Below are 56,669 nucleotides of genomic sequence, written 5' to 3'. Positions count from 1 at the left end.
ATCGGCACCGTGGACGCGTGGATCGTGTGGACGCTCACGGGCGGCTCGGTCCACGCCACCGACGGAACCAACGCGCCGATCACCGGGACGCGCACCGCGGCGAACGACGCGTGGGACACCACCGTCCTCGAAGCACTGCGCATCCCCGAGCGCACGCTCCCCACGGTCGTCGACTCGTCTGGCGCACTCGCAACCGCGTCGGCGTTGCCCGGCGCACCGCCGATCACCGGCCTGCTCGGTGACCAACAGGCATCGCTGCTCGGTCAGGGCTGCGTGCGACCGGGCGACGCCAAGATCACCTTCGGCACCGGCGGAATGCTCGATCTCGTGCTCGGGCCACAACGCCCACCGATCGACCTGCGTGGCCACGCGGGGACGTACCCGATCGTGACGCGGCGGGTCGGCAACGCCGACACTTGGGGACTCGAAGCGGTGATGCTCTCGGCCGGCACCAACGTGGAGTGGTTGCGCGACGACCTCGGACTCGTGGCATCGGCCGAGGAGACCGACGCCGTCGCGGCAACCTGCGCCGACACCGGCGACGTGTGGTTCGTGCCCGCGCTGCTCGGACTCGGCACGCCCCAGTGGGACTTTGGCGCGCGCGGGACGCTCGTGGGGCTGACGCGCGGCACCGAGCGGGCACACATTGTGCGCGCCGTGCTCGAAGGCGTCGCCCACCGGGGCGCCGACCTCGTCGAGGCCGCCGAAGCCGACAGCGCCTGCACCATCGAGATCGTGCGGATCGATGGGGGCATGGCCGCCAACCTCACGTTCGTCCAGGCGCTGGCCGACGCGACGCAACGGCCGGTCGAGGTTGCGCCGGTGCGCGAAGCCACGGCGATCGGCGCGGCGTTCGCCGCCGGAGCCGCGATCGGGTGGTGGACGCACGACGACGACATCGCGAGCACGTGGAAGCCCGGCGCTCGCGTCGAGCCAGAGCGAGTGCTCGATCGCGACCGTTGGCGCGAAGCGGTCACGCGTGCCGAAGCGTGGCAACCCGACCTGTCCGCGATCGAGTTTTGAGTCGAGGACGCACGCCGGCGTCACCCGTCACTCGGCGCCGTGTCACGGACATCGTGTCCGGCCCGGTCACGCGGCGACTCTGATCCCCTCGAGCTCTCGTCGCGCGGCTGGGACGGCTGGGCTGCGGCGGCGCCTCCCGTGCCGCGCCGCCGCGGCCCTCTCTCTCTCCCGAAGCCGATCGGATGGACCCCGGTACGCTCCCCGCCCGTGAGCGCGCGCCCCGCTTCGATCCACATCGACGACCTCGCCGCCCCGCAGTTCGCGCCGCACGTCGCCGAGATGATGCAGGCCGTCGAGCCCATCGCCGCCGAGCTCGAGCTCACACCCGACGCACTCGTCGCGCAGGCGCAGGCCGAGACCGGCCTGCACGACTTCGGTGACGAGAGCTTCTGGGAGCCGCTGAGTGTGCTGGTCGGCGCGCTCGACTCCCAGCGCGAGCGCTCGGCGATGGGGCGCGTCAGCGCGCACGCGCAGGTGCTCCAGCTCCTGAAGAACCGTCTCCTCGTCGAAGACCTCGTGCTGGCCCACCCTGAGATCCTCGACGTTGCGATCGAGCGGTCGATCTTCATCGTGGGCCAGCCCCGCACGGGCACGACCCACCTGCACAACCTGATCGCCGCCGACCCGGCCGTCCGCTCGCTTCCGTACTGGGAGAGCCTCGAACCGGTGCTTCCAGCCGACGAGCGCGCCGCGGTCGCCGCGGGTAGCGAAGACCCCCGCCGCGAGCGAACCGGCGCCGGGCTCCGGATCCTCGACGAGGCGATGCCGCACTTCAAGCGCATGCACGAGATGACGGTCGACCACGTGCACGAGGAGATCCAGCTGCTCGCCATCGACTTCTCGACGATGCTCTTCGAGACGATGGGGGTGCTGCCTGCGTGGAAGCAGTGGTACGTCACGCACGACCAGACACCTCACTACGAGTACCTGCGCAAAGTGCTCCAGGTGCTCCAGTGGCAGCGGCCTTCAGGCGCGCGCTGGGTGCTCAAGTCGCCGCAACATCTCGAGCAATTCCAACCGTTGCTGCGCGTGTTTCCCGACGCCACGCTCGTCGTCACGCACCGCGACCCCGTCGCCGTCATCGCATCGAACGCCACGATGCTGGCGTACACCGCGCGCCTCAGCCACGACGTCGTTGACCCGAAGCACATCGGGCAGTACTGGTCCGACCGCATCGAGGAAATGCTCAACGCCGGGATGCGCGACCACCAGCTGCTGCCGCCGGACCACACCATCGACGTCGCCTTCGACGAGTTCATGGCCGACGACGTGGCCATGGTCGAGCGCATCTACCGAGTAGCCGACCAGCCGTTCACACCGGACGTGCGGGCCGCGATGGAATCGTTCATGGCCGACCACCCCCGCGGCCGCCACGGCGGACTGACCTACGACCTCCAAGGCGACTTCGGCATCGACCCGACCGAGCGCCGCGAAGCCATGCGCACTTACACCGACCGCTTCAACGTCACGCTGGAGGATTAAGGCTCAGAACCCCCGCACCGCGGGGACGTCGGCGAGCTTGACGACCTTGGTCTCCGGTCGATCGGGCGTGTCGGACGGGTAGAACCAGCGGAACCACATGCGGCCGCGTGGGTGGCCAGCGGTCGAGAGCCAGTTCGGGTGGCCAGGGTCCTCGTGCGCGACGACCAGCGTCCAGGAGCCGTCGTCTTCGTAGTGGGTCTGTGTGCCGTTGATCGTCACGCGCTCGTACTCATAGTTGTAGGTGTGCATGAACTGGTTCCAGAGGCAGCAGTTCCAGAACGCACACTCGGGTGAGCGCCCCGTGATGACGAGCGCTTCGTCCGGCGCGAGGTCGAAGCTGCCCATCGCGTACGCGGCGTCGCCGGCTGCCCAGCCGAACGTGACCTTCTGCACCGGGTACGGCTCGTCGATCTGGTTGGCCGCGCCGAGGCCGAGCGGCACCATCTGCGCCTGGTCGCGCACCCAGGTGAGCGCGGCGCGGAATCGCCGAGCCAGGTCGGCGTCATCCTCGCGGTACGTGGTCGGTGGATCGACCGACTCGATATGCCATTGGCACCGCTTCCCGCGCACCGGATCCTCGAGGTAGTCGCGCGTGATCGCAGCGACGGCGTCGTCCTCGAGCTGGAGGAACGGGCCCTTCCAACCTTTCGGCCGCTCCCTCGCCATCATCAGCTCGAACTTGCCGTTCTTACGGATCTTCAGGTGGTCGCGGTCGTTGACGGTGCCGACGATGCGCTCGGAATAGTGACCGTCGCGCGGCCCGCCGTACACGGTGAGCGAGAGGTACGCCGCGTCGCCCCTCACGCCGGTGACGCGGTACACGACGTCGGGATCGACGGGGGCGAACTGGTAGAAGGCATCGGCGTTGTCGCCACCCCACTTCTTGTACGGACCGACGATCTCGACGAAGCGGGGGTTTGCCGGGTCGCCCCACACCTGAGTGTCGAGCGCCACCTGGAGGATCGAGAAGATCCACTTGTAGCCCTCGAGGACCTGCTGGTCGTCGCCCAGCGCGTTCGGGCCTTCGAAGAACCTGTTGTCGAGCTCCTTGAGCGTGTCGATCAGCTCGTGGACGACGGCAGTCGTCTCGTAGTTGTCAGGATCCATCTTCCCCACTCTCGGCGCTACGCGCCTCCATTGGTCGCCGTCGCGAGCAGGCTAGTGGGAGCCTCCTCTTTGGGTGATGGTGTCGCCGACGCGGATGGGGCCGTCGTCGAGGATCTCAGCGCGCAGGCCACCACGGTCGACGAGTGCCTTGCGCACACCCGGGCGCGTCTGCTCCTCGAGGTACGTACATGGATGGGAGAGGTCGAAGCCGCGGAGATGCACGCCTCCAACGAGGAACTCCTGACCAACCAGATCATTGAGCCGCACACCCTCGGTGACGATGTTGCGGCGCGTCTCACCTTCGGCGAGCTCGATCCCGTGCTCGGCGTCGGCTCCTTGCACAGCCTCGCGCTCGATGAGCGTGACGGCTCGTTGCGCATCCTCGATGCGCTTCCCCGAGTACGTACCGGCTTCGATCGCGTACCGGTCACCTTCGAGCCCCTTGCCGGCGAGCGCGCGCACCTCGTCGCGCGCCTCCATGGGAGCGCCTTCACTCGGCGCCACGTAGATCCCGACGACCCGCCCTTCGAATCGCCCGTCAGCCATTGGATCAGTCTGTCAAACGCGACGGCCACGTCGGCAGCTCAATTCGACCCCACGCGTGATCCCGAACGCACGACCCCTCGTACTCGATGCGATCGTCGCCGATGAGCACCTCGCCGTGCATCGTGCCGTTCTGCACGTATCGAGTGCCGCCGGCCACGTCGACTGATTCGGCCTCGGCTTGGAACTCCCACTCGACGTCCAGTCCGACAGGGAGGCGCTCACCCACGTCGTCTTCTGGTTCGTCGACGCGCAAGCCGAACGCCTCGAGCGAGATACCCCAGTGCTCGAAAGGCGCCTCGCACACAAGCTCGGCCCACAAGCCGTCGCCGCGCACCTCCATCGACTCGGCGCGCCGCGGGAGCGACACCTCTTCGTCACGCACGATCACGATGCCGAGCTCATGGCTCACGAAGTACGTCCACCACCAGCACGAGCGGTTGGCGGGAATGAGAGTCAGCCGAGCCAACCCTCGTAACCCGTCCGCGCGAGCCAGCTCGAAGCCCCACGTCTCCACCCATCCCTCGTCGACAACGCCCGAATGCGGTCGATCGTCGTTCGACGTGAAGGTCATCCCACTACATTGACAGGCGTGGGCGGGCAGGAAGAATCGGAGCATGCGTCGTCAAGTCGCGCGCCGCTCGGGCGCGCGCACCACCTCGAGGCCGACGGTGTGCGAGTGCACGCCGTGGAGTGGACACCGATCGAGCCTCGTGAGGACCAGCACCGCGTTCTTCTCGTCCACGGGCTCGGCGCGAACACGTTGTCGTGGGAGCCGATCGGTCAACCGCTGGCCGACGCCCTTGGTGCGCCGGTCACCGCCGTCGATCTCATCGGCTTCGGACGAACGCGCGCGCCGGAACGCTCGGCGTCGATCGCGTCCAACCGCCAGCTTGTAACCGCGCTCCTCGAGGTCCAGGGTCCATCGGTCGCGGTCGGCAACTCGATGGGGGCATCGATCGCGATCGGGGTCGCCGCCCGGCGTCCCGATCTCGTCACCAGCCTCGTGCTGGTCGATCCCGCGCTCCCACACCCACGGCCCAGCGTGGTCGACTTCCTCCGGCTCGCGCGCTTCGCGCCGGTGATGGTGTCTTCGCTCGGCGGTCGAGTCGTGCGCACCCGCGCCCGCATGCTCGGTCCGGAACGCCTGGTCGACGCGACCTTGTCGTGGAGCTTGCACGACACGGGTCGCCTCGACCCCGACCTGCGACGCCGCCTCATCGCGCTCGCGGCCGAGCGGTACGGCTACCCGGAGGCCGCGGGTGCGTACGCCGAAGCGGCGCGAACCTTGCTGCTGTACCTGGCCCGCGGCATCAACGAGGACCTCGCCGCGGCGGTGGAGTGCCCGATGCTCCTCGTGCACGGCGAGCACGACCGCCTCGTGAGCCTGGTCGCCGCACGCGAGGCCGCGACCCGCAACGACCATGTCGAGCTCCGCGTGCTCGACGGCGTCGGCCACGCCCCACAGCTCGAGGACCCCGACCGCCTCGTGGCGGTCCTCTCCGGCTGGCTGAATGCGAGGATGTCGGGGTGCCAGAGCCCAGCCCCAGTACCGGCCTCCTCGACGAGCCGGTCAGAGCCTTCGTCACCGAGCTGACCGACGTGCTCGCCGCCCTCCGGGGCGGGGGGACCACCGTCGACCGGGGCGCGCTCGAGCGAGACGCCGCGCTCGAGGTACAGGCCATCGCGGCCAGCGTCATCACCTCCGACGGCCACCCGAGCGACGCCGAGCTGCGGTCGTTCACGGTCGCCCTGTCATCGTGGTTCGAGTCGCTGCGCGGCGCCACACCCGAGTCGTTGCGTGACAGCCCCGCGATTCGCCAGCACCGGGGCTTCCCGATCACCCCGTCGCCGCTGTTCGAGACGATCGTGACAGCAGACGCCAAGGCGAAGACGGCTTACGCGTGGCGCTATTACGACAACGCCATGCGCGTCGCGCACGCGGTCTGCGCGATCGACACCACGCCAACGCGCGAGGAGCTGCTGGCCGTGGACACGTTGCGCTCGATGATGTTGCGGCGCATCAAGGCAGCCGACATCGAGCGCCCTGCAGACTCCGGTCCCGAACCGGGTGATGCCGGCAAAGAGCAACCAGTCGAGACGCTCGAAGACCTTCTCGCAGAGCTCGACAAGCTCGTCGGACTGAAAGCGGTCAAGACCGAAGTGCGACTGCTCATCAACCTCGTGCGCGTCGAGAACATGCGGCGCGAGCGCAAGCTCCCCGTCGTGGACCGCAGCCTGCACCTCGTGTTCCTCGGCAACCCCGGCACCGGCAAGACGACGGTGGCGCGCTTGCTGGCGCGCTTCTACAAGGTGCTCAAGGTGGTGTCGAAGGGCCACCTGCTCGAGACGGATCGCTCGGGTCTCGTCGCCGGCTACGTGGGCCAGACCGCGCCCAAGGTCAACAAGGCGTGTGACGAGGCCAAGGGTGGCGTGCTCTTCATCGACGAGGCGTACGCGCTCGTCACCGAGAGCGAGCAGGACTTCGGAGCCGAAGCCGTCGCGACTCTGCTAAAACGGATGGAAGACGACCGCGCCGATCTCATCGTCATCGTGGCCGGGTACACGGAGCCGATGAAGAAGTTCGTCGAGTCGAACCCCGGCATCCGATCGCGCTTCAACAAGCAGATCGACTTCCCCGACTACAGCGACGACGAGCTCATGGCGATCTTCGAGTCGATCGGCGAGCAGAGCCACTACAAGCTCGACAAGAGTGCCCGCGCCGCTGTGAAAACCTGGTTCGCGGCGCAGCCGCGCGACGCCACGTTCGGGAACGGTCGCACGGCGCGCAACCTGTTCGAAGACTGCGTCACGCATCAAGCGAGCCGTGTGGTCGACGTGAAGAACCCGACCGACAAGCAGCTCACCACCCTGACTGCGGCCGACGTCCCCAGCCCGGCCAGCACGGAGTGAGGCGAGGACCAGCGCCGCACGTATCGTGCGGCGCCCGAGGCGGGGCCCAAGCGACCCGGCGCCGCAGGTGCCAAGAGCGGGAAAGGTGAGACGACTGCTGGCCCTGCTCGGGGCGCTGGCGATGGTCGGATTCGCGCTCGGCGCGCGGTCCTGGTGGATCGACGACGACAGCGGCGGCTCGAACGGCAGCGGCACGCCGGTGGTGCTGTGTGCGACGGAGCTCGCGGCGGCGTGCGACGAGCTGGCGCGCAACGCGGACGTCGAGATCGTGCTCGAACCGGCCGGAGTCTCGACGGGCACGCTCTCTACGAGTGCCGATACCACCTCCTCTCTTCCGTATGACGGGTGGCTGACCTTTGAGCCGAACGCCGAGATCGTGCGCGAAGCGCGAGTCCGTTCGTCGCTTGCGCCGCTCCTGGAAGATTCGTCGCCGGCGATTGCGCGGTCGCCATTGCTGCTGGCGATCTGGGACGATCGAGCCGAGGTGCTCGAGAGTCATTGCGGGGAGATCACGTGGCGGTGCCTCGGTGATGTCGCCGGGACTCGCTGGCAGTCCATCGGCGGTGAAGCCGCGTGGGGTGACGTCAAGCCTGGGCACGCCGACCCCGAGGCGACCGGCGAAGGTCTCGCGATCATCGGGCAAGCCGCCGCGCAGTTCTTCGATCGCTCGGATCTCTCTCGCGACGACTTCGAGGAGGACGCGTTCCTCGACTGGTTCGCCCGCGTCGAGCGGGCCGCCGAGCTGGACGCCGATGCGTACGAGCACATGCTGTCGTTCGGGCCCGCGAGATATGACATGGTTGCCACCACCGAGGCGGTCGTCGAGCGGACGCCGGCGTCGCGCGACCGACAGGAATCACTGCGGCTGCTCTACCCTGCCCCCGTGGCTACGGTCGATGTCGTGTTCGCACCGTTCGTCGGCGGGAGCTCCGACCTCGCCGACATCGTCACCGGTGACGACGGCCACGACGCACTCACCAACGTCGGTTTCCGTTCCGACAGCGAGGGCGACAAGCCGACACTCCAGGGGCGGTCCAACCTTCCCGATTCGGGTGCGCTCGTCGCACTCCTCCAGACCTGGCGCGAGGTGACCGGATGATCTCGAAGCGGCGAACCAGCGGCGCGCTCGTCGCGACTCTGACCGCGGGCACGCTCGCGCTCGGTGCGTCACCCGCCGCCGCGGGCGGGTGCGTCACCGTCGACATCGCGTCGTCGCCGGAGAAGCTCACGCTGCTCACCGAGCTCGGCGAGCGCTTCGCCGGATCCGACGCGGCCAAGATCGATGGGCAGTGCATCGAAGTGCGCGTACAGCGCCAGTCGTCGGGCGCCGCCGCCACCCTGCTCGCGGCCGACTGGCCGAAGCCGGCGAAGAACGGGCCGCGCCCGGTGATCTGGTCGCCCGCAGCGAGCACCTGGGCCGGCGTCCTCGACCAGCGCCGCGTCGACGCCGGGAAGGAGCCGTACGTACCCACGCCGGGCAAGTCGTTCATGCTCACGCCGCTCGTCATCGCGATGCCCGAGCCGATGGCCGAGGCGCTCGGGTATCCCGACACCCCGCTCGGCTTCGAAGACGTGCTGGCATTGGCGCAAGATCCAGCCGGTTGGGCCGGGAAGGGACACCCCGAATGGGGTCCGTTCCGGTTCGGCAAGACGAACCCCAACTTCTCCACCAGCGGCCTCGCCGAGACTGTCGCGCAGTATTACGCCGCGACCGGCAAGACGCGCGACCTCACTCTCGAAGACCTCCAGCGCCCCGAAGTCGAGGCCTACTCACGAGCCGTGGAGTCAGCCGTCGTGCACTACGGCGACACCACGCTCACGTTCCTCAACAACCTCTACCGATCCGATCGCCGGGGCGACCCGTTCGGCTACGCGTCGGCGGTCGCGGTCGAGGAGAAGTCGGTGGTCGACTACAACCGCGGCGACCCCGACGGGATCCTCGATCCCGGCGAAAAGCCCCGCAAGCCGCGCGTCCCGCTCGTGGCGATCTACCCCAAGGAAGGGACGCTCTTCTCCGACAACCCACTGATGGTGCTCGACGCCCCGTGGGTCTCGAGTCGTGAAGCCGCGGCGGCACGCAAGTTCGCGTCGTTCGTCACCGAGGCGCGCAACCAGGAGCGTGTGCTGAAGTTCGGGTTCCGGCCCGGCAACCCGTCGGTGGCCATCGGCAAGCCGATCACCGCCGCGAACGGCCTCGACCCCGAGCAGCCCCAGACGACGCTCGAAGTGCCGAGCCCTTCGGTCCTCACGGGTGTGATCGACGAATGGAACAACGTGCGCAAGAAGGCGCGCGTGCTGCTCGTGATCGACGTGTCGGGATCGATGGGGGACGAAGCCGACCCGCGCACCGGTGCCACGAAGCTCGATCTCGCCAAGCGCGCGGCGATCGCGGCGCTCGAGGAGTTCAACCCGGACGACGAGGTTGGGCTGCGGGTGTTCTCCACCGAGATCTCCGAGGAGGAGCCCACCGACTACCTCGACCTGGTGCCGATCGGTCCCGTCTCGGAAAACCTCGACGCGCTCGAGCGCAACATCCGGGGCCTCGTGCCCACACAAGGCACACCGCTGTACACGGTGACGCGCGACTCGTACGAGCGCATGGTCGACGAGTTCGACGAGACCCGGATCAACGCGGTCGTCTTGCTGAGCGACGGACGCAACGAAGACGATCGCAACAACGATCTCCAGGGTTTGCTGAAATTCCTGCGCAGCGAGAACGAGGGCGAGAGCAGCACCCCGGTGAGGGTCTTCCCGATCGCATATGGCGGTGACGCCGACGAAGCCACGCTCGGGCGCATCGCCGAAGCCACGAACGCGGCGTCGTACTCGGCGGTCGACCCGGCCACGATCATCAACGTGTTCAACGCGGTGGTCAGCAACTTCTGATGGGTCGATGCTGATGGGGATCGTCGACGCAATGCCTGAGCACTGGAGGAACCGGAGGACCGCCGGCGCGATCACCGCGCCGTCGGCGATCCTGCTCGCAGGTGCGGGAGCGGCGGCCGGCATCCTGGCCGGGCTCGCGGCGCTGCCGGTCGTGGGGATCGCGGCCGCAGCATGGCTCGTGCGGGTGGCAACCCTCCTGCCTCGCCGGGCGGGCGGTGAGCACATCGATCCGATGAGCATCTCCGACCCATGGCGCGGGTTCGTGCGCGACGCGCTCGACGCGCAGCGCCGCTACCGCAAGGCGGTGGCCGCGGCCAACGAAGGCCCGTTGCGTCTGCGCCTCGTCGAGATCGGTGAGCGCATCGACGCCGGGGTCGATGAGTGCTGGCGGGTCGCGCGCCGCGCCGACGCGCTGGTCGACGCCATCGGCAACCTCGACGTGCTCGGCGCCCGCAAGGACCTGGAGGAGGCCAAGCAGGGCGAGTCGCGCAACGAGGTGCAGCAGAGCACCGTCAAGGCGCTCCAGGCGCAGGTGGACACGGCCGACCGGCTCATCGATGTCGCCGAGGATGCGCAGGACCGCATCAAGCTGCTGAACGCGCGCCTCGACGAGGCCGTCGCCCGGGCGGTCGAGCTCTCGATCCGGGCCGAGGACGTGGGCGAGCTCGGCGGCCTCGGCGACCAGGTCGAGGAGGTCGTGAGCGAGATGGAGTCGCTGCGGGTCGCGCTCGATGAGGCCGGCGGCACCGCCCAGGCAGCAGGGGCGAGCGCGTAGGCGGCGGCTTTGCCGACCGCCGAAGCAGGAGTCGTCGCCTGCGACGACGACCAATGGAGCGGGTAGAACCTCCCTCCATGCCCAACTAGCCTGCGGCCTCATGTGGAAGACGATCAAGAAGTGGTGGAAGTACCTGGGCGCGAAGCTGGGCTTGGCGTTCGAGGAGAAAGCGGACCCGAAGGTCCAGCTCGAGCAGGCGATCACCGAGGCACGTGATCAGCACCGCAAGCTGACCGAGTCGGCCGCGAACGTCATCGCCAACCAGAAGCAGCTCCAGCTCAAGCTCGACCGCGCCATCGAGGAGTACGAGAAGGCGAACAAGTCGGCGCGCCAGGCGCTCCTGCTCTCAGATCAGGAAATGCGCGCTGGCAACGCCGACAAGTCGGTGAGCTTCAACACGGCGGCCGAGTCGTTCGCCAACAAGATCATCAACCTCGAAGCCGAGATCGAGACGCTGAAGAAGGGTCTCCTCGATGCCACGCAGGCGTCAGAGAAGGCCAAGCAGATGGTCACGCAGAACTCGTCGGTGCTCCAGAAGAAGCTTGCCGAGCGCGAGAAGCTCCTCAGCCAGCTCGATCAGGCGAAGATGCAGGAGCAGATGAACAAGGCGATGGCCACGCTCAACGAGCAGGTCGGCGAAGACGTGCCGACCTTCGAGCAGGTGCGGGACAAGATCGAGAAGCGTCTCTCCAAAGCCCAAGCCACGTCCGACCTCACCGGCGCATCCGTCGACACGAAGATGCTCGAGGTCGAGCAGGCACAGATGAGTGCAGAGGCGGGTGCGCGGCTCAGCGAGCTGCGGTCCGAGCTCGGGCTCAGCGCGCCGGAGAAAGCGGCACCGAAGGCCGAAGCCAAGGGCGAGGCCAAAGAAGCCAAGGGCTAAGGCTCGCCAGCCGAGCAAGCGAGCGCCCGCGCCGCAGGTACCCTGCGGCGTAGCGAGCGGTCGCCGAGGTGAAGTGGAGCGGCCCGGCGCTAAGCGCCGAGAGCGGGAAGCAGGTCTTTGACCTCTTCGCGCTCGCCGACCAGCTCTTCGGTCGTCACCGCGATCTTGGCGCGGGCGAAGTCGTCGTGCTCCAGGCCCTCGACGATCTCCCACGTCTTGCCGTCGGTGCGGACTGGGAAGCCGAACTGCAAGCCCTCGGGCGCGCCGTACTCACCGTTGCTGACCACGGCGAGCGAGTGCCAGTCGCCCTTGGGAGTCTTCTGCCAGATGCTCTGCACCGACTCAACCGCGGCATGCGCGGCCGACGCCGCCGATGACGCGCCGCGCGCTTCGATCACCGCGGCGCCGCGCTTTTGGATCGTGTCGATGAACTCGGTCTCCAGCCACGCTCGATCGGTGATCACGTCGGTCGCCGACTTGCCTTCGATCTTTGCGTGCGTGAAGTCGGGGAACTGGGTGTTCGAGTGGTTGCCCCAGATCGCGAGGTTCGAGACGTCGCGCACCTTGACGCCCGCCTTGCGCGCCAGCTGGGTCTTGGCCCGGTTTTCGTCGAGACGGGTCATCGCGAACCAACGGTCGTCGGGCACGTCGGGCGCGTTCGTGCGCGCGATCAGGCAGTTCGTGTTGCACGGGTTGCCCACGACGAGCACCCGCACGTCTTCGGCTGCGTTCGCGTTGATGGCCTCACCTTGCGGCTTGAAGATGCCGCCGTTGATCGACAGCAGGTCGCGGCGCTCCATGCCCGCCTTGCGAGGGATCGAACCGACGAGCAGGCACCACGACGTGCCGTCGAACGCCTGTTTCAAGTCGGACGTGGCCACGATGCCCTCGAGCAACGGGTGCGCGCCATCTTCGAGCTCCATGACGACGCCCTCGAGCGACTTCATGACCGCCTCAATCTCGAGCAGGCGCAGGACGACCGGCTGGTCGGGTCCGAGCAGCGTGCCGTTGGCAACCTGGTGCACGAGCGCGTACCCGATCTGGCCCGCCGCGCCCGTCACTGTGACGTGGACCGGTGACTTCGTCATGAGCGCCTGAGGCTACCGAAGCGGCGCAGGTACCCTGCGCCGCAGGGAGGCGTTCGCCGAGGTAGGGAGGAGCGGCCCGGCGCCTAGCGCCGAGCGCGGGCAAAGAGGACTACCGGCGCGCCGCCGAGTCGACCGTTTCCAGGTCGAGCAGCAAGCTACGCGCCTCGGCCAGCTCGGCGAGCCGCTCGGCCGCGCCATCGGACGACGCTCCGTGGTCGGGGTGAGCGAGGCGAGCAAGGCGGCGGAAGCGCGCCTGCACGTCGTCGCGCTCCACGACCATGTCGGCCTTGAGACCGAGCACCTCCATCGCCCAGCGTCGCTCGGCAGGTACGCCGCGCCACCGATCGTCACCATTGGCAGATGGAGTCGGCCGCATGCCCGGAGCGAACGGTGCGAGGCCGGGCACGCCTTCGAGGAGTCGGCGAATCACGAAGCCCTCGGGGAGACTGCCGGAGCGCAAGGCGGCCTCGATGGCGCGCACCGCCGCCGCGCGAGTCAATTCCGGGAGGGCGGCCGCGGCCATCACCGCGCCGATCACCTGCGGCGCGGCACGCCCGTGGCAGTCGAGCTCGATCACAACCTGGCGCGCACCGCCGGTGAGCTCCTCGCCGATGATCCGGTGGCGCGACCGGTCGAGACCGTGTGTATCGATCTGGAGTCGGTAGCGCATCGCGATGCGCGGCACGTGCAACCCGGCGCGGGCGTCGTGCAGGAGCCGCGGGAGCATCTCCTGCTGGTCTTCGTCGAGCGCGCCGACGTGCTCAACGACCACGGCACCCAACAGCACGCCGCCGTACGCGGGACCATTCGTCGGCAGGTACATGCTGTCGAGCGCAACCCGTCGAGTGGGCATGTGCCGCCGTGTATGCCGAACGTTCAGCTCGGCGAGGAGCATGGCACCTAAATTCCCGCTCTTGGCGCTTCGCGCCTCCATTGGTCGTCGTCGCGAGCGACGACTCCGCGCTCCGGCGGTCGGCAAAGCCGCCGCCTGCGCCGGGCCGCTCGGGCCCCGCTCGCAGCGCCGCAGGGTACCTGCAGCGCGGCCGCTCGCTTCACAGCCGTTCGACGATGGCGGCGGCGAACTCGGAGGTCTTGACCTCTTTGGCGCCGTCCATGAGGCGGGCGAAGTCGTAGGTGACGATCTTGTCGGCGATCGTCGCTTCGATGCCGCGCACGATGTCGTCGGCGGCGTCTTGCCAACCGAGGTGCTCGAACATCATGACGCCGGAGAGGATCACCGAACCGGGGTTCACCTTGTCCTGGCCCGCGTACTTCGGTGCGGTCCCGTGCGTGGCCTCGAACACGCCGTGTCCGGTCACGTAGTTGATGTTCCCGCCCGGTGCGATGCCGATGCCACCGACCTGCGCGGCGAGCGCGTCGGAGAGGTAGTCGCCGTTCAGGTTGAGGGTGGCGATCACGTCGAACTCGTCGGGGCGAGTGAGCACTTGCTGGAGCGTGATGTCGGCGATCGAGTCCTTCACGAGGATCTTGTCGCCTGGATCACCGCCGCAGTCGTCCCACCCAACGGCGACATCCGAGAACTCGTCGCGCGTGAGCTCGTAGCCCCATTCACGGAACGCGCCTTCGGTGAACTTCATGATGTTGCCCTTGTGCACGAGGTTGACGCTCTTGCGGTTGCGCTTGACCGCGTACTGGATCGCGGCGCGGATGAGTCGCTTCGAGCCGCTCTCGGAGACCGGCTTGATGCCGACGCCGGAGTCGGGCTTGATCTCCCACCCGAACGCTTCCTTGAGCATCCCGATCAGCTTCTTCGCCTCGCGTGTGCCCTCTTCGACCTCGAGTCCGGCGTAGATGTCTTCGGTGTTCTCCCGGAAGATCACCATGTCGACCTTCTCGGGGTGCTTCACGGGCGACGGCACGCCGGTGAACCAGCGCACCGGGCGCAAGCACACGTACAGGTCCATGATCTGGCGCAGCGCGACGTTGAGGCTGCGGATCCCGCCACCGACTGGCGTGGTGAGCGGGCCCTTGATCCCGATCAGGTGGTCACGGAACGCCTGAACCGTCTCCTCGGGCAGCCAGTCGCCGGTGTTGTCGAACGCCTTCTGGCCCGCGAGCACCTCTTTCCATTCGATCGTCTTGCCGTGCTTCTTCGCGGCGGCGTCGAGCACCAGCTTCGACGCGGGCCAGATGTCGACGCCGGTGCCGTCCCCCTCGATGAAGGGGATGATCGGATCGTCCGGCACGTGCAGCACCCCGTCGACCAGGGTGATCTTCTCGGACATCAACCCACCTCGCACTCGCTCGCTCCGCTCGTTCGCCGCGCCCACCTAACGCGTTGCGGCGACGATCGCGAGCGTAACGAGGTAGACGACGAGAAAGCCCATCGCGGTCCACCAGAACAGTGGCTTCGTGAACACCGGCCGGTCGCCGACGCCGGCGAGGTCGAAGCCGCACACCGGACAGCGTGACTCGGCGCTGGTAACGCTGGTCTCGCACAGCGGGCACGCATCGACGACCGGCGGGACGGCCGGGGCGCTCATCCCGCCCGCCTCTCGGCGGCCTCGATGGCGTTCTTGAACAGCATCGCGATGGTCGTCGGTCCGACACCGCCGACGCGCGGGGTGATCGCGCCGGCAACCTCCTCGCAGGCTTCGTCCACGTCGGGCAACAGCTTCTTGCCCTCGTAACGAACACCGCCCCCCACCACCACAACCCCTGGCGTGATGTGCTCAGGCTGGAGGATCCCGGGCACACCCGCTGCGGCGATCACGATCTCCGCGCGACGCGTGTACTCCGGCCAATCCGGCACGCCGGTGTGGACCACGGTGACGGCGGCGTTGGCCGTCGGTCGCTTCTGCGACAACAACAACGCGAGTGGTCGACCGAGCGTGTAGCCACGACCGAGGATGCAGACCCCCCGCCCCGAGACGGGGATGTCGTAGTGCGCGAGCAATGCCTCGATGCCGGCGGGTGTGCATGGCACCGGGCCCGGCATGCCGAGTGCGAGCCGCCCCATGTTGAGCGGGTGCATGCCGTCGACATCCTTGTCGGGGTCGATGGCCAGGAGCGCGGCGTCGTAGTCGAGCTGCGGCGGCGTCGGGTGCTGCACGAGCATGGCGTCGACCGCTGGATCCTCGTTGAAATCGCGGATCACCGCGAGCAGCTCGGCCTGGCTCGTGCTCTCGGGAAGGTGCTCGCTCCGCGAATGACAGCCCAGCTCGACTGCCTTCTTGTTCTTCATGTCGACGTAGCGGACGCTCGCGGACTCGTCGCCGACGATGATCGTTCCCAGCCCCGGTGTGAAGCCTCGGTCGACAAGCTTCTCGATCCGAGGCACCAGCGACTCGAACATCGCGTCGGCGACCGGCTGACCCGGCAGCATGCGGCCCATCAGTGGAGAAAGTGGCGCTCGCCGGTGAAGACCATGGCGAGACCAAGCTCGTCGGCGCGTTCGATGTTGGGCTCGTCGCGCATGGCCCCTCCGGGCTGGATGACCACCGCGACGCCGGCCGCGGCCGCAGCCTCGATGCCATCGGGGAACGGGTAGAACGCGTCGCTCGCGCACGCGCCGCCTGTGGCTCGGCCCGCCGCCTTCTTCGCCGCGATCTCCCCCGCTTCGACCCGGTTCTGCTGGCCGGCGCCGATGCCGACGGCTTGGCCGTCCTTGACCAGCACGATGGAGTTGGACTTCACGTGGCCGCAGATCCGCCAGGCCAGCTCCACGTCTCGCCACTGCGCGTCGGTGGGCGCGACCTTGGTGACCACGCGCCAGTCGTCGCGGCCGGCCACGAAGCGGTGCGGCTCCTGCAGGAGGAAGCCACCGGAGATCTGGCGCACGTCTCGCTCCAGCGGCTCCGGGGCCGGCGCTTCCAGGATTCTCGTGTTCTTGCGCTTTGCGACGAGCGCCTCGACGGTGCCCTGGTCGTGGGCAGGGAAGATCACGACGTCGGCCTGCGGCCCGGCGACCATGAGCTCCGCGGTGGCCGCATCGAGCGGGCGGTTCAGCGCCACGATCCCACCGAACGCGGAGCGCTCGTCGCCCTCGAGCGCGCGCTGGTACGCGGTCGCGAGGTCATCGGCAACCGCGACGCCGCACGGATTGGCGTGCTTGATGATGGCGCACGCCGGCTCACCCCCGAGATCGTGTACCAACCGCCACGCGGCGTCGGTGTCGTAGAAGTTCAGGTACGAGAGCGCGAGACCCGCGTGCTGGTGCACGCCGTCCCACCAGCTAGTCGTGCCGGTGAGGCGATAGCGCGCACCTTGCTGGTGTGGGTTCTCGCCGTAGCGCAGCTCGTCGTCGGTGCGTTCGAGCGAGAGCACGAGATGACCCGGGAGGAGATCGTCGCCCTCGAGCCAATGGACGATGGCCGCGTCGTACGCGGCCGTGCGGGCGAACGCCTCGAGCGCGAGCGCCCGCCTCGTGTCGATCGAGAGCTCGCCTCCGTTCGTGCGGAGCTCCTCGAGCACGCCGTCGTACTGCTCAGGGCTCGTGACCACGCCGACCCAGGCGTGGTTCTTCGCCGCGGCCCTCACCATCGCCGGTCCGCCGATGTCGATCGTCTCGATGTCAGGGCGTTCCTCGAACGGATAGAGGTTCGAGACCACGAGATCGAACGGCTCGATGCCGTGCGTCTCGAGATCGGCCCGGTGTGACTCCTTCCCGCGGTCGGCGAGGATGCCGCCGTGGATCTTCGGGTGCAGCGTGACCACCCGGTGCTCGAGCATCTCGGGCGAGCTGGTCACGTCAGCGACCGCCGTCACCGGCACTCCCGCTTCGGCGATCGTGGCCCCCGTGGCACCCGACGCCACGAGCGCAAACCCGAGCTCGTGCAGCCCGCGCGCGAGGTCGGCCAGACCCGTCTTGTCGTATACCGACAGCAGCGCCCGGCGCGTCACGACGCTGCCTCGAGCTGTTCGCGGATCACTTGTGGGTACAGCGTGCGCTCCACTTCCTTGATGCGCTCGTGCAGCGACTCCTCGGTGTCGTCGGGCAAGACCGGTACCTCAACCTGGGCGAGGATCGGGCCCTCGTCGACTTCGAGCGTCGCAAGGTGCACCGTGCAACCGGTCATGTCGATACCCGCCGAGAGTGCGTCGCGCACCGCGTGCCAGCCTTTGAATGCAGGGAGCAACGACGGGTGGGTGTTGAGGATGCGTGACGGATACGCGTCGTGAATCTCTTGCGACAGGATCGTGCCGAAGCCGGCCATCGCCACAAGATCCACCTCATGGCGCTTCAGCGCGTCGACCACGCGATGGGTGTAGCCGTCACGGTCGAAGTCGGCGGCAAACGACTCTCGCTCTACGAGCTCGACGGCCACACCGGCCGCTTCGGCGCGCCCCACCGCGGCGCATTCTCGGTCGACCACGGTGACGGCCACGGGGAGCCCGGCGTCGAGCAGGGCCTGGAGGATCGTCCCGCTCCCGGACGCGAGCACTCCGAGCCGCCGCATGGAGCGGACAATATCGGACGGGTTGTAACCACTCTCAGGCCCGCGAAGTCGGGCGCGGTCAGTCCTTGGTCCTTGCATCGAGGACGAATCCGTGGTGGGCTGCCACCGGGCGCCCGAACGGCGGTCGCGCCCTCAATTGACTGTCGTTCGGAGGCAACTGAATGGCTGTAGATATCAAGAAGCTTTCCCGCGGCGAGCAGCTCATCTGCGTCAGCGGGATCGTCCTGCTCATCTTCTCGTTCTTCAAGTGGTACAAGGTCGATGACGCCATCGACACTCAGGGCTTCGACCCGGGCATTAACGGCTGGGACACCACGCTCGGCTGGCTCGCAGTGCTGGTCGGCATCGTGATGGTGGGGCAGATCCTTGCTTCCAAGTTCGGAAACATGAACGTGGATGCGCCCGGGAGCGTCACGTGGGGTCAGATCCATCTGGGTCTTGGCGTCGTTGCGCTCCTGTTCCTCACCATCCGGCTCATCGACGTACCCGGCGCCTTTGGTTTCGACGAGGCCTTCGATCGGGCGATCGGCCTCTTCGTGAGCTTCGTCGCCGCGGTGGGTCTTGCGCTCGGTGGCTACCTGAAGTTCCAAGAAGAGAAGGCTGGTGGTGGCGCAGTGCCGCCGCGGCCGCCGGCTGCGTAGGCAGCTTTCACACGCACTCGAGCGGCCCCCGCTTCGGCGGGGGCCGCTCCGCGTCACGGCGCGGTTGCCAGCCGTGTTGACGAAGTAGTCAGCGGCGGACCAATCTGCCGCTTCGACCAAGAGGGGGTCTGAATGAGCTCAGTCATCTCCACCTCGACCGGCTTCTTCGAGAAGCTCGGTTGGCGGAGTCAACGTCGTCCCGAGCCAGGCTTTGCGCATGTGCTCGGCGCCGGTGCGGGGGCGTTCATCGTCTTCGCTACCGCTTCATTGATCACGGAGGTCACGAGCGACGACCCGACCTTGCCGGGCATCCTCTTCAGTGTTGCGCTGCTCGTGATCGGCACCGTCGTCGGCGCGCAGATCTCCGGACCGGTCCGCACCGGCGCGGTGACGCTGATCGTGTTCGCCGTCCCGCTGCTGTGGAACTACGTGTTGTTCAGCGACGGAGGCAGCGGCGAAGGCGATCTCCGCATCTTCTATGCGGTCACCATCGTCAGCTACGCGGTCCTCTATACGGTCCTGTGGACGAAGGGCCGCGGCATCCTGCTGGGCCTCGTGCTCCTGCTGCTGTTCTCGTGGATCGTCTGGGAGATCGACAACGGCAACGGCGCCCTCCCCTTCCAGGGAGAGGTGACGTCCTCGGAGTCGCCGCTCGGCGGTTCGGGCACGCCGTTCATCGACGGGTCCGCGGACGCAGGTGACAACACCAGCGAGACCGGTGTCGCTGCGATGATCATCGGGCTCGTGTACCTCGGCGCGGCAGCGGCGCTCGATCGCAAGAAGCTCGCCGGTGCGGCAACGCCATTCATCTTCGCGGGACTGGTCGCCACGATCTCGGGATCTGTCGTCCTCGCTGTCAGAGAGGACGCGATCGTGGGCGGGCTCTTGTTGGCGCTCGCCGGGCTACTCGTGGGCCTCGTCGGTGGGTGGGGAACGGATCGACGGTTCTCGACGTGGATCGGCGTGATCCTCATCGTGATCGGACTCACCATCGTCTCGGCTGACGTCGCGAACAGCAACCTTGGCCTTGCCGGGATGTTCGCGGCCATGGCGCTGGGTCTGGGCGGACTCGCCTGGTACGCCGCGCCGCGGCTGAACGAGTACGTCGACGGGAACGTGGACGCCGGGACGACCGGCTAGCGCCCGAACCTGGAGATGCGGAGGGGTCGTCGCTCGGCCTAGAGCTTGGCGACGACCCCGACCATCTTCTCGCCCGCTTCGGTGGGATTGAGCGCCACCAGGGCACCGGCGTCCTCGAGCGCATCCATCTTCGCCGCCGCAGTGCCCTTGCCTCCCGACACGATGGCGCCCGCGTGGCCCATCTTCTTACCGGGCGGCGCGGTGACGCCCGCGATGTAGGTGACCACCGGCTTGCTCATCTCGGCCTTGATGAACGCGGCCGCTTCCTCCTCGGCCGAGCCACCGATCTCACCGATCATCATCACGGCCTTCGTCTCTGGATCGGCCTCGAAGGCGCGCAGGCAGTCGATGAAGCTCGTGCCCGGCACCGGGTCGCCGCCGATGCCGACGCACGTGGTGACGCCGATGTCGTTGGTCTTGAGCTCGTAGAGGGCCTGGTAGGTGAGCGTGCCCGATCGACTCACGATGCCGACCGGCCCGCCCTCCTTGGCGATGTGCCCGGCGGTGATCCCGATGTTGCACTTGCCCGGACTGATGATCCCTGGGCAGTTGGGCCCGAGCAGCTGCACGTTCGGGTGGTCGCGCCGGAGCTTGTTGTAGAACCACGCTTCGTCGTGCGCGGGCACGCCCTCGGTGATCACCACGATCAGCTCGACGCCGCCCGCGGCCGCGTCCATCACGGCGTCCTTCACGCCCGGCGCCGGGATGAACACGCACGACACGTTTGCGCCGGTCGCCTTCACCGCCTCCGCAACGGTCGCGAAGATCGGGATGCCGTCGACGTCGGTGCCGGCTTTCTTCGGGTTGGTGCCCGCGACCACCTGGGTGCCGTAGTCGCGGTTGAGCTGTCCGTAGAAACTGCCTTGTGAACCCGTGAGGCCCTGGTAGACGACCTTCGTGGTCTCGTCCACAAGGATGGCCACGACTACTTCCCCTCTCCCGCTCTCGGCGCGAACGCGCCGGGCCGCTCCACCCCACCTCGGCGGCCGGCTCGCTGCTTTGGGCGCAGGGTACCTGCGCCGCTGGCGCTCACCTCGGCCTCGCTTGGGCCAGCTCCACGACCCGGCGGGCCGCGTCGACCATCGTCGGCTGGATCTGGAGCGACTCGGACAGGTGTGACTCGAGGATCTTCCTGCCCTCGTCGGCGTTGGTGCCGTCGAGGCGGATGACGATCGGCGCATCGATGGCCACCCGCTCGAGCGCGGCGACGATCCCGTTGGCCACCTCTTCGCCCTTCGTGATGCCGCCGAAGATGTTGATGAAGATCGAGCGCACGTCGGGGTCGTTGTTGATCACCTCGAGTGCGCCCGTCATGACCTCGGCGTTGGCGCCGCCGCCGATGTCCAGGAAGTTGGCGGGCTTGCCACCGACCTGGCTCACGATGTCGACGGTGCTCATCGCCAACCCGGCGCCGTTGGCGATGATGCCGACGTAGCCCTCGAGCCCCACGTACTGAAGGCCCTTGTCGTGCGCGGCGCGTTCGCGCTCGTCACGCACCTGGGTGGCGTCGTACTCCTTGTACTCGGGGTGGCGGAACACGGAGTTGTCGTCGAGCGTGACCTTGGCGTCGAGCGCGTGCACCGTCCCATCGGGCTTGAGAATGAGTGGGTTCACTTCGGCAAGGTCGGCGTCGGCATCCACGTAGCAGTGCCACAGCTTCAGGAGGAGCTCGACGGCGCCGTCGTTCGCCTCGGTGTCGAGCCCCGCCTCGGCCACCCACTCGCGACACCGCGCTTCGTCGAGGCCGTCCACCGGGTCGACGTGGAGTCGCGCGATGGCGTCAGGACTGTCCTTGGCGACTTGCTCGATGTCGATGCCGCCCTGGGCAGAGAGCATTCCGAGGTGGAGCTTTGCGGCTCGGTCGAGCGTGAACGACGCGTAGTACTCGCTCTTGATGTCGCTCGCCTGCTCGATCCAGACGATCTCGACGACGTGACCCTTGAGGTCCATGCCGAGGATGTTCGACGCATGGGTGCGGCACTCGTCGGCGTCGGCCGCGAGCTTGATACCGCCAGCCTTGCCGCGCCCCCCGACCTGCACCTGGGCCTTGACCACGACCGGATACCCGATGCGGTCGGCGGCCGCGACCGCCTCGTCAGCCGTGCGGGCCACCTCACCCGGTGAAACGGGGATCCCGTAGCGCGCGAACAGCTGCTTGCCTTGATACTCGAACAAGTCCAATTTTCCGCTCCTGGCGCATGGCGCCGGGCCGCTAGGCCCCGGCTCGCTGCGGCGCAGGGTACCTGCGCCGCGGTCGCTCACCTTCAATCAACCAGTCAGACTCGCCTCGCGCTCATCGAGTGCCTGTTCGAGCCAGGTGGTGATCTCGTCGAGCTGCGTGCCCGGGGTGAACAAGCGGGCGACTCCCGCGGCTTGGAGCGCGGTCTGATCATCGTCGGGGATGATGCCGCCACCGAACACCAGCACGTCGCCGCGTCCGCGCTCCTGGAGCAGCTCCACCACCTTCGGGAAGAGCGTGAGGTGTGCGCCCGACAACACGGACAGTCCGACCGCGTCGGCATCCTCCTGGAGCGTCGCTTCGGCAACCTGCTCGGGTGTCTGGAAGAGGCCGGTGTAGATCACTTCGAAGCCAGCGTCGCGCAACGCACGGGCGATCACCTTGGCGCCCCGGTCGTGCCCGTCGAGCCCAGGCTTGGCGATGACGACGCGGTAACGCCGGCGCATGATCCTTCCCTTTCCCCTTGCTTGGTCCTTCGGCGACTCTCGGGCCGTCACCCTAATCAGGGTCGCGCTCGCTCGGGCTCGGGGACCAACTCCATGGTCGACGTCGCAGGCTCCGTCTCGTGGGTGACGAGCGGCAAGGCCACTCGTCACCCGAGCCCGCCCTCTCCGAGGGACGCTCGGCTGCTCGCAACGACAAGAATGCGAGACGTGCCGCCCAGCCGATCCGACCGCCAGCTCCTCTTGATCACGGGAAGTTTCCTCGTGATCGCGGCCGTGTTCTTCGGTGGTGTGCTCTGGGTCGCAACGCTGCGCAAGAGCAGCGACAACGGACCCCAGTACATCGGACGGGAGCGCTCGCTGGAGCGGAAGATCCTGAAGGCGAGCCCGTACTACTTCGCCAACCCGAGCGGCGGCGACGGCTACTGGCTCGATGTTGAAGACGGCGAGCTCGTGGCGCTCGTCCTCGATCGGCCCGGCACGAAGGACTGCGTGGTCAAGTGGAAGGCTCAGCGCGACGCCTACGTCGACTGCAACGATCAGGAGCTGAGCTCCGAGAACCTCGACCGCTACAAGGTCACGATCGGCCCGCGTGACGGTTCGCCCAAGGGCTCGGTGTACGTCGACTTCCGCAAGATCTCACCTGCGCCGAACCGTGGGCTCAGCCCTTCCTGAGCGGGGCCCACGCGAGAAGGAGACGCTTCTCGCCGAGGTCGCGGAAGTTGATCGTCGCCTCAGCGCGGTCGCCCTGGCCCTCCACGTCGAGGATCACGCCCTCGCCGAACGTGTCGTGCACGACATCGTCGCCCACCTTCAGGCCGAGCGCGTCGGCGCCGTGGCCAACCATCGAGCCGCCGCTGGTGGATGCGCCCGCGGGCGCTGCGTTGCCCGAGCGCATCGCCGCCGCCACGATCGCGTCGCGGTGCTGCCCGAGCCCGCCGCGTGAGCGCTCTTCCCCGATCGAGTTCACGAGCTCTTCGGGGATCTCGGCGAGGAACCGGCTCGGCGGGTAGAAGTCGGTGTTCCCGAAGAGCGTGCGGCACCACGCGTGGCACAGGTAGAGGCGCTCGCGGGCACGCGTGATGCCCACGTAGCAGAGGCGTCGCTCCTCTTCGAGCTGCTCGGGGTCGCCGAGGCTGCGGATATGCGGGAACACACCATCCTCGAGCCCGGTCACGAACACGATGGGGAACTCCAAGCCCTTGGCCGAGTGCAGCGTCATGAGCGTGACCGCGCTCGTGTCGCCCTCGTCGACGTGCGGGTCGTTCTCCGCGGTGTCGAGGTCGGTGACGAGCGAGATGGCCTCGAGGAACGCCTGGAGGCGGGCGAGCCCTTGTGGCGCCTCGAAGGACGCGTGCGCCGAGCCGTCGGCTTCGAGCGCGGCGCCGACGCCGGCGATGCCGGGGAGGCCCGACACGTCGCCGCTGTCGAGCGCTTCGTCGAACTCTCGGCACACCCCCACGAGCTCCTGGAGGTTCTCGATGCGCCCCTGAGCCTCGATCGTGCGCTCGGACTCGAGCTCGGCCAGATACCCGGTGTGCTCGAGCATCGCCTCGACCGTGCGCGCCACGCCGCCGGCGGCGATCTTCTCGAACTCGCCCATGATGTCGAGCAGGTCGCGAACGCCGCCGAGCGACCGGCCACTCACGCCCGCGGCCGCCGCCTCTCGGAGCGCGTCACGGAAGGTGAGGCCACCGGCCTGGGCATACGCATCGACCTTGGCGATGGAGGTGTCGCCGACGCCGCGTTTGGGCGTGTTGACGATGCGCTTCCACGACACCTCGTCGTCGGGGTTCACGAGTGCGCGCAGGTAGGAAAGGGCGTCCTTGACCTCACGACGGTCGTAGAACTTGACGCCACCCACCACCCGGTACGGCACGCCGGCGCGCACCAACCGCTCCTCGATCACGCGGCTCTGTGCATTCGTGCGGTAGAAGACCGCGCACTCGCGGAACCGATGGCCCTCGCTCTCCGTCAGTCGCGTGATCTCGTTGACCACGAACGCGGCTTCGTCGTGCTCGTCTTCGGCGTGGTACCGCGTGAGCAGCTCCCCCTCGATCTCCTCGGTCCACAGGTGCTTGGGCATGCGCGCCACGTTGTTGGCAATCACCGCGTTGGCGGCGTCGAGGATCGCCCTCGTCGATCGGTAGTTCTGCTCGAGGAGGATGATCGTCGCTTCGGGAAACACCTCTTCGAACTTCATGAGATTACGAACGTCTGCCCCTCTCCAGGAATACACCGCTTGATCGTGGTCGCCTACGACCATGACATTGCGGTGCGCTTCGCCGAGCATGCGTACGAGCTCCCATTGCGCGAGGTTCGTGTCCTGGAACTCGTCGACGAGCACGTGGTGGAAGCGGCCGCGCCAGCGCTCGAGCACGTCAGGGTGCTCACGGAAGAGCTGCACGGCGAGTGCGAGCAGGTCGTCGAAGTCGACGGCTGACGCATCGAGGAGGCGGCGCTGGTACTCGGTGTAGACCTCGGCCAGTCGCCTCTCGGGTGGTGTGAACGCGGCGTCGGTCGCCTCCACGGGGCCGATCAGCTCGTTCTTCAGGGCTGAGATGCGGCCGTGGAGCTGGCGCGGGGGGAAGCGCTTCGGATCGAGGTTGAGGTCACGACGCACGTAGTCGACGAGCCGGACCGCGTCGGACTGGTCGTAGATCGAGAACGAGGAGCGCAACCCCACGTGCTGCGCCTCGCGCCGCAGGATGCGAGCACAGGCGGAATGGAACGTGCTGACCCACATTCGATGGGCGACCGGACCGACGAGCGCGGCCACCCGCTCCTTCATCTCGCCGGCGGCCTTGTTCGTGAACGTGATCGCGAGCAGGCCGAACGGCGACACCTTGCGCTCGGCGATCAAATAGGCGATCCGGTGCGTGAGCACGCGGGTCTTGCCCGAGCCTGCACCGGCAACGACGAGCAACGGCCCGTCGGGTGCAGTCACCGCATCACGTTGAACGGGATTCAGCCCCGCGAGGAGGTCCTCGCCGCGCGCGCGACCTTCAACGGGAGGCGCAATGGTGGGCTCAGCCATGACGCGGCCATCGTACAGACGTTCGATGACGCTTCCGTCCCACGCCGCGTTGCGGCGAGCGGTCACACCTCCAACATCAACGTGACCGGACCGTCGTTCACGAGCTCGACGAGCATGTGCGCGCCGAATACGCCAGTCGCCACGGTTGCACCCAAGCCTCGCAACGCGGTCACGAAGGCGTCGCAGAGCGGCTCCGCCTCCTCGGGGCGCGCCGCTTCGGTCCACGACGGGCGTCGGCCTTTGCGGGTGTCGCCGTAGAGCGTGAACTGGCTCACAACGAGCACCTCGCCACCGACGTCGGCCAAGCCGAGGTTCATCACGCCGTCGGGATCGTCGAACACCCGCAATGTCCACACCTTGTCGGCCAGGCGGTTCGCCTCGCCGTTGCCGTCCCCGTGCGTGACGCCGACGAGCACGCAGAGCCCCTGACCGATCTCACCCACGACCTCGGCGTCGATCCTGACCCTCGCTTCGGTCACCCGCTGAACGAGCGCTCGCACTGCCGCAGCGTACGAGGCGGCGACCGGAGCGACCTTCGGGAGCGGAGGAAGTTCGCAGCCGCTGGCGAGCGCCCGGAGGGCGGCGGCAGGTAGCCTGCCGCCGAGCGAGCGCGGCAATGAAGGAGCATCCGCCATGGCAGACGATCTGGAGCACGCCAAGAAGCGTCTCGACGATGAGTACGGGCAGACACGGCGGCGGTTCGACGAGATCCACGACGCCATGGACAGCGTCGCCCACGCAACGCCCGAAGAAGATCTCTACGAGCGCCTCAAAAACCTCGAGAAGAAGGTCCACAAGGTTCGCACCGGCGGATGGTTCCGCCCCGGTGCCCGCGGCCACAGCCGCGCGCTCAAGAAGTACAACGCGGCCAAGGCCGCGGCCGAAGGCCCCAAATTCCAGAAGTTCTAGGCGGCTTCGGTCTCCATCTTCGGCGTGTAACTGCCGGAGCGGGCCGCGCCGTTGAGGCGAGCGCGGTGTGAGAACGCCTTCTGCGCGGCACCGACGTTCGCTTCTTGGCCGAGCCAGGCCTTGAGCGCGGGTGCCTGGAGCGCGCGCCCGTACGAGAACGAGAGCTGCCACGGGTGCGGCCCGCTCTTGTTCATCTCGTTGAGTCGACTCGTGGCTTGCTCGTCGGTCTGGCCGCCCGAGAGGAACACGATGCCGGGAACCGCCGCCGGGACCGTGCGCTTGAAGCAGTGGATCGTGAAGTGCTCGACCCGCTCGTCGTCGACCTGCTCCGAGGAGTCGTAGCCCGGCAGCACCATGTTCGGCTTCAGCAATGTGCCCTCGAAGTGCACGTTCTGGTGGAACAGCTCGTCGTAGACCGCGTCGAGCACCGCCGACGTGACGACGAACGCCCGCTCGATGCTGTGGTCGCCCTCCATGAAGACCTCGGGCTCCACGATGGGCACGATGCCCGCTTCTTGGCACAGCGCCGCGTACCGGGCGAGTGCGTGGGCGTTCACCCGCACCGCGTAGTCCGACGGGAGCACGTCGCTGATCGTGTACGTGCCGCGCCACTTGGCGAAGCGCGCACCGAGGTCCTTGTACTCGGCGAGGCGCTCTCGCAGGCCGTCGAGCCCCTCGGTGATGGCCTCGTCCTCACCGGCGAAGGCGAGCGGGTGGGCGCCGGTGTCGACCTTGATGCCGGGGATGATCCCCCGGTCGGCGAGGAGCTTCGGGAATGGGGTGCCGTCGGATGACGACTGACGGATCGTCTCGTCGTAGAGGATCACGCCGCTGATGTGCTCCTCGGCGCCGTCCGTCGTGAAGAGCAGCTCTCGGTAGGCGCGGCGGCTCTCCTCGGTCGACTCCACCTTGATCGAGTCGAAGCGCTTCTTGATGGTGCCGCTCGACTCGTCGGCGGCAAGGATGCCCTTACCGGGGGCAACGAGGTCGTTGGCAGTAGATCTCAGCGCGTCAAGGTCCATGCCCCGATCCTAAGTCCTGGTCGCGCTCGCTCGCTCGGCTGCTCCGAGGCCTTACTCCCACTCGATGGTGCCGGGGGGCTTGCTGGTGATGTCGTAGGCGACACGGTTGATGCCGGTGACCTCGTTGATGATCCGTGAGGCGATGCGCTCGAGGAGGTCGTGGGGGAGGCGGGCCCAGTCGGCCGTCATCGCGTCCTCCGACGTAACCGCACGCACGATCACCGGGTGCTCGTAGGTGCGGCCGTCGCCCATCACGCCGACGGTCCGCACCTCCGCCGGGAGCACGGCAAAGCTCTGCCAGATCTCGCGGTAAAGACCGGCGCGCTGGATCTCCTCGACCACGATGTGGTCGGCCGCGCGCAGGGTTTCGAGGCGCTCGGGCGTGATCTCGCCGATGATCCGCACCGCCAGACCCGGGCCGGGGAACGGTTGGCGCCAGACGATCTCCTCGGGGAGGCCGAGCTCCTCACCCACGGCGCGCACCTCATCCTTGAAGAGGTGGCGTAGCGGCTCGACGAGCTCGAACTTCATGTCGGCGGGAAGCCCACCGACATTGTGGTGCGACTTGATCGTGGCGTTGTCGCCGCCACCCGACTCCACGATGTCGGGATACAGCGTGCCCTGCACGAGGAAGCGGGCATCGGACAGCTCGCGTGCAACCTCCTCGAACACGCGGATGAACGTCTCGCCGATGATCTTGCGCTTGTCTTCTGGTTCCGAGACACCCGTCAGCGCCTCGAGGAACCGATCGGCGGCCTTGACGTGCTCGAGGTCGACGTGGAACTGGCGCCGGAACGTCTCCTCGACCTGCTCGGCCTCGTTGAGCCGCAGCAGGCCGGTGTCGACGAACACGCAGGTGAGCTGGTCACCGATGGCACGGTGCACGAGCGCCGCGGCCACGGCGGAGTCCACGCCGCCGGACAGGCCGCAGATGACGCGTTCGTCGCCCACCTGCGCGCGGATCTCGGCGACCGCCTCGTCGATGATGTTCGTGTTCGTCCACGTGGGTCGGCAGTCACATGCGTCGAACAGGAAGGCGCGCAGCACTTCCTGGCCACGCTCGGTGTGCACCACCTCGGGGTGGAACTGCACGCCGTACAGGGCACGGTCCCGGTCTTCGAGCGCCGCGACCGGTGCACCCGGCGAGCTCGCGGTCACCGCGAACCCCTGCGGCGCGCCGGTGATGGCGTCGCCGTGGCTCATCCACACCTGCTGCTCCTCGGGCAGCGCGCTCAAGATCACCGACGAGCCCGACCGCGTCATCTGGGTGCGTCCGTACTCGCCGCCGCCCGTGCGCTCGACATTGCCGCCGAGCTGGAGCGCCACGAGCTGCGCGCCGTAGCAGATGCCGAGGATCGGCACGCCCGCGGCGTACACCGCGGGGTCGATCGAGGGCGCGCCGTCGACGTGCACCGACGCGGGGCCGCCCGAGAAGATGATCCCTTTCGGCCGCTTGGCCAGCATGTCAGCAAGCGGCATCGTGCGCGGCACGATCTCGGAGTACACGCGTGCCTCGCGCACGCGGCGGGCGATCAGCTGTGCGTACTGCGCGCCAAAGTCGACGACGAGGATCGTGTCGTGCTGTGGCGTCACCAGGCCGGGGCTAGCGCCCCATGCCGATGTGCTGCTCGCGCTGAAGAACCTTGCCCTCGGTCTTGAGCGCGGGTGCGACCATGACCTCGGCCTTCTGGAACTCCTTGAGCGTCTCGTAGCCGGTGGTCGCCATCGACGTGCGTAGCGCGCCGAACAGGTTGAGCGTGCCGTCGTTCTCGTGCGCCGGCCCGACGAGGATCTCGCTGAGCGAACCCTTGAGGCCCTGGTGCACCCGCGCGCCACGCGGCAGGGTGGGATGGAACGTCGCCATGCCCCAGTGGTAGCCCTTGCCGGGCGCTTCGTACGCGCTGGCGAGCGGCGACGCGACCATCACCGCGTCGGCGCCGCACGCGATCGCCTTGGCGATGTCGCCACCGGTGCGCATCCCGCCGTCGGCGATGACGTGCACGTAGACACCCGTCTCGTCGAGGTGCCGGATCCTCGCTCCCGCGGCGTCGGCGATGGCTGTGGCCTGCGGCACGCCGATTCCCAGCACACCCCGACTGGTGCACGCGTGACCAGGCCCCACACCCACCAGGATCCCGACGGCGCCCGTGCGCATGAGGTGGAGTGCCGTCGAGTACGACGCGCACCCGCCCACGATCACGGGGAGGTCGAACTCACGGATGAACTTCTTGAGGTTGAGCGGCTGGCGTGATTCGTCCTTCGACACGTGCTCGGCCGACACGACCGTGCCCTGAATGACGAGAATGTCGAGCTCGGCTTCGAGCACGGCGCTCGCGTGCGCCTCGACGCGCTGCGGCGTGAGCGATGCGCACGCGGTGACGCCTGAGTCCTTGATCTCGCGGATGCGCTTGCCGATGAGCTCTTCCTTCATCGGCTCCGCGTAGATCTCCTGCATGCGACGCGTTGCCTTTTCAGCCGGGAGGTCGGCGATCTCCTCGAACAACGGATCGGGATCGTCGTAACGCGTCCACAGCCCTTCGAGGTTCAAGCACGCGAGCCCGCCGAGGTTGCCGATCTCGACCGCGGTCTTCGGCGACACGACGTCGTCCATCGCCGCGGCCATGAGCGGCAGCCCGAACTTGAACGCGTCGATCTCCCAGGTGATGTCGACGTCTTCGGGGTCACGCGTGCGGCGACTCGGAACGATGGCGATGTCATCGAACCCGTAGGCACGCCGTCCGGACTTGCCGATCCCGATCTCGACTTCCACGTCCTGAGACTCCTCTTCTTGGTTCCGTGCCGGACGTCTTGGTTCCGTGCCGGACGTCTTGGTTCCGTGCCGGACGTCGAGAATACCGCCGTTTGTGGCCCCTTCCGGGACCCGCGATCAGCGTGCGCAGGGCGGTGGGTAGTGTCACGAGCAGCGAATTCCGCCGCCCCCGGCGACTCGTTCTTCCCCCATGAGCCACAAAATCCCCGCGCTCGCCCTCTTCGTCGTGGTCGCGCTGCTCGGCGCGGTCGCGCTCGGCGCCTTCGGTGATGATGGTCCGAGCATCCGAGCCGAGCCGGTGACGACCACGTCCGAGCCCACCACCTCCACCAGCACCGAGCCGCCGACCTCGACCACGACGGCCGTGGCCCCGACCACCGACGGCCAGGTCGTCCGCTACGGCGGACTGGAACTCACGGTCCCGACCGACTGGCCCGTGTACGACCTCGCCGCCGAGCCTCGCACCTGTGTACGAGTCGACCAGCACGCCGTCTTCCTCGGCGTGCCTGGCACCAGGCAGGACTGCCCCGCCCACCTCGTCGGGCACACCGAGACGGTCCTGATGACGCCGCTCGCGGCGGCATCCGAGATCGCAGTCGCCCGAGCGACCAAGCCCGCGGTGCTGAACGGCATGTCGGTGCTGGTGGACCCGAACCCCGACATCAGCGCTGCCCTCATCGTGGTGTTCCCAGATCTCGGCTTGGTCGCCTTCCTCACCTACGGCGAGACCGGGGCGGTGGCAACCCAGGTGCTCTCGACGTTCGTCCTCTCCTCATGATCGGTGTCCGTCGGGCCTTGGCCCGAGGCTCGCTGGTGCTGGTCGTGGCGCTGGTCGCGTGCCGACCGGTGACGGCGAGCGGGCCGACGAGCGCGCCCGCGCCGCCGATCGCACCGGGCGTCTCGACCCAGGCCCTCGGCGCCACCCAGACCGTCGGCGCTGTCTTCATCGGGGCCGCGTTCGACAAGTGCATGGCACCCACGACCTCGCAGATGGCGACGTGGTGGGCCGCGTCCCCGTACCGCGCGGCCGGGCTCTACCTCGGTGGAAGCAGCGCGGCGTGCCCGCCCTCCAGCGTGCCGCACCTCAACGCCGCCTGGGTGACCGCGGTCGGGAACCAAGGGTGGGGACTGCTCCCGTTATGGGTGGGGCGCCAGGCACCGTGCACCGGGTACACGCATCGCATCGACTTGAATGCGGGCGTCGCGGCGACGCAGGGCGCGCAAGAGGCCAATGCGGCCGCTGATGCCGCCGCCGCGTTCGGCATCGGGCCGGCAGCCGCGATCCGTCGCGAACCCGGGCAGGGCGGAGCCGTCTCGGCGCTCGGGAGTCCCATCTACTACGACCTCGAGCACTACAACGCCAGCGGCAATCAACCGTGCATCAACGCCGTGCTCGCGTTCGTGAGCGCGTGGGTCGCGCAGCTGCACGCGCGCGGCTATCAGGCCGGCTTCTACTCGAGCGGCTCTTCGGGCATCGTCCATCAGGTGGCGGTCGCGGAGAACAACCTCCCGTACAACCTCCCCGATGAGCTGTGGATCGCAGACTGGAACAACAGCCCCAACACCTACGGCAGCGCCTGGGTCCCCGACCACCTCTGGTACCACCACCGTCTTCATCAGTACCGGGGTGGGCACAACGAAACCTGGGGCGGTGTCACCTTCAACATCGACAACAACGCCAGCGACGGTTTGGTAACCCGCCCCGCGACGCCGAACCCCTCGGGCTGGCCAGGACCGACGCGCTAGCGGCGAGCGGTCAGGTGCTCCAAGAAGCCGGCCAGGATGTGCGCGGTCGCGCCCCACACGGTCTCGCCGGGGAGCTCGAAGAAGTGGATCGGCCGGTTGCGCCCGGGGGTCACGCCGACGCCGGCTGGGACGTCCCAGCGTTCCTCCCGGAACGTTGCGTCGTCGAGCAGCTCCGAGAGGGCGACGTCGAACACGCTCACCACCTCGGTCGGATCGGGCGAGAGCACAGGCCGGCCCGGCAACAACCCGACGAACGGTGTGAGCACGAAGCGCCCCATCACGGTGACCAAGCTGTCGAGCTCAGCCACGATCTCGACGGTCTGCGGATCGAGACCGATCTCCTCATGGGCCTCACGGAGCGCGGCGTCGCGCAGCGATCCGTCGAGCTCGTCGTCGAGCTTCCCGCCCGGGAACGCGATCTCGCCTTGGTGCGACGGCATCGTGTCGGGTCGCTTCGTGAGGAACACGTGCGTGTCCGGTCCGCGCCCGTCATCTCCCGGGTCCTCGAACAGCGCCAGCAGCACTGCGGCGGGGCGCGCCGTGCTCGGACCCACGGGCCGGCGCGGTTCCGGAAGGTCAGCGCACGCGGCGCGCACCTCGTCGAGCGTGAAGCGTCGTTGATGCGGGGCGAGCCGCGCCCACGCCGGCGGCCCACCGGGCTGGGCGGACGGCGGCCGCGGGATTCTCTGACGTCCTCCCCGCGCAGTCATGCATGATCGAGCGTACGCGCCGAAAACGTTTTGGCGTCGCTGACTGTCCCTCTGCGACGTCTCTCGACGCCAAAACCGTGCGGGAACGCGAAGAGCGGCGCCTCGTAGGCGCCGTTCTTCATCGTTCTTTCGAGACTGGATCGGGCGTTACTTGCCTGTCTTGGCAAGCACGTCGCGGCTGGTGAGGATCAGGAGGTCCTCGCCGTCGACCTGAATCTCGGTCCCGCCGTACTTCGAGTAGACGACGAGGTCGCCCACCGCCACGTCCATCGGGATGAGCTCGCCCGTCTGCTCGGAGCGCCGGCCGGGACCCACCGCGAGGACTTCGCCCTGCTGGGGCTTCTCCTTGGCGGTGTCGGGGATGACGAGACCGCTGACCGTGGTCTCCTCGGGCTCGCTTGACCGGACAACGATCCGGTCCTCCAGCGGCTGCAACTTCATGCGTTCGCCTCCTGCGGCGTTCTTCGTACGGGGTTTTGGCCTTGCTTCGACTCTGGCACTCGCAGCGGGCGAGTGCTAAGGCACGATACCGCCCCCGTGCGAGGGCGGCAAATGGGCGCCTCGGGCCGGAGAAGGCCGGACTCAGGTCAGGGCGAGACTGGGCGCTACCCCGGCGTCGAGCGGGGTGGGGCCGTTCGCCTGGAGCTGCCACCACGCCGTCGCCGCGATCATGGCGGCGTTGTCGGTGCACAGTGCCGGCGGCGGCAGGAAGGCGCGCCGGTTGGTCGCGGCGGCCACTGCCTCCACCCGGGCCCGAAGCGCCGAGTTGGCAGCTACTCCACCGCCGAGCACGAGCGTCGGCGCACGGGCCTCGTCCGCGGCGCGCACGAGCTTGTCGACGAGCTGGTCGACGACGGCAGCCTGGAACGACGCAGCCACATCGGCGACGTTGCCGCCGGGGTGACGAGCAACGTGCTGCACCACCGCGGTCTTGAGTCCCGAGAACGAGAAGTCGGGCTCACCCGGCATCGCGCGCGGGAAGGCGATCGCTTCGGGATCGCCGTCGAGCGCCAGCGCGTCGATGAGCGGCCCGCCGGGATACCCAAGGCCGAGGTGCCGAGCGACCTTGTCGAACGCCTCGCCCGCGGCGTCATCGACCGTCTGGCCAACGACCCGGTATTTGCCGTGTCCTTCCATGACCACTACCAACGTGTGGCCACCCGAGGCGACGAGCACGGCGAGCGGGAGCTCGAGGTCGGGTTGGTCGAGCCACGCCGCGTAGCAGTGCGCTTCGAGATGGTTGACGCCGACGTAGGGGACGTCGGCGACGAGCGCAAGGGCCTTCGCCGCGCTCACGCCGACGAGGAGCGCGCCCGCGAGACCGGGGCCATGGCAGGCCGCGACCGCGCTGAGGTCACTGAGCTCGACGCGGGCCTCGCCGAGCGCGTCGGCCACCACCGGACCGATGAGCTCGACGTGCGCGCGGCTCGCGATCTCGGGCACCACACCACCGAAGCGCGCGTGCAGGTCGACCTGGCTCGACACCACCGACGACAGGATCTCCGTGCCGCCGGCCACGACCGCGGCCGCGGTCTCGTCACACGAGGTTTCAACGCCCAAAACATTCGCTCCCTCGCTGCGGGGCGGGATACCCGCCCCGCGGGCACTCGCTCGCTGGCGAGCACCCTCCGTTCCTCCGTCGCTACGGGTGCCGCGTGTCATTGGGAGAAGCTGGTCTCGCCGGGGATGACGCGCTCGATGCTGTCGAGGAGTGCCGCGTACTCGGGCGTGTCGACCGCGTGCACCCACATGACGAGCGCGTCCTCGCTCGTCTCCTGGTAGTAGTTCTTGCGCACGCCGACGGGCGCGAAGCCGAAGCGCCGGTAGAGGTGTTGGGCGGCCAAGTTCGAGGTCCGCACCTCGAGCGTGAGGTTCTGCGCGAACCGCATCAGTCCTTCGCGGGCCAGGGCGAGCATGAGTCGGGTGGCGATCTTGTGCCGCTGCCACTCTGGATGGACCGCGATCGTGGTGACGTGGCCGTCTTCGGCCGTCATCATCAATCCGGCGTACCCCACCACGTCACGGCCGACTCGGGCAACGAAGTACGACCGGGTCGCCCGTAGCGCGAGCTCGGAGAGGAACAACGAGTGGCTCCACGGCCGCGGGTACACCTGCTGCTCGATCCGGAGCACCGAGCGCACATGACGCCGCCGCATGGGCGCGATCTCGACCGTCAGGGGCTCGGTGATCATGGTTGCAGTCTCTTCGTCACCGGGGGGTCTCCCAATGAAGCTCTGCGTCACTCTCGCGCAGGTACATCGGGTGCAGATCCCACGGGTTCGTGAACTCCTCGCGCTCGACCCGGGCGGTGGCGAGGCGGACGAGCGCAGCCACGCTGGGGGCCTCGAACTCGGAGCCGGCCTCCTCGGCCCGGCCCATGGTGGCGAACTGCTCGCGATATCGGGTGACGCCGTCACCGGCGAGCAGCACGTCTTCGCCGGTGGCTTCGAGATCGGCGATGAGCTCGTCGACCGCGCCCACCACGTAGTCCCCCTCGCGCTGCACGCCACCGGGCACCGGGCGGTAGCGGGCATGGAAGACCTCGCGCCGGCGCGCATCGATGACCGTGACGATCGGGCGGGTGGCGTGGCGGAGTGGATAGGCGATCAGGTCGAGGCTCGGCACCGCGACCACCGGGATGCGCAGCGCCTGCGCCATCACTTTGGCGGTCGTCACTCCGACGCGGAGCCCGGTGAACAACCCGGGTCCGATGCCCACGGCGATGGCCGCGAGCCGGTCGAGCGGCACGCCGGTCTCGGTGCACACGTATTCGATCGCCGGCGCGAGCTGTTCGGCATGGCGCCGCCCCCCGACCACGCGCACCTCGCCCCGCACGACGCCGCCGTCGCCGATCGCCACCGCCACCTGCGGTGTCGCCGTGTCCATCGCGAGCACGAGCACTAGGCCGCGCCCCCGACCACCACGGCGAGGGTGGCGGCTCGCTCGCCCCAAGATGGGCCAGACGCTTCGAAGCGCAGCGTGCGCGCGCGCTCGGCCTCCCCGAGCTCGAGCGCCACCAGCAGGTGATCGGCTGGGAACAGCGCCTCCACGGCGTCGCCCCACTCCACAACAGTGACGGCCTCCAACCCAGAGAGGCCAGCATCGGCCGCGAGATCCTCGAGGCCGAGGTCGAGCAGCTCTTGCGCGTGGTCGAGGCGATACACGTCCACGTGCAGCATTCGAAGCCGACCCTCGTATTCACGCGCGATCGTGAACGTAGGGCTGACGACGGTCTCCTCGATGCCGAGTCCCTCGGCGATCCCCTTGGCAAACTCCGTCTTCCCGGCACCGAGCGTGCCCGCGAGCAGCACCACGTCACCCGGTTCGAGCAGCGCGGCCAGGACGCCACCGATGCGGCGCGTCTCCTCGGGCGCGTGGGTGACCAGACTGCCGACTGCCGTCACTTGGGGCGCGCCAACGCCCGCTTCGCCACGATGAAGTCGGCGCGAGTCTGCGCGAGTGCGGCACCACCATTCCGAAGAACGGCCGAGGGGTGCAGCGTGGGCACCAACACCTGTTGCTTGCCCACCCGCCCGAGCTGCACCGGGAACTCCTTGCCCCGGATCTTGGTGATTCCCAGCTTTGTCGGAGTTCCGGCCGTATCCAGGAGAAGCTTGGTCGCGAAGTTGCCCAGCGTCATGATCACGTTCGGGTCGAGGAAACCGAGCTGCGCCTCGAGGTACGGGCGGCAGGTCTCGATCTCTTCGGGCTGCGGATCGCGGTTGCCCGGCGGGCGACATTTCACGACGTTGGCGATGTACACCTCGTCGCGCGTCATCCCGATGCCCTCGATCAGCCGGGTCAGCAGCTGCCCGGCGCGGCCGACGAATGGGATCCCCTGCTTGTCCTCCTCGGCGCCGGGTCCCTCGCCCACGAACACCAGGTCGGCGTCGCGCGCGCCCACCCCGAACACCACCTGCGTGCGGCCCGCAGTCGCGAGCGGGCACTTCGTGCACGCCAGCGCCTCGCGCTCCAGGTCGTTCCAGGTCTTCCAGGTAGGCGAGCTCGGAGCAGGATCCTGCGCCGGATCGGGGAGGAGCGTCACGGTTCAAGTCTGCCGGACGGCGTTGCGCACCGCCTCGGCCACCACCTCCGTTGCCGCCATGCGCAGGCGATCGAGGCTGAACGGACCGGCCGCTCCAGCGGTGCTCGATTCCGTAGCGCCGGTGGCCAGCGCGATCACGAGGTCGCCGTCGTGGCGGGTGTGCGACGGGCGCAGCGCTTGGGCCAGCCCGTCATGCCCGCTCTGTGCGACCAGGTGGCACTCGGGCTTCGTGAGCCGGACGGCGGTTGCCACGACCACAAGGGTTGTGTTCTGGAAAAGGTTGGGCGCGGGATCCGGGAACGCCGGCACGTCGGCCGGTGCCGTGGAGCCGGCGAGCATCTCGCCGTCGGCACGCACGACGTCGCCGACGGCGTTCACCACCGCGATCGCCTCCAGGCTCGCGCCCACCCCACCCGGGTCGCTAGCGACATGGCTTGCGATGCCCAGCCCGCCCGGCACCGCGTGCTCGGCGCCGCGCCACTTGCCGATGGTCGCGCCGGCGCCCGCGCCCACCCGTCCTGACTCCCACTGGCCAGGCTCCGCCAACGCTCGCTCGGCTGCCTCCGCCGCGGCGCGACCCTGGTCGGCGGTCGGTCGATCAACCCCGGAACTGAGGTCGTAGATGGCCGCGGTCGGCACGATCGGCACGGGGCCGCCACGCGTGGGGAACCCACGCCCGCGCTCGGCGAGCCACGCCATCACGCCGTCGGCCGTCGCCAATCCGAACGCCGATCCGCCGGTGAGCACGACCGCATCCACCTGCTCGACGGAGCGACCGGGCTCGAGGAGCGCGGTCTCGCGGGTGGCGGGCGCGCCACCACGGATCTCGCACGAGCCAACGGTGCCCTCGGGACAGAGCACGACGGTCACGCCGGTGCCCGTCCCCGTCCAGTGCCCCAGCCTGATTCCCGTCATGCCCCTACGGCCGGCACTGCCGACGGTGCTCACCCCGCGGCCGCGTCCGCTCCAGCCCGGTCAGGCTCTTCCCCCGAAGACTCCTCGCTCAGTGAATCCGGCCTGACCTCGTGCGAGAACTCCACGAGCAGTGCTTCGAGCTCCTCGGCCCGCTCCAACATGATCGTGTGGCCCGCGCCTTCGATCATCACGAGCCGCGCGCCAGGGATCAGGCCAGCGATGCGGCGCGACTCCATCGGCGGTGTAAGGACATCAGCAGTGCCACCGATGACCAAGGTAGGCAGGTCAATGTCGGGAAGGCTGGGTGTGAGATCCATGTCGAGCAGGCACGCCACGGCCTCCCGGCTCGTGTCGGCATCGCAGTCAGCAAGCATCTGGCGGACGAGCTCGACGTGGCTCGCGAGCGGGTCGCGCCCGAAGCCCAAGCGAGCGAGCATCGTGCCGAGGCTCGGACTTGCCATCACTTTTCCGAGCTCCAAGCGATCGGACATGCCCTGGACCGCGCAACGCAGACGGCGCGTGGTGCTCAAGTGGGTCTTGGACAACGACGAGATCAGCACGATCCCGGCGACGCGAGATCGCGCGATCGCCGGGAACCGCGACGCGAACGCTTGCACTGCAACCCCACCCATCGAGTGCCCCACGAGGATGGCGTCGTGCAGGTCGAGCGCTTCGAGGACCGTGCGCAGATCGAAGGCCAGGTTCTCCACCGAGTGCCCGGTCTCGCCCGAGAGCGAGCTCCCGTGACCACGGGTGTCGAACGCGACCAACCGAAACCCGAGCTTCGGCAGCGTCGCGAGCTGTTTGACCCAGATGCGCGAGTCGATCGTGACGCCGTGCGAGAGGACGATCGGTGTGCCGTGATCGGGGCCCGTCTCGAGCACGTAGATGCTGCCGCCGTCGTGGCTCGGCAGCCGCCGTTCCGACACGCCAGCCCTCTCCGAAGTTCCTGCCTTGACCAACGCGTCCCCATTCAGCAAGGGCAGGAGCAGCTCGGCGTCGGGGTCGGGTCGGTTGCTCAGCCCGCGCCGCACCGCTCGTTGCGCGGCATACCCCGCGCCAGCGAGCCCCGCGGCGACGCCGACCGTGACGCCCGCGACCTTGAGTGCGCGCTTGCCTGCACTCATGGCAGATACACCCGGGGAACCCGCGGACCGAGGCGAGTGGTCACCTCGTAAGGGATCACGCCGAGACGCTCGGCCCACTCGCCGGCTGTGATCTCCTCGCCACCCTGACAGCCGATGAGCACCACCTCGGTGTCGGCCCCGAACGTGTCGGCACCGACGTCGACGACCAGCTGATCCATGGTGACGGCACCCGCAATCGGCCGCCGGGCACCACCGATGAGCACCTCTCCACCCACGAGGCCGAGGCTACGGGGCACGCCATCGGCATATCCCACCGGCACGGTCACTGCGTTGGCTTTGGTGGGCATCGTGTAGTGCCGGCCGTACGACACGCTCGCGCCGGCGGGAAGTTGCTTCGCGTGCGACACGCGCGCCTTGAGTGAGAGCGCAGGCTGCAGATCTATGCGATCCGCGACCGCAGGAGAAGGTGGAATCCCGTAGATCGCGATCCCGCAGCGCACGAGGTGGTGATGCGCCCGCGGGTGCGCGAGCACCCCGGCCGAGTTCGCCGCGTGCACGATGAGCGGGACGTCGCGCTCGGGCAGCGCGGCGAGCAGCGCGTCGAACTGGTCGAGCTGCTCGGTGTTGTACGCGTTCTCAGGTTCATCAGCCACGGCGAGGTGTGTGCAGATGCCTTCGAGCTCGAGCTCCGGGCGTGCGTCGACGACCTCCACGAGCGCGATGGCATCATCGGGCGAGCAGCCCACTCGATGCATGCCCGTGTCCACCTTGATGTGCACTGCAAGTGGTCCGACGCCCGCATCCGCGACGGCCTTCGCGAGCGCATCGATGCCGTTGGTCGTGTACACCACCGGCGTGATCCCGCGCGCCACGACGGTGGCGGCGGCCGCGGTCGGTGGCTCCGACAGCAGCAGGATGCGAGCGTCGATCCCCGCCTCGCGCAGCTGCACGCCCTCTTCGACGAGTGCGACCCCGAGCCACGTCGCCCCCGCCTCGAGCGTGGCGCGCGCCACGGGCACCGCGCCGTGGCCGTAGGCATCGGCCTTGACCACCGCCAGGAGCTGCGCGGGCGCGGCAACCTTTGCCAGCGCGCGCACGTTGTGCCGGATGGCGTCGAGGTCGACCTCGGCCCAGACCGGCCTGAAGTATCCAGTCACGTGGTGTCGGCCACCCGGCGGACGATGTCGCCGCGGGAGATGATCCCGACGAGCTTGCCGCCGGCATCCACCACCGGCATGTGGGTGATGTCGTCTTCGTGCATCTTCGTGGCGACGTCGGCCAGCGTCTCGTCAGGTCCGGCCGTCGGAAACTCGGTCTCCATGAGGTCCTGCACGGTCGCGGCGACCATGCGCTTGAGCTCCTCCTCGAAGTGCTTCTGCTGCCCGGGGATCGGGAAGTCGACGCCGAAGAAGTTGAGCATCGCGGGGACGTGCAGGTTGCTCTCGGAGACGAGGAAGTCCTCGTCCCGGATCAAGCCGACGACCTTGCCCTCGGCGTCGACGACGGGGGCCGCGCCGATCTTCCGGTCGGCGAGCGTGTCTGCCGCCTCCGCGAAGGACTGTTCGGGTCGGAGCGTCGTGACCTGGCTGGTCATGACGTCACGGACGAGGGCGCTGCTCGGCATCAGGTCTTCCAACCTCTCTCTGGCAGACGGATTCTTCAGGCCAAGGTCGTGAATACGGAGGGAAGTGCCGCCACGAGGTCGCCGGCGACGAGTCCAGTATGCCCGGCGGCATCGGCGGCGAGCCCGTGCACGAACACCCCGGCGGCCGCAGCCTCGAAGGCATCGAGGCCCCGGGCGAGGAATCCGCCGATGATCCCGGTGAGCACGTCGCCGCTCCCCGCGGTTCCGAGCCAGGGGCCATCCCGGTCATTCACGACCAGCCTTCCTCCCGAGGCGGCGACAACGGTGCCGGGGCCCTTGAGCACGCCGACGCAGCCGGTCGAGTCGGCGAGGTGGCGAGCCGCGGCGATGCGGTCGTCACCAACGGGCTGGCCGAGCAGGCGCTCGTACTCGCCTTCGTGGGGGGTGAGCACGGTCGCTGCCGGGCGCGCCCGGAGCGCATCGGCCGCGCCGGCGAAGGCGTTGATGCCGTCGGCGTCGAGCACGAGCGGCGCGTCGATCGTGCTCACGAAGTCGCGCACCGCCGCCGTGGTGTGATCGGCGGCTCCGAGTCCAGGACCGATGGCGACGGCATGGAAGCGATCGAGCGCGCTGCGTACATCGTCACAGATGCCGGTCAGCGCGCCGGCCTCATCCGACGGCAACGCTTTCGCGATCACCTCGCTGCCGGACGCGCTGGCAGCCGCGTCGGCACCCGGCACCGCACACCACACGATCCCCGCGCCGGCGCGCATGGCCGCGTGGCTCACCATCAGTGGCGCGCCGGTCATCCCACCGGAGCCACCGATCACGAGAAGACCCGAACGCCATTTGTGCGTGTCGGGCACCGGCTCGCGAGCAAGCCACGCCTGAACGTCAGCGTGCTCGATCAAGCCCACTCCCGGTGCGGTCTCATTCCCCAAAGAGAGCTGGATACCGATGTCGGCGACGTGAACGTCTCCCGCCAGACCGCGCCCGGGTTCGAACACCAGGCCGGGCTTGCGCGCCGCGAACGTGACCGTGGCGATCGCATGCACGGCGTCGCCCTCCACTGCACCCGTCATCCCGTCGACACCCGACGGGATGTCGACCGCGATCGTGGGCACGTCGCGGCTGCGTTGCGCGACGAGCGCGGCATCGCCCTCGAGCGCGCCACGGAAGCCGGTGCCGAACATGGCGTCGACCATCACGTCGGCCCGGCCCACCCCTCGGTCGAGCTCCGCAGCCGGGACGCCGCGCGCGAGCTCGAACACGTCGGTGCGCACACCCCATCCCCGCAGCACCCGCGCCGCGACCAGCCCGTCGCCACCGTTGTTGCCCTTGCCACACACGACGACGACTCGCTTGCCGTACACCGCCCCCACGTGCTGGCGCACCAGCCACGCGACCGCGTGCCCTGCCCGCTCCATCAGCACTTCTAAAGGCGTGCCGGCGGCGATCGTGCGCTCGTCGGCCGCGGCCATCTCGGCGGGGGTGAGGATCGGCTGCATGATCAGTCGCGGCCGATGGCGATGGCGATGGCCAGGGCCGTGGTGTCGGTATGGGTGAGCGAGAGCTGCCAGTCGACGATGCCGCGCTCGGCGGCGATCTCCGCAGCCCGGCCGTGCAAGGCGACCGATGGAGCGCCGCTCTTGGCCCGCACGACCTCCACGTCACGCAGCTTGAACTTCCACAAGCCGACGCCCATCGCCTTCATGACCGCCTCCTTGGCGCCGAAGCGGGCCGAGAGGCTCTTCGCCGGATCCTTTTGCTTGGCTGCGTACGCGCGCTCCTCGTCGCTGAAGAGCCGCTCGTTGAGCCTTTCACCGCGTCGCTCCATGGCGAGCCGGAAGCGCGAGACCTCGACGAGGTCGGTTCCCAACCCCACGATGTGCACGCATCCACGATACGACCCGGCATCGCCGCCCACGGCCCTTGCCGCCACCAACAGTGCTGGTGCGGCTGATGCCATGATCCACGCGTGGAGACGCCAACACCCGATTTCTCGCAGTTCGACTCCGGGGTGGCGAAGGGCCTCGAGGGTGCTCACGACGACGGACCCGGGCTCACTGGCTACCTGGGCATCCGCCACGCGGAAGTGGGCGCCGGATTGCTCCGCGCCGAGATCACGGTGCGCGACGAACTTCTCACGCCGTTCGGCAACCTGCACGGAGGCGTGATCGCCGCGCTCTGCGACCACGTGCTCGGCACCGTCTGCTATCCGGTCATCGCCCGCGGCGCGTGGGCCGCCACCACAGAGTTCAAGCTCAACTACCTCGCGCCCGTCACGACCGGCACGCTCCAAGCCACGGCGCGCATCGTGTCGCTCACGAAGAGCACAGCCGTCGTCCGCATCGACGTGATCAACGAGGCGCGGTTGGTTTGCACCGCGCAAGGCACGGTCCTCATCAAGCCACCGAAGGCTGCTTCGTAGCGTCGCTGCGCGTCGGACGGTCATGGCGGATCGGGCCCGGCATTCGGTGGCACGAGATTCCACTGGTTGGTGGTGCCGGTGACCTGCCATCGACCGGTGGTCTTCAATCGGTGGTGGTACCAGCAGATGCGCCAGAGGTTCGTTTGCTCCGTGCGGCCACCCTCGGCGACCGGCACGACGTGGTCGTACTCGAGGTGGAAGCTCGCGTCGCAGCCGTCGACACCACAGACCGGGTAGCGCTGGTCGAGCCAGTCCTTGAGCCACGCCGGAAGGTGGCGGGACGCTGCGGAGAACTCAGGCAGCGCGTCAGCGTCGCTCGGAAGCGCTCGCACTTTGGCGTTGGCGAGCATCTTCTTGCCGAGCGTAACCGGGATCGGTCCGATGCCCGGGATCTCACAGCGTTCTCCAGGGAGCAGGTGTCCGCGTTCGGCCGCCGCGCTCATCACCAGCGTGGCGCCTGTGGCCTTGCGCGGGCCTCGAGTGATCAGCGCGTGGAGTGCGTCGGCCGCATGGGCCTCACGCGCTTCACGGCTACCAGCAGCGCGCGCCTCGCGGAAGAGCAAGTCGGTCTCCGCATCGAGTGCCGCATTCACTTCGGCGCCCTTGTCTGGCGACATGCGCCACATGCCGCACGCCGCGCTGTCGGGATCGACCCACGTGCGTACGGTGCGGGTGTCGTGAAGGCGCTGCCCCCACGCGGCGTCGTCAACCTCGGCACCGGCGCGGACCCGACGGCACCTGTCCTTCAGGCCCTTGAGCGATGTTCGGTGCGCGGCCGCGACCAGCTCACACTCGGCGCTCGGGTCCTTGCGGGCCGCGCCGGCGATCTCGTGGGCTTGGACCTCAGAGAGCTTCCCGGCGCGGAATGCCTCGTTCGTGGCGGGCAGATCGGCCAAGCCGGTGATCGTCTCCAGCGCGCGGTGCGCAGCGCCGACCCCGACCCCGGTCTTCCGAGCGAGCCAATCGGCCGCCGAGCGCGCCCCGCTCTCGCGATACGCACCGGTCTCGTCAACCCGCTGCGCGCCGAGCGCCAAGCCAGCCTCAGCGAGGTGCTTGATCTGGGCGAAGAGCTCTACGGCCCTGACCGCGCGGCGGGCGTCGAGGAGCCGCGGCTCGAAGTCGCGAACGGCCGTCTCGATGACGGCGACGGCACCGCGGAGCTCCTCGAACTCGAACATGGCCTGCGTCCTCGTGATCCACCAGACCGGCAGCGCCGGCCGGGAGCCCCGAAGGGCTCATTCCGAAGGCAGGACGTCAGGCTCGTCCGCGAAGCACTCCCAGCACGGTAGCGAACGTATGTTCGCCCGTCAAGTGCCGGCCCAGAAATCTCGGAGATTTTTCTGGCTCGGCAGACGAGCTTCACGCCCGCTGGCTTCGCACGCGGTCGTTGGCGTCGGCGAAGACTTGACGGGCGCGGTCGACGTCGAAGGGGCGCTCCTCGAGTGACTCCGCGTCCCACTCGCTGCGGGGCTCGTTGAAGAAGTCGCCGCCGTAGACGTGGATCGCGCCGGTGAACGAAGAGAGTGGGTTGGCGACGGCGTGGATGGCGTCGTCACCGAGGAGCAGCACCTCGCCTTCCCGGACCGACTTCCCTCCGCTCGGTGCCAACCCACGGTCGTCGCGACGGAAGAACTCGTTGTCCTCGGTGCCGCCATAGATGCCGATCGCCGCCCACATCCGATGGTCATGCGGGAACAGACGCATGCCGGGTGCCCAGACCACGTTCAGGACAGTGAGCTCGGGCGACGCGTGCAGGGACTCGATGCCGCCTTCCTCCCTGCCCAGCGCGTCGGCAACCGCCGACGGTCGATCGAGCAGACGGTCGAGCACGTCACGTGTCGCGGAAAGGGGCTGATCGGCGGACAGCGCCGATTGGCAGTCAGCAACGAGGGCTTCCACCTCGAACCCGGCCACTACCGCCGCCAGCGCGCCGCGAGCACGTACACCGGTTCGGTAAGGAGGTCGACCACCGGCTCGGTGGCGAGGACGGCGTCGTCGAAGGTGGGCTCGGTCTCGGTGACGGCGTCCCGCAGGGCGCCGTAGCGACCCTGGTAGCCCTGGAGCACGGCGCGCATCGTCTCGGCCGGCAGCGTGTCGGCGAAGCGCACGTGCAGGAGCGTGAGGCCGACGGTCTGGTTGCTCTTGACCTCGGGGACGATCACAATCGTTCGGCCGTCACCCGCGCCTCGGAGCGCGGTGACCTCGCGCTGCGTGGCCACGCGGTGCTTCGCGCCCCGCAGGCTCGGATCGGTCTCGGTGCGCGTCTTGAGGCCCGTCGCGACGCCGCCACGGTCGACGACTTGCAGCGTCGCCGCGTCGTGCGCAAGGTCGCCCTCGATCCGGTACCGCGTGTAGCCCGTGACCTCCTCGACCGCGGGGTCCAGGTCGACGAGCGTGCGCAGCGCTCGATAGCTCAGGCCGTCGCGCGGCGCGCCAGCGGAGAGCACGGCCTGCACGAGCGGCGCTTGGAGCAGCGACTCATCGGAGCGGGAGATGCCGACAGTGACGGTCTTGGCCTGGTGCTTGATGGCGTCGACGGGCCGCGTCAGCTCCTCGATGCCCTTCGTGAGCGCAGCGGTGAGGTCCTCGACGGCCGTGGACGGGCTGCCGACCTTGCCGTGCTCTATCTCGTACGAGTCAAGGGAGAGAGCGCCGGTGGCGTACCGGAACAGCGAGCCGATGCGCGCCGCGGTGCTCGCCTCGAGCGAGCCGTCGTAGGTGCCGGCGCGCAGGCCGTCGTGGAAGCGACGGGCGGGACCGTCGAGACGCGGGCCGAGGCGGTCGAGCAGTGCGGCCGGCGGGCCGGGCGCGGCGGCTTCGACGGCGGCCCGGGCCTCCCGCAGCGGCCGGCCGGATGCGTCGATGGCGAGGGCGGCCTCGTAGCCGAAGAGGTGCCCGACCACGGTGGCGAGCACGAAGTCCAGGTCGGGATGCACGCTGGGGACAGAGATGGTGTCGAGCGCGGCCGGATAGCGAGCGCCGTCCTCCGCGATCACGATCGGCGCGGCGCGGTGGGCGCGGTAGATCGCGACTTCCTTGCCCACATCGTCGGCGTTGGACCCGGTGAGGCCGGCCGCGCACACGAGGATCAGCGGCTCCGACGACAGATCGATGTGTTTCTTGTCCTCGGTGATGTCGCAGGCGATCGCCTTGTAGCAGAGCTCCGACAGCTTGATCCGCAGCTCGCGTGCCGCGATGGCGTTGACGCCGTTGCCCACGACCGCCCAGTAGCGACGACTCAACACATGTCGCTGTGCGACCGCGGCGATCGCCTCGCGCTGATCGACGACCGTCCGCATGGCGTCGGGAAGCTCACGCAGCGCGCTGAGCCGCTGATGCGCGTCGTCGGGATCGAGCACGCCCACGGCGTCGGCAAGCGCTACGGCCAACAGGTGGCCCGCGGCGATCTGCGCGTAGAACGCCTTGGTCGACGCCACGCTCATCTCGACGTCACGCCCGTCGGACGTGTAGAGCACACCGTCGGACTTGTCGACGAGGTCACTGTTGCGGCGGTTCACGATCGCGATCACCACCGCGCCGCGGTCGCGGGCGAGGTCCACCGTGCGGTTCGTGTCGGTCGTGGTGCCGCTCTGGCTGATGGCCACGACGAGCGTGTCGGACATGTCGGTGCGCAGCCCGAAGCCCGACAGTTCGGTAGCCGGAAGCGCCTCGACGACGAGCTGGTCGCCGGCGAGCCCCTCGAGCGCGGCAGCCAGGCTCTGACCGGCTACGGCCGCAGTGCCCTGCCCGATGACGGTGATGCGCCGCAGCGTGGCGTCACGGAGCCGCTCGACCACGGACCATGGCAAGGTCTCGGGCCCGAGCGCGACGTGGAGACGGCCGCCTTCGTCGATGACCTTGCCGCGCATGGTCTTGCGGAACGACTCGGGGGCCTCGGAGATCTCCTTGAGCAAGAAGTGGGGATAGGTGCCGCGGTCGATGTCACGGGTCGTGATCTGTGCGTGGTTGAGATCGCTCTCGCTGACCGGCAGCGCGGTGCCGTCGTACGCGAAGCGCTCGATGCCGTTGAGCTCACCCGCGCGCCCGGCGCCGATCACGACGATCTGGCCGCGCGTGGTCGCAGCGCGCTTGGCATCGGCTGGCGTCTCGCCGTCGAGCCGGATGTAGGTGTCCGTCTCCTCGACGAGCCCGTACGGCTCGCTCGCCACGATGAACACATCGTCGGTGACGCCCACATACAGCGCCTGGCCGCTCCCGCGCAGCGCGAGGAAGAGCTTGTCCGGCGCAGCGGCGCACGTGGCGCCGATCGCAACGGAACCCTCGAGCGTGGCAACGGTGGCCCGGAACGCTTCGGTTGCGTCGGTGCCGTCCGCGAGGCGGCGTGACACGAGTGCGGGGATGACCTTGGCGTCGGTCGTGATCTCGGCGGGCGGAAGCACGCCTTCGAGCACCGTGAGATCGGCATGGTTGTCGACGTCACCGTTGAGCGCGGCGGCCACGTACGGTCCGTCCGCGCGGCCAACCTCCTCCTGGTTGAGCGGGTGCGCGTTGGGCTCAGAGATGATCCCGACGCTCGCCCAGCGGGTGTGTCCGAGCAGCGTGACCTCAGCGTGCTCCGACGCGAGCGCCAGCTTGAGCAGGTTGTCGTCGCGGATGGCGGTGCGCAGGTGGCGCACATTGTCACCGAGCTCGCCGATCTCGGCCGCCGCCTTGTACACGATCGAAAGCATCCCGTCGGGCGTGCGCACCGCTCCGTGCGCGAACAGCGGGTCGGACGCGCGGCGGTTGACGAGGCCCGCCACGGCCGCGTCGGCGAAGTCCAGCCCGTGACCGCGCACAAGAAGGTGGATGCCGGCGGAGTCGCGACCGCGTACCTCGAGCCGGTCGAGGGCCGACAGCGCAATCTGGATGGAGGTGTACGCCTCGATCGCAGCGGGCGATGCGTCGCTGCCGGCCAGGTCGGCGACGGCCCGTGCCGTTCGGAGCCGGTCGTTGCGCACAGCCCACACCGCGTCCTTGGCCCGCAGCATCGCGGCGTTCACCGCTTCGAGGTCGGCAGCGCCGAGCGAGGCCGCGTCCTGGTCGAGACGACGCTCGGACGCAGTAAAGAGGTTCGTAAGCGCCTCGGAGTGGTGGTCGATGCCGACCGCGCCGGGTCGGTCAGTCAGGAGCGCGGTGACGCCAGGCACGCCGCGCAACGCGGCGTCGACACGTTCGATGGCCGCCGCCGCGGCATTGAGATCGGCGACATCCCCGGCCCACGAACCGAGGCGCACTGCGGCCGCCTCGAGCTCTTCGACCAATGGGGCGAGCGCCGGCGCCAGCCGCGTCGAACGACGCCGAACGACGCCAATGATCCCGCACATGAAGCACCAATCCTACGGCAGCCGAGGGGTGACGAGACTGCCCGTCCGTTCTCGGCACGCTGGATGACCCGTGGGGTCGTTGAACGTGCCGAGAACCAGCAACTACCCGAGGGGTGGGTCGAAGCTGGCGCGCTCGACCAAGTCCACCAGGCGGTCGGCGACGAGCTCGGCGCGTTCGACGCTCGGGGCCTCGACCATGACGCGTACGACGGGCTCGGTGCCCGACGGGCGGACGAGGACGCGGCCGTCGGGCTGGAGCTCTTGGTCGATCTGACGGGCTTCCTCCCAGAAGATCGTGTCGGCCTCGATGGCGCCGCGGTCACGCACGCGCACGTTGCGCAGCACCTGGGGGAACTTCTGCATGACGCCGGCGAGCAGGCCGAGCGAGTGGCCGGTGCCGTTCACGACGTCGAGGAGCATGGCGCCGGTGAGCGCGCCGTCACCACCGGTCGCATGATCCGGGAAGATGATGTGACCCGACTGCTCGCCGCCAAGAGAGAGGTTGCGGCGCTCGAGCTCGTCCACCACGTTGCGGTCGCCCACGTCCACCTCGACGAACTCGATCTCGTGCGCAGACAGGCAGCGGCGAAGCCCGAGGTTGGACATCACGGTCGCGACTACCGCCTGGTCTCGGAGCACCTCGCGCTCGTTCATGTCGAGCGAGCAGATGGCGAGGATCTGGTCGCCGTCCACGATCGCGCCCCGCTCGTCGACCGCGATCACGCGGTCGCCGTCGCCGTCGAACGCAAGCCCGGCGCGAGCGCCGCTCGCCACGACCGCCTCCTGCAACCCGGCGGTGTCGGTAGATCCACAGTCCTTGTTGATGTTGGTGCCGTCGGGCCAGGCGTTCAGCACCTCGATCTCGGCGCCGAGCTCCTTGAAGATCTTTGGCGCGGTGCGGAAGGCGGCGCCGTTGCCGCAGTCGAGCACGATCTTCAAGCCGTCGAGGCGCCGGCCTTCGAGTGCACCGACGAGGTGGCCGACGTACTCGTCGATCGGGTTCTGTATCTGACGGTCGACGCCAACACCCGCACCACCGGGGCCGGGCTCAGGCGCGTCCATCGCCATCTCGCGCAACTCGGCCTCGACCTGGCGCTCAAGCTCGGCCGACAGCTTGCGGCCACCGGGCGCGAACAGCTTGATGCCGTTGTCTTCGTACGGGTTGTGGCTCGCGGAGATCATCGCGGCGGGCGCGCCACGGACCTTCGCAAGGTGCGCGACACCCGGCGTGGGAATCACTCCGGCGAGCTCGACCTCGGCGCCCTCGGCGCACAGGCCCGCGACGAGCGCGGCCTGGATCATCGGACCTGAACGGCGCGTGTCACGACCGATGACGAACGCTTGATCGGTGCCCATGACGTGCGCGAGCACGCGACCGAGGGCAGTGACGAGCTCCGGCGTGAGCTCGCGGTTGGCGAGGCCTCGGATGCCGTCGGTGCCGAACTCGAGTGTCACGGGCCGGTGAGCCCCGAATCGCGCGTCAGCGCTTCGAGTACTGGGGCGCCTTGCGGGCCTTCTTCAGGCCGTACTTTCGGCGCTCCTTCTCGCGGGCGTCGCGCACCAGCAACCCGGCTTTCTTGAGCGTCGGGCGCAGCTCGTCGTCGAGAGCGACGAGCGCGCGGGCGATCCCGAGTCGCAGTGCGCCGGCCTGCCCACTCACGCCACCGCCGTCGAGCGACGCGTCGACGTCGTACACGTCGGCCGTCTGCGTGAGGCGCAGCGCCTCGGTCGCGCTCTGCTGGTGCGTGAGGATCGTGAAGTATTGCTCCATCGGCTTGTGATTGATGACGATCTGCCCGCTGCCAGGACGCAGGCGCACGCGCGCAACCGCCTCCTTGCGACGACCGGTCGTCTGGATCAGCGGCTTGGACAACAGTGCTCCTCTTAGCTGGCGCGTTTGGTGGTGGACGTGAGTGCGAGGGGTTGAGGCTGCTGCGCGGCGTGCGGGTGCGTGGGGCCGGCATACACACGCAGCTTGGTGATCATCTGGCGACCGAGTGGGCCCTTCGGGAGCATCCCCTTGACCGCGAGGCGAATCACTCGCTCGGGGTCGCGTGCGAGCAGGTGCGCGAGCGTCTCGGAGCGCAACCCACCCGGGTAGCCGGAGTGGCGGCGGTAGAGCTTGCCCTCGGCCTTGCGGGGGTTGATGTCGAGCTTGGCTGCGTTGATCACCACGACGTGGTCGCCCACATCGACGTGTGGCGCCCAGATCGGCTTGTGCTTCCCGCGCAGCACGACGGCGACCTCGGACGCGAGCCGACCGAGCACGACGCCGTCGGCGTCGACGACGTGCCAGGCGCGCTGGATGTCGTCGGGCTTGGGTTGAAAGGTCCGCACGCGGGTCCTCACCAGAGAAAGGAGGATTGGGCTGCTCGTGACCGCGAGCGGCCTCGAAGACCAGCCATCCTACCCAAGCGCCCCAATTTCGGGCAATCGGCACCGCGGCAGACCGAAATCGGGGCTCGCCTAGCCTGGCGCCGATGGCCATGACCACCGGGTCACCGACCTGGCTCGCCCCCGAGCGCGCCGCTGACGCCGACGCCGCCCTCGCGATCCTCACCGACTCCGCGCTCGAGCCGATCGTCGACATGGTGCTCCTGGCCCGGGACGAGGCCTATGAAGCCCGCTCGGCCGAGGGCATGGTTCGGTTCCGACGCGATGGCGACGGTGGGTACGAGGTCGTGGAGACCGAGGGCGCCGACCCGCTCGCCGACCAGTCCGTCGATCGGTTCACGCCGCTGGCCGACGAGCTCGCCAACACCAACCCGCACCGGCGCGAGAACTCGTACCCGCACGCCTTCGACCACGTTGCGCAGCTCTTCGATCACCCGGCTGCACCGGACCTGTGCGTGTTGCACTCGGCCGATCACAACTGGGAGGACCAGGGCGGCCATCGCGGCGAGCACGGCTCGCTCGGGATCGTCCAGGCCCGCGCACCATTGGTGCTTGCGGGCAAGGGCGTGCGCACGGACGGCGTGGTCCCGCGTTCGGCGCGCCTCGTGGACGTTGCGCCCACCGTGCTCGAGCTGCTCGGCGTCGATCGAGCCGCCGACGGCACGCACCTCGCCGGTCAGGACGGCGTCGTGCTCGACGACTCACTCGATCCTTCGGCCGGCCGGCTGCGCCACGTGGTGGCGTTCCTGTTCGACGGCACGAACTCGAACGTGTTGTACGACATGGCCGGACGGGGCGAGGCCCCGAACGTCGCCCGCCTCATCGAGATGGGCACTGCCTACGGCTATGGCGCGATGGCGGGGCTGCCCACGGTCACCCTGGCCAACCATACGTCAGTGATCACGGGTCGGCTCCCCGGGCACCACGGCATCCTCCACAACGCGTGGTTCGACCGGCGTACCGGCGAACAGATCATCACCAACTCCAACGCCACATGGCCGACCGCGATGAACAGCTGCGTGGACGGCATCGACTCGATCCACGACGCCATCCACCGCGTCGAGCCCGGAATGTTCACCGCATCGGTGAACGAGCCCTGCGACATCGGCGCCGACTACTCCACCTTTCAGTTCTTCCGCCGCGGCGAAGTGCCACCGATCCCGAAGTCGCCCGACGGGCTGCCCCACACGACAGAGCGTTTCGTGCGACCGTCGAAGGACTACTCGTGGTCGTCGGTCGTCGACCACATGGGCACCGACCAGGCCGTGGGCATCTGGGGCGGGTCGTACCGGGACGAGTCGTATCCGTTGCCCCGGTTCATGTTCTGCAACTTCACGCTCACCGACTCGGCGATGCACGAGGGCGGACCGCACTCCGAGGTGGCCGCGGCGTCAGTGCGCGATAGCGACGGCCGCATGGGCGAGATCTTGGCGGCGATCGAGCGGGCCGGCGCGTTCGACGACACCGCGTTCGTGCTCCTCGCCGACCACGGCATGGAGGAGACCGACCCGGCGGTGAACGGCGACTGGGACGTGCCACTGCGCGACGCCGACCTCACCTTCCGCGACGAGGGCTACGGCTTCCTGTACCTCGGCGAAACGCCCGGCTGACATTTCCCTCACATTCGAGGGGCATCGTGAGGGGCATGAAGACGCTTGCCATCTGCCTGACCATCTGCCTCTCGGTTGCGATCTGGGCGGCGGGAGCCGGGAACGCCGGCGCCGCCAGCGCCTCAGGCGCCGACTGCACCACCGCACCGGCGGTCCTCGGGATCGACTCTCTGGACAGTCCGGTCTCGCCACTCCAACAGCTCGACGTGTACGGATTCGAGGACGCCAAGGGCTGCGACTCCGTTCCCGTCGTCGTGTACGTGCACGGTGGCGGTTGGCGCAAGGGCGACAAACGCGTGGTCGGCAACAAGGCCACGTTCTTCAACGAGCTCGGGTATGTGTTCGTGAGCGTCAACTACCGGCTCTCCGACCCCGTCCGTAACCCCGACCGTCCTCAACACCCGGCGCACGCCGACGACGTCGGCGCCGCGGTGGCGTGGGTGGAACAGCACATCGATGCCTATGGCGGCGACAGTGAGCAGCTCGCGCTCATCGGTCACTCGGCCGGTGCGCACCTCGTGGCGCTCGTCGGTCTCGACGACACCTACGTCGAGCAGGCCGACGGCGATGTGTCAGCGATCCAGTGCGTGATCTCCAACGACACCGCGTCGTACGACCTCCTCGCTCGTGGTGAGGACGGACCCGGAGCAAAACTGCTCGTGGCCAACGCGTTCGGCGCCGATGAGGACACCCTGCGAGACGCGTCGCCATTGACGCACGTCGGCGATGACGACGACACGCCCGACTTCCTCGTCGTGCGCCGCGGCACGCCCGACCGCCAGGGCGCGCAAACCGCCTTCGGCGATGCGCTCGAAGCGGCGGGCGGCAGCGTGACCATGGTCGACACCCCCGGTTACACCCACGCCGACGTCAACGCCCAGATCGGTGTCCCCGGCGAAACGGTGATCACCCCACCCATCGAGGAGTTCGCTCAGGACTGCCTCGGTTGAGCGGATTCGGTCAGTACCCCACCTGCTGGAGCGAGAGGCCTTGGGGTGGGGCGATGCGGCCGGCGGCTTGGCGGTTGTTTGCTCGCAGGATGTTCATGATGTCGCCGGGGCGCAGCTTGTCGGTGGCGGCGTCGATCATGGTGCCGACGATCGCTCGCACCATCTGCCAGCAGAACGCGGTCGCCCGGATCTCGTAGGTGAGGACGCCGCTGCCGTCGTCGTCGAGCCAGTGCGAGTCGAGCACCCGCCGCACCGTCGTCGAGCCCTCGGGGCCTCGCCGGCAGAACGACGCGAAGTCGTGCTCGCCTACGAACGGATCGGCCGCGAGGCGCAGACGTGAGACGTCGAGCGGGTCGGGGAGCCACCAGGCGTACCGAGCAAGGAACGGGTCGGGTTCCGGCCGGTTGACGATCGTGTACTGGTAGCGACGCCATGTGGCAGACCGGCGCGCGTCGAACGACGCATCGACGCGCTGGCAACGGCGCACGACGATCTCGGGAGCGAGGATGCCGTTGAGCGCGCGGCGGACGCGCTCCGGTTCGGCCTCCGCCGGGATCTTTACGCTCACCACTTGGCCCCACGCGTGCACACCGGCGTCGGTCCGCCCCGCGCACCTCAAGCCGAGCGGCGCCGCTGACGTCGGCAGGATCTTGTCGAACGCGGCGGTGAGCTCACCTTCGATAGTGCGTTGGCCGATCTGGGTCGCGAAGCCGCGGAAGGCGGTGCCGTCGTACGCGATGACGAGCTTCAGGGTGTTGGTGGGTGGTGCCGACTCCGGTTGCGCCCGCCAGGCGACGCCGGACGGGGCCTCGCTCATCGCAGTGAGCTTCAGACCAGCTCGATGCGCGCCATGGGCGCGTTGTCACCCGGCCGGGGCCCGAGCTTGAGGATGCGCAGGTAGCCACCGGGGCGCTCGGCGTAGCGGGGGGCGATCTCGGCGAAGAGCTTGTGGGTGGCGCGCTTGTCGTGCATCTTCGAGATGACCATGCGCCGGTCGTGCACGCCGCCGCGCTTGGCCTTGGTGATGAGCTGCTCGGCGTAGGGACGCAACGCCTTGGCCTTGGCCACGGTGGTGACGACGTGCTCGGCCTCGAACAGGCTCGCGGCGAGGTTCGCCATCATCAGGCGCTGGTGCGCCGGATCCCTCCCGAAACGCGGTCCCTTGCGGGGCGTGGCCACGGTGTTACTCCTTGACGCGCAACGCGAGGCCGCGCTCGTCGAGCTTCTGGAGCACTTCCTCGAGAGACTTCGAGCCGAAGTTGGTGATCGCGAGCAGATCGTCTTCGGTCTTCTGCACGAGCTGACCGATCGTGTCGACGCGTGCCCGCTTGAGGCAGTTGCGGGGCCGCTCCGACAGGTCGAGCTCCTCGATGGGCAGCTCGAGGTCGGGCGACGCCGACGTGGCCGGCGACACCTCGCCGAGCTCGAGGCCGCGGGGCTCGTCGGACAGGTCGGCGACCAGGGCCACGAGGCTCCGCAGCGTGTCACCCGCCGAGGCCAGGGCCTCGCGCGGGGTGACCGATCCGTCGGTCTCGATCTCGAGCGTGAGCTTGTCGTAGTTGGTGGCCTGCTCGACACGCGTCGGCTCGACCGAGAACGCCACGCGGCGCACCGGCGAGAAGATGGCGTCGACCGGGATCACACCGATCGTGGACGTGCGCTTGTTGCGCTCGGCCGAGAGGTAGCCACGCCCCTGCTCGACCGTGAGGTCGATGGCGAGGCGACCGCGCTGGTTCACGTTGGCGATGTGCAGCGCGGGGTTCAGCACCTCCACGTCGGAGGTGGTCTGGATGTCACCCGCGGTCACCTCACCCGGGCCGCGCTTGTCGAGACGCAGTGACACCGCCTCCTCGCTGGAGCAGCGCAGCACGAGGTCCTTGATGTTCAGGATGAGGTCGGTGACGTCTTCCTTCACACCGGGGATCGTGTCGAACTCGTGAAGCGCCTCGTCGAAGCGCACCTGCGTGACGGCCGCGCCGGGGATCGACGACAGCAGCGTGCGGCGCAGGCTGTTGCCGAGCGTGTGACCGAAGCCCGGCTCGAGCGGCGAGATCACGAACGACTGGACGTTGCCCTCGGCCTCGCCGGCCTCGACCTCAGGTCGCTGGATGATCAGCATGAGATGCCTTCTCTTCTGCTCTGCGGGGGATTACTTGGAGTAGAGCTCGACGATGAGCTGCTCGCGCACGGGCACGTCGATCTGCTCGCGCAACGGCAGGTCACGAACCGTCGCTTGGAACGCGTCGGCCTTCACGTCGAGCCACTGCGGGATCGCGCGGTCGATCGTGTCGAGGTTGTGACGCACGACGATGTTCTTCCTGGCCTTCTCGGACAGCGTGACCACGTCTTCCTTGCGCACTTGGTACGAGGGGATCGTGACCCGCTTGTCGTTCACCAGCACGTGGCCGTGGCGCACGAACTGGCGCGCCTGGTTGCGGCTCGCCGCGAAGTTGGCTCGGAACACCACGTTGTCGATGCGCTGCTCGAGCATGCGCAGCAGGATCTCGCCGGTGATGCCGGCCTCACCGTTGGCGGCGGCGTACATGCGGCGGAACTGCTTCTCGAGCACGCCGTAGATGCGCCGGGCCTTCTGCTTCTCGCGCAGCTGGATCAGGTACTCGCTCTCGCGGATGCGGCCACGGCCGTGCTCGCCGGGCGGGTACGGCTTGCGCTCCACCGGGCACTTCATGGACTCGCACTTCGGGCCCTTGAGGAACAGCTTCATCCGCTCGCGTCGACAGAGCTTGCAAACCGCAGCCGTGTACCTGGCCATCAGACTTTCCTCGCGATGGTGGAGCGAGCCATCAGACCCGCCTCCGCTTCGGCTGGCGACAGCCGTTGTGCGGGATGGGGGTGACGTCCTTGATGCCGACCACTTCGATGCCCGTGTTCTGGATCGTGCGGATGGCGGTCTCGCGGCCGGAGCCTGGACCCTTCACCACCACGTCGACCTTGCGCACGCCGTGCTCCATGGCGCGCCGGGCAACCGTCTCGGCCGCGAGCTGTGCGGCGAACGGCGTGCTCTTGCGCGAGCCCTTGAACCCCACGTTCCCCGACGAGGCCCAGGCGATCGCGTTGCCCTGCTGGTCGGTGATCGTGATGATCGTGTTGTTGAACGACGACTTGATGTGCGCAACGCCGTAGGCGATGTTCTTGCGCTCTTTGCGCTTCGGTCGCCGTCCACCAGCGGCTGGCTTGGCCACGAACCCCTACTTCCTCGACTCGTGCGTCACTTGCGGGCCTTCTTGCGGCCGGCGACGGTCTTCTTCGGACCCTTGCGGGTGCGCGCGTTCGTGCGGGTGCGCTGGCCACGGACCGGCAGGCCCCGGCGGTGCCGGATGCCCTCGTAGCTCCCGATCTCGACCTTGCGCTTGATGTTGGCGGCAACCTCGCGGCGCAGGTCACCCTCGACCTTGAGGTTCGCGTCGATCCATGACCGCAGCTTGGCGATTTCCTCGTCGGTGAGGTCGCGCACGCGGGTGTCACGCGAGAGCTTGGTCTGGTCACACACCGTCTTCGCGACGTTTCGACCGACGCCATAGATGTA

The 56,669-nt window shown here is 68.6% G+C and carries 60 protein-coding genes (1 of these 60 cut by a window edge); 17 read left to right on the top strand and 43 right to left on the bottom strand.

Translation table 11 applies throughout. The annotated features are described in order from the left end of the window. Positions 1–1,023: the 3' portion of an FGGY-family carbohydrate kinase gene (locus WEE69_12325; GenBank protein ID MEX1146081.1), read on the top strand. The gene continues 417 nt to the left of window position 1, outside the view; 1,023 of the gene's 1,440 nt are visible here — the last part of the coding sequence; its start codon lies beyond the left edge, outside the window; it ends in the stop codon at positions 1,021–1,023. A gap of 207 nt (positions 1,024–1,230) precedes the next feature. Continuing rightward, positions 1,231–2,505, top strand: coding sequence for a sulfotransferase (locus WEE69_12320; GenBank protein ID MEX1146080.1), 1,275 nt, complete (start codon positions 1,231–1,233; stop codon positions 2,503–2,505). A gap of 3 nt (positions 2,506–2,508) precedes the next feature. Here WEE69_12320 and WEE69_12315 read toward each other — a convergent pair whose 3' ends face one another. Genes WEE69_12315 through WEE69_12305 form a run of 3 tightly spaced genes read right to left on the bottom strand, consistent with a single transcriptional unit; the run spans position 2,509 to position 4,729 of the window. Continuing rightward, complete coding sequence (locus tag WEE69_12315) at positions 2,509–3,612, bottom strand: DUF1214 domain-containing protein (GenBank protein MEX1146079.1); 1,104 nt, start codon at positions 3,610–3,612, stop codon at positions 2,509–2,511. 51 nt (positions 3,613–3,663) lie between these two features. Next, a complete protein-coding gene (locus WEE69_12310; protein MEX1146078.1) occupies positions 3,664–4,158 on the bottom strand; it encodes an MOSC domain-containing protein in 495 nt (164 codons plus the stop codon). 4 nt (positions 4,159–4,162) lie between these two features. Beyond that, positions 4,163–4,729: a hypothetical protein gene (locus tag WEE69_12305; protein MEX1146077.1), complete on the bottom strand. Its 567-nt coding sequence runs from the start codon at positions 4,727–4,729 to the stop codon at positions 4,163–4,165. Between the two features lie 18 nt (positions 4,730–4,747). Between WEE69_12305 and WEE69_12300 the strand changes: the two genes are divergently transcribed. From WEE69_12300 to WEE69_12275, 6 genes are all read left to right on the top strand, one after another. Then, positions 4,748–5,752, top strand: a complete 1,005-nt coding sequence (locus WEE69_12300; GenBank protein MEX1146076.1) for an alpha/beta hydrolase — start codon at positions 4,748–4,750, stop codon at positions 5,750–5,752. Further along, entirely contained in the window at positions 5,686–7,068 is a 1,383-nt protein-coding gene (locus WEE69_12295; GenBank protein MEX1146075.1) for an AAA family ATPase, read from the top strand. Before WEE69_12300 ends, WEE69_12295 begins: the two co-directional genes overlap by 67 nt. Positions 7,069–7,153: 85 nt before the next feature. Then, positions 7,154–8,167 carry a hypothetical protein gene (locus WEE69_12290; GenBank protein ID MEX1146074.1) on the top strand — a complete coding sequence of 338 codons (1,014 nt, stop codon included), beginning with the start codon at positions 7,154–7,156 and terminating at the stop codon, positions 8,165–8,167. After that, on the top strand, positions 8,164–9,954 hold the full coding sequence (locus WEE69_12285; protein ID MEX1146073.1) for an extracellular solute-binding protein: 1,791 nt from the start codon (positions 8,164–8,166) through the stop codon (positions 9,952–9,954). Before WEE69_12290 ends, WEE69_12285 begins: the two co-directional genes overlap by 4 nt. Before the next feature lie 7 nt (positions 9,955–9,961). Next, positions 9,962–10,729 (top strand): hypothetical protein, encoded by a 768-nt coding sequence (locus WEE69_12280; GenBank protein ID MEX1146072.1) that lies wholly within the window; start codon positions 9,962–9,964, stop codon positions 10,727–10,729. A gap of 100 nt (positions 10,730–10,829) precedes the next feature. Next, the gene (locus WEE69_12275; GenBank protein ID MEX1146071.1) at positions 10,830–11,612 is read left to right on the top strand and encodes a PspA/IM30 family protein; all 783 of its coding nucleotides are present in this window, start codon (positions 10,830–10,832) and stop codon (positions 11,610–11,612) included. Between the two features lie 89 nt (positions 11,613–11,701). Here the strand turns inward: WEE69_12275 and WEE69_12270 are convergent, their stop codons facing one another. From WEE69_12270 to purN, 7 genes are all read right to left on the bottom strand, one after another. After that, positions 11,702–12,700, bottom strand: coding sequence for a malate dehydrogenase (locus tag WEE69_12270; protein ID MEX1146070.1), 999 nt, complete (start codon positions 12,698–12,700; stop codon positions 11,702–11,704). Positions 12,701–12,809: 109 nt separating this feature from the next. Next, positions 12,810–13,553 (bottom strand): J domain-containing protein, encoded by a 744-nt coding sequence (locus WEE69_12265; protein ID MEX1146069.1) that lies wholly within the window; start codon positions 13,551–13,553, stop codon positions 12,810–12,812. A gap of 199 nt (positions 13,554–13,752) precedes the next feature. Further along, entirely contained in the window at positions 13,753–14,949 is a 1,197-nt protein-coding gene (icd, locus tag WEE69_12260; protein MEX1146068.1) for an NADP-dependent isocitrate dehydrogenase, read from the bottom strand. Positions 14,950–14,991: 42 nt separating this feature from the next. After that, positions 14,992–15,204 carry a hypothetical protein gene (locus WEE69_12255; GenBank protein ID MEX1146067.1) on the bottom strand — a complete coding sequence of 71 codons (213 nt, stop codon included), beginning with the start codon at positions 15,202–15,204 and terminating at the stop codon, positions 14,992–14,994. Beyond that, the gene (locus WEE69_12250; protein ID MEX1146066.1) at positions 15,201–16,055 is read right to left on the bottom strand and encodes a tetrahydrofolate dehydrogenase/cyclohydrolase catalytic domain-containing protein; all 855 of its coding nucleotides are present in this window, start codon (positions 16,053–16,055) and stop codon (positions 15,201–15,203) included. The genes WEE69_12255 and WEE69_12250 overlap by 4 nt, the downstream gene beginning before the upstream one ends. Beyond that, complete coding sequence (gene purH / locus WEE69_12245) at positions 16,055–17,563, bottom strand: bifunctional phosphoribosylaminoimidazolecarboxamide formyltransferase/IMP cyclohydrolase (protein ID MEX1146065.1); 1,509 nt, start codon at positions 17,561–17,563, stop codon at positions 16,055–16,057. The genes WEE69_12250 and purH overlap by 1 nt, the downstream gene beginning before the upstream one ends. Continuing rightward, positions 17,560–18,120 (bottom strand): phosphoribosylglycinamide formyltransferase, encoded by a 561-nt coding sequence (gene purN / locus WEE69_12240; GenBank protein ID MEX1146064.1) that lies wholly within the window; start codon positions 18,118–18,120, stop codon positions 17,560–17,562. Before purN ends, purH begins: the two co-directional genes overlap by 4 nt. Before the next feature lie 161 nt (positions 18,121–18,281). Between purN and WEE69_12235 the strand changes: the two genes are divergently transcribed. Both WEE69_12235 and WEE69_12230 read left to right on the top strand, forming a co-directional pair. After that, entirely contained in the window at positions 18,282–18,761 is a 480-nt protein-coding gene (locus WEE69_12235) for a hypothetical protein (GenBank protein MEX1146063.1), read from the top strand. A gap of 132 nt (positions 18,762–18,893) precedes the next feature. Next, positions 18,894–19,901 (top strand): hypothetical protein, encoded by a 1,008-nt coding sequence (locus WEE69_12230; protein ID MEX1146062.1) that lies wholly within the window; start codon positions 18,894–18,896, stop codon positions 19,899–19,901. 38 nt (positions 19,902–19,939) lie between these two features. On the opposite strand, the gene sucD is transcribed toward WEE69_12230, so the two are convergent. The 3 genes from sucD to WEE69_12215 all read right to left on the bottom strand — a co-directional run bounded on the left by sucD (position 19,940) and on the right by WEE69_12215 (position 22,586). Then, positions 19,940–20,824, bottom strand: coding sequence for a succinate--CoA ligase subunit alpha (gene sucD / locus WEE69_12225; GenBank protein ID MEX1146061.1), 885 nt, complete (start codon positions 20,822–20,824; stop codon positions 19,940–19,942). 106 nt (positions 20,825–20,930) lie between these two features. Next, complete coding sequence (gene sucC / locus WEE69_12220) at positions 20,931–22,082, bottom strand: ADP-forming succinate--CoA ligase subunit beta (protein ID MEX1146060.1); 1,152 nt, start codon at positions 22,080–22,082, stop codon at positions 20,931–20,933. An 87-nt stretch (positions 22,083–22,169) separates the two neighbouring features. Beyond that, positions 22,170–22,586: a cobalamin B12-binding domain-containing protein gene (locus WEE69_12215; protein MEX1146059.1), complete on the bottom strand. Its 417-nt coding sequence runs from the start codon at positions 22,584–22,586 to the stop codon at positions 22,170–22,172. 207 nt (positions 22,587–22,793) lie between these two features. Here WEE69_12215 and WEE69_12210 point away from each other — a divergent pair, with 207 nt between their 5' ends. Then, the gene (locus tag WEE69_12210) at positions 22,794–23,258 is read left to right on the top strand and encodes a hypothetical protein (GenBank protein ID MEX1146058.1); all 465 of its coding nucleotides are present in this window, start codon (positions 22,794–22,796) and stop codon (positions 23,256–23,258) included. On the opposite strand, the gene WEE69_12205 is transcribed toward WEE69_12210, so the two are convergent. Together WEE69_12205 and dtd are read right to left on the bottom strand one after the other, a co-directional pair. Continuing rightward, positions 23,245–25,620 carry a UvrD-helicase domain-containing protein gene (locus WEE69_12205; GenBank protein ID MEX1146057.1) on the bottom strand — a complete coding sequence of 792 codons (2,376 nt, stop codon included), beginning with the start codon at positions 25,618–25,620 and terminating at the stop codon, positions 23,245–23,247. The two genes, WEE69_12210 and WEE69_12205, sit on opposite strands and share 14 nt — an antisense overlap. Before the next feature lie 62 nt (positions 25,621–25,682). Beyond that, positions 25,683–26,120, bottom strand: a complete 438-nt coding sequence (gene dtd, locus WEE69_12200; protein ID MEX1146056.1) for a D-aminoacyl-tRNA deacylase — start codon at positions 26,118–26,120, stop codon at positions 25,683–25,685. Between the two features lie 133 nt (positions 26,121–26,253). Here dtd and WEE69_12195 point away from each other — a divergent pair, with 133 nt between their 5' ends. Next, positions 26,254–26,529: a hypothetical protein gene (locus WEE69_12195; GenBank protein MEX1146055.1), complete on the top strand. Its 276-nt coding sequence runs from the start codon at positions 26,254–26,256 to the stop codon at positions 26,527–26,529. Here WEE69_12195 and WEE69_12190 read toward each other — a convergent pair. From WEE69_12190 to WEE69_12180, 3 genes are read right to left on the bottom strand one after another with little or no spacing between them, the layout of a single operon-like run. Continuing rightward, the gene (locus WEE69_12190) at positions 26,526–27,551 is read right to left on the bottom strand and encodes a class I fructose-bisphosphate aldolase (protein ID MEX1146054.1); all 1,026 of its coding nucleotides are present in this window, start codon (positions 27,549–27,551) and stop codon (positions 26,526–26,528) included. The genes WEE69_12195 and WEE69_12190 overlap by 4 nt on opposite strands. A 51-nt stretch (positions 27,552–27,602) precedes the next feature. Then, entirely contained in the window at positions 27,603–29,144 is a 1,542-nt protein-coding gene (gene guaA, locus WEE69_12185; protein MEX1146053.1) for a glutamine-hydrolyzing GMP synthase, read from the bottom strand. Between the two features lie 10 nt (positions 29,145–29,154). Next, on the bottom strand, positions 29,155–30,321 hold the full coding sequence (locus WEE69_12180) for a GuaB3 family IMP dehydrogenase-related protein (GenBank protein MEX1146052.1): 1,167 nt from the start codon (positions 30,319–30,321) through the stop codon (positions 29,155–29,157). Positions 30,322–30,511: 190 nt separating this feature from the next. On the opposite strand from WEE69_12180, the gene WEE69_12175 reads away from it, so the two are divergent. Further along, entirely contained in the window at positions 30,512–31,099 is a 588-nt protein-coding gene (locus tag WEE69_12175) for a hypothetical protein (protein ID MEX1146051.1), read from the top strand. A 35-nt stretch (positions 31,100–31,134) separates the two neighbouring features. After that, on the top strand, positions 31,135–32,067 hold the full coding sequence (locus tag WEE69_12170) for a DUF1906 domain-containing protein (GenBank protein MEX1146050.1): 933 nt from the start codon (positions 31,135–31,137) through the stop codon (positions 32,065–32,067). On the opposite strand, the gene WEE69_12165 is transcribed toward WEE69_12170, so the two are convergent. From WEE69_12165 to acpS, 13 genes are all read right to left on the bottom strand, one after another. Beyond that, a complete protein-coding gene (locus WEE69_12165; protein ID MEX1146049.1) occupies positions 32,064–32,777 on the bottom strand; it encodes a CoA pyrophosphatase in 714 nt (237 codons plus the stop codon). The two genes, WEE69_12170 and WEE69_12165, sit on opposite strands and share 4 nt — an antisense overlap. Positions 32,778–32,924: 147 nt before the next feature. Then, entirely contained in the window at positions 32,925–33,218 is a 294-nt protein-coding gene (gene groES / locus WEE69_12160; GenBank protein MEX1146048.1) for a co-chaperone GroES, read from the bottom strand. Positions 33,219–33,359: 141 nt separating this feature from the next. After that, a complete protein-coding gene (tsaD, locus tag WEE69_12155; protein ID MEX1146047.1) occupies positions 33,360–34,337 on the bottom strand; it encodes a tRNA (adenosine(37)-N6)-threonylcarbamoyltransferase complex transferase subunit TsaD in 978 nt (325 codons plus the stop codon). 98 nt (positions 34,338–34,435) lie between these two features. After that, positions 34,436–34,969, bottom strand: a complete 534-nt coding sequence (gene rimI / locus WEE69_12150; GenBank protein MEX1146046.1) for a ribosomal protein S18-alanine N-acetyltransferase — start codon at positions 34,967–34,969, stop codon at positions 34,436–34,438. Between the two features lie 16 nt (positions 34,970–34,985). Then, positions 34,986–35,663 (bottom strand): tRNA (adenosine(37)-N6)-threonylcarbamoyltransferase complex dimerization subunit type 1 TsaB, encoded by a 678-nt coding sequence (gene tsaB, locus WEE69_12145; protein ID MEX1146045.1) that lies wholly within the window; start codon positions 35,661–35,663, stop codon positions 34,986–34,988. Between the two features lie 14 nt (positions 35,664–35,677). Then, positions 35,678–36,181: a tRNA (adenosine(37)-N6)-threonylcarbamoyltransferase complex ATPase subunit type 1 TsaE gene (gene tsaE / locus WEE69_12140; protein MEX1146044.1), complete on the bottom strand. Its 504-nt coding sequence runs from the start codon at positions 36,179–36,181 to the stop codon at positions 35,678–35,680. Next, positions 36,178–36,822 (bottom strand): uracil-DNA glycosylase, encoded by a 645-nt coding sequence (locus WEE69_12135; protein MEX1146043.1) that lies wholly within the window; start codon positions 36,820–36,822, stop codon positions 36,178–36,180. Before WEE69_12135 ends, tsaE begins: the two co-directional genes overlap by 4 nt. A gap of 3 nt (positions 36,823–36,825) precedes the next feature. After that, positions 36,826–37,737: a P1 family peptidase gene (locus WEE69_12130; protein MEX1146042.1), complete on the bottom strand. Its 912-nt coding sequence runs from the start codon at positions 37,735–37,737 to the stop codon at positions 36,826–36,828. 29 nt (positions 37,738–37,766) lie between these two features. Further along, positions 37,767–38,864: an alpha/beta fold hydrolase gene (locus WEE69_12125; protein ID MEX1146041.1), complete on the bottom strand. Its 1,098-nt coding sequence runs from the start codon at positions 38,862–38,864 to the stop codon at positions 37,767–37,769. Continuing rightward, positions 38,861–39,982 carry an alanine racemase gene (gene alr, locus WEE69_12120; protein MEX1146040.1) on the bottom strand — a complete coding sequence of 374 codons (1,122 nt, stop codon included), beginning with the start codon at positions 39,980–39,982 and terminating at the stop codon, positions 38,861–38,863. Before alr ends, WEE69_12125 begins: the two co-directional genes overlap by 4 nt. Continuing rightward, positions 39,979–40,449 (bottom strand): CBS domain-containing protein, encoded by a 471-nt coding sequence (locus tag WEE69_12115; GenBank protein ID MEX1146039.1) that lies wholly within the window; start codon positions 40,447–40,449, stop codon positions 39,979–39,981. Before WEE69_12115 ends, alr begins: the two co-directional genes overlap by 4 nt. Positions 40,450–40,484: 35 nt before the next feature. Next, positions 40,485–41,918, bottom strand: coding sequence for an NAD(P)H-hydrate dehydratase (locus tag WEE69_12110; GenBank protein MEX1146038.1), 1,434 nt, complete (start codon positions 41,916–41,918; stop codon positions 40,485–40,487). A 2-nt stretch (positions 41,919–41,920) separates the two neighbouring features. Beyond that, positions 41,921–42,304, bottom strand: coding sequence for a holo-ACP synthase (gene acpS, locus WEE69_12105; GenBank protein MEX1146037.1), 384 nt, complete (start codon positions 42,302–42,304; stop codon positions 41,921–41,923). Positions 42,305–42,388: 84 nt separating this feature from the next. Here acpS and WEE69_12100 point away from each other — a divergent pair, with 84 nt between their 5' ends. Further along, positions 42,389–42,841, top strand: coding sequence for a PaaI family thioesterase (locus WEE69_12100; GenBank protein ID MEX1146036.1), 453 nt, complete (start codon positions 42,389–42,391; stop codon positions 42,839–42,841). A gap of 20 nt (positions 42,842–42,861) precedes the next feature. Here WEE69_12100 and WEE69_12095 read toward each other — a convergent pair whose 3' ends face one another. From WEE69_12095 to rplM, 6 genes are all read right to left on the bottom strand, one after another. Next, positions 42,862–44,019 (bottom strand): hypothetical protein, encoded by a 1,158-nt coding sequence (locus WEE69_12095; GenBank protein MEX1146035.1) that lies wholly within the window; start codon positions 44,017–44,019, stop codon positions 42,862–42,864. A 181-nt stretch (positions 44,020–44,200) separates the two neighbouring features. Beyond that, positions 44,201–44,755, bottom strand: a complete 555-nt coding sequence (locus WEE69_12090; GenBank protein MEX1146034.1) for a hypothetical protein — start codon at positions 44,753–44,755, stop codon at positions 44,201–44,203. Beyond that, complete coding sequence (locus WEE69_12085; GenBank protein ID MEX1146033.1) at positions 44,755–48,168, bottom strand: SIS domain-containing protein; 3,414 nt, start codon at positions 48,166–48,168, stop codon at positions 44,755–44,757. Before WEE69_12085 ends, WEE69_12090 begins: the two co-directional genes overlap by 1 nt. A 102-nt stretch (positions 48,169–48,270) precedes the next feature. Continuing rightward, positions 48,271–49,623, bottom strand: coding sequence for a phosphoglucosamine mutase (gene glmM / locus WEE69_12080; protein ID MEX1146032.1), 1,353 nt, complete (start codon positions 49,621–49,623; stop codon positions 48,271–48,273). Between the two features lie 25 nt (positions 49,624–49,648). Next, positions 49,649–50,041, bottom strand: a complete 393-nt coding sequence (gene rpsI / locus WEE69_12075; GenBank protein ID MEX1146031.1) for a 30S ribosomal protein S9 — start codon at positions 50,039–50,041, stop codon at positions 49,649–49,651. An 11-nt stretch (positions 50,042–50,052) separates the two neighbouring features. Beyond that, positions 50,053–50,505, bottom strand: a complete 453-nt coding sequence (gene rplM / locus WEE69_12070; protein MEX1146030.1) for a 50S ribosomal protein L13 — start codon at positions 50,503–50,505, stop codon at positions 50,053–50,055. Positions 50,506–50,648: 143 nt separating this feature from the next. On the opposite strand from rplM, the gene WEE69_12065 reads away from it, so the two are divergent. Both WEE69_12065 and WEE69_12060 read left to right on the top strand, forming a co-directional pair. Further along, a complete protein-coding gene (locus tag WEE69_12065; protein ID MEX1146029.1) occupies positions 50,649–52,172 on the top strand; it encodes an alkaline phosphatase family protein in 1,524 nt (507 codons plus the stop codon). A gap of 35 nt (positions 52,173–52,207) precedes the next feature. Next, complete coding sequence (locus WEE69_12060) at positions 52,208–53,122, top strand: alpha/beta hydrolase (GenBank protein MEX1146028.1); 915 nt, start codon at positions 52,208–52,210, stop codon at positions 53,120–53,122. A 10-nt stretch (positions 53,123–53,132) separates the two neighbouring features. On the opposite strand, the gene truA is transcribed toward WEE69_12060, so the two are convergent. The 6 genes from truA to rpsM all read right to left on the bottom strand — a co-directional run. After that, on the bottom strand, positions 53,133–53,939 hold the full coding sequence (gene truA / locus WEE69_12055) for a tRNA pseudouridine(38-40) synthase TruA (GenBank protein ID MEX1146027.1): 807 nt from the start codon (positions 53,937–53,939) through the stop codon (positions 53,133–53,135). Positions 53,940–53,950: 11 nt separating this feature from the next. Beyond that, the gene (rplQ, locus tag WEE69_12050; protein ID MEX1146026.1) at positions 53,951–54,301 is read right to left on the bottom strand and encodes a 50S ribosomal protein L17; all 351 of its coding nucleotides are present in this window, start codon (positions 54,299–54,301) and stop codon (positions 53,951–53,953) included. Between the two features lie 4 nt (positions 54,302–54,305). Further along, entirely contained in the window at positions 54,306–55,241 is a 936-nt protein-coding gene (locus WEE69_12045) for a DNA-directed RNA polymerase subunit alpha (GenBank protein ID MEX1146025.1), read from the bottom strand. Between the two features lie 30 nt (positions 55,242–55,271). After that, a complete protein-coding gene (rpsD, locus tag WEE69_12040) occupies positions 55,272–55,895 on the bottom strand; it encodes a 30S ribosomal protein S4 (protein MEX1146024.1) in 624 nt (207 codons plus the stop codon). Positions 55,896–55,926: 31 nt separating this feature from the next. Continuing rightward, the gene (rpsK, locus tag WEE69_12035) at positions 55,927–56,325 is read right to left on the bottom strand and encodes a 30S ribosomal protein S11 (GenBank protein MEX1146023.1); all 399 of its coding nucleotides are present in this window, start codon (positions 56,323–56,325) and stop codon (positions 55,927–55,929) included. A 26-nt stretch (positions 56,326–56,351) separates the two neighbouring features. Further along, a partial coding sequence (rpsM, locus tag WEE69_12030; protein MEX1146022.1) for a 30S ribosomal protein S13 occupies positions 56,352–56,669 on the bottom strand: 318 nt, incomplete at its 5' end.

The sequence above is a fragment of the Acidimicrobiia bacterium genome (assembly GCA_040881685.1).
GTDB lineage: Bacteria > Actinomycetota > Acidimicrobiia > IMCC26256 > PALSA-555 > SHVJ01.
This window is presented reverse-complemented; position numbering and strand designations above follow the sequence as displayed.

Coding starts and splice junctions, on each gene's coding strand:
- WEE69_12315 (MEX1146079.1), bottom strand. CDS start 3,612: ATGGATCCTGACAACTACGAGACGACTGCCGTCGTCCACGAGCTGATC.
- WEE69_12310 (MEX1146078.1), bottom strand. CDS start 4,158: ATGGCTGACGGGCGATTCGAAGGGCGGGTCGTCGGGATCTACGTGGCG.
- WEE69_12305 (MEX1146077.1), bottom strand. CDS start 4,729: ATGACCTTCACGTCGAACGACGATCGACCGCATTCGGGCGTTGTCGAC.
- WEE69_12285 (MEX1146073.1), top strand. CDS start 8,164: ATGATCTCGAAGCGGCGAACCAGCGGCGCGCTCGTCGCGACTCTGACC.
- WEE69_12280 (MEX1146072.1), top strand. CDS start 9,962: ATGCTGATGGGGATCGTCGACGCAATGCCTGAGCACTGGAGGAACCGG.
- WEE69_12275 (MEX1146071.1), top strand. CDS start 10,830: ATGTGGAAGACGATCAAGAAGTGGTGGAAGTACCTGGGCGCGAAGCTG.
- WEE69_12270 (MEX1146070.1), bottom strand. CDS start 12,700: ATGACGAAGTCACCGGTCCACGTCACAGTGACGGGCGCGGCGGGCCAG.
- WEE69_12265 (MEX1146069.1), bottom strand. CDS start 13,553: ATGCCCACTCGACGGGTTGCGCTCGACAGCATGTACCTGCCGACGAAT.
- WEE69_12255 (MEX1146067.1), bottom strand. CDS start 15,204: ATGAGCGCCCCGGCCGTCCCGCCGGTCGTCGATGCGTGCCCGCTGTGC.
- WEE69_12250 (MEX1146066.1), bottom strand. CDS start 16,055: ATGGGCCGCATGCTGCCGGGTCAGCCGGTCGCCGACGCGATGTTCGAG.
- purN (MEX1146064.1), bottom strand. CDS start 18,120: ATGCGGCGGCTCGGAGTGCTCGCGTCCGGGAGCGGGACGATCCTCCAG.
- WEE69_12235 (MEX1146063.1), top strand. CDS start 18,282: ATGGCTGTAGATATCAAGAAGCTTTCCCGCGGCGAGCAGCTCATCTGC.
- WEE69_12230 (MEX1146062.1), top strand. CDS start 18,894: ATGAGCTCAGTCATCTCCACCTCGACCGGCTTCTTCGAGAAGCTCGGT.
- WEE69_12215 (MEX1146059.1), bottom strand. CDS start 22,586: ATGCGCCGGCGTTACCGCGTCGTCATCGCCAAGCCTGGGCTCGACGGG.
- WEE69_12205 (MEX1146057.1), bottom strand. CDS start 25,620: ATGGCTGAGCCCACCATTGCGCCTCCCGTTGAAGGTCGCGCGCGCGGC.
- WEE69_12195 (MEX1146055.1), top strand. CDS start 26,254: ATGGCAGACGATCTGGAGCACGCCAAGAAGCGTCTCGACGATGAGTAC.
- WEE69_12190 (MEX1146054.1), bottom strand. CDS start 27,551: ATGGACCTTGACGCGCTGAGATCTACTGCCAACGACCTCGTTGCCCCC.
- WEE69_12175 (MEX1146051.1), top strand. CDS start 30,512: ATGAGCCACAAAATCCCCGCGCTCGCCCTCTTCGTCGTGGTCGCGCTG.
- WEE69_12165 (MEX1146049.1), bottom strand. CDS start 32,777: ATGACTGCGCGGGGAGGACGTCAGAGAATCCCGCGGCCGCCGTCCGCC.
- groES (MEX1146048.1), bottom strand. CDS start 33,218: ATGAAGTTGCAGCCGCTGGAGGACCGGATCGTTGTCCGGTCAAGCGAG.
- rimI (MEX1146046.1), bottom strand. CDS start 34,969: ATGATCACCGAGCCCCTGACGGTCGAGATCGCGCCCATGCGGCGGCGT.
- tsaB (MEX1146045.1), bottom strand. CDS start 35,663: ATGGACACGGCGACACCGCAGGTGGCGGTGGCGATCGGCGACGGCGGC.
- WEE69_12130 (MEX1146042.1), bottom strand. CDS start 37,737: ATGACGGGAATCAGGCTGGGGCACTGGACGGGGACGGGCACCGGCGTG.
- WEE69_12125 (MEX1146041.1), bottom strand. CDS start 38,864: ATGAGTGCAGGCAAGCGCGCACTCAAGGTCGCGGGCGTCACGGTCGGC.
- WEE69_12115 (MEX1146039.1), bottom strand. CDS start 40,449: ATGCCGAGCAGCGCCCTCGTCCGTGACGTCATGACCAGCCAGGTCACG.
- WEE69_12110 (MEX1146038.1), bottom strand. CDS start 41,918: ATGCAGCCGATCCTCACCCCCGCCGAGATGGCCGCGGCCGACGAGCGC.
- WEE69_12095 (MEX1146035.1), bottom strand. CDS start 44,019: ATGTTCGAGTTCGAGGAGCTCCGCGGTGCCGTCGCCGTCATCGAGACG.
- WEE69_12085 (MEX1146033.1), bottom strand. CDS start 48,168: ATGTGCGGGATCATTGGCGTCGTTCGGCGTCGTTCGACGCGGCTGGCG.
- WEE69_12065 (MEX1146029.1), top strand. CDS start 50,649: ATGGCCATGACCACCGGGTCACCGACCTGGCTCGCCCCCGAGCGCGCC.
- WEE69_12060 (MEX1146028.1), top strand. CDS start 52,208: ATGAAGACGCTTGCCATCTGCCTGACCATCTGCCTCTCGGTTGCGATC.
- truA (MEX1146027.1), bottom strand. CDS start 53,939: ATGAGCGAGGCCCCGTCCGGCGTCGCCTGGCGGGCGCAACCGGAGTCG.
- WEE69_12045 (MEX1146025.1), bottom strand. CDS start 55,241: ATGCTGATCATCCAGCGACCTGAGGTCGAGGCCGGCGAGGCCGAGGGC.
- rpsD (MEX1146024.1), bottom strand. CDS start 55,895: ATGGCCAGGTACACGGCTGCGGTTTGCAAGCTCTGTCGACGCGAGCGG.